Genomic DNA, 57,671 nt, shown 5'->3' with positions numbered 1-57,671 from the left:
ACGGCGTCGGAGACGTCGTCGTAGACGGCCGGCGGGAGGGACTGGGCGAAGGGCCGCAGCGAGAGCACCTCTCCGTCGAGGACCTGCTGGGCGGCGAGGGTGCGGGCGCCGTCCAGGACGGATCCGTCGCGGCGGACCAGGTGGTAGCCGGTCGGGGTGCCGGGCGCCTGGGTCTGGCCGGTGAGGCGCAGGATCTCCGGGTAGACGTCGGCGACGGCGATGTCCTCGGGGAGCGCGACGTCGATGCGGCTGTCCGGCGCCACGACGGTGACGCGGCAGAAGCCGGTCGCTGCGGTCGTACTCACGTGTGTGGACCCCCTGATTCGCGGTTGCGTCCGTCCGGTTCGCGGTCGCGGCCGTTCTGATTCGCGGTTGCGCACGATGCGCGCGCCACCCTACCGGGGACGGCCGGTGGGGGCTGCAAGTAGGATCGCCGTCCCATGGGGGAAGTCCGCGCGCTCGGCTGCCGACAGGGGTGGCGTGCGGATGCTCCCGCCACGAGCCCGCCTCCAACGAGGGATTGATGCGCCGGTGAGCCAGATCGTCGTCAAACGCCCGCCGAGGTCCCTTCCTCCGGAAGTGCCCGGTGAGGAGCTGGTCCTGGAGCCTCCGCCGGAACTTCCGCGGGGACAGCAGGAGTCGGCGTTGATGCAGCTCCTGCCGATGCTCGGCATGGGTTCCTCGGTCGTCTTCTTCTTCATGACGCCGTCGCCGATCATGCGGATCATGGGCTCGCTGATGCTGGCGTCGACGGTCGGAATGGCCATCGCCCAGTTCGTCAGATTCCGTCGCGGTACGCAGGGGCAAATGGCCGATGTCCGCCGTGACTACCTCAAATACCTCGCGCAGACCCGGCGTACGGTCCGGCGCACGGCGCGCAAGCAGCGGGACGCGCAGCTGTATCTGCACCCCGCCCCCGAGCAGTTGTGGTCGGTGGTGGCCGAGGGTTCCCGGGTGTGGGAGCGCCGGGTCGGCGACCACGACTTCGGGCAGGCGCGGATCGGCCTCGGGGCGCAGCAGTTGGCGACTCCCCTGGTGGCGCCGGACACGGCCCCGGTGGACGAGCTGGAGCCGCTGTGCGCGGGTGCGATGCAGCAGTTCCTGGCGGTGCACGGCACGTTGGACGGGCTGCCGATGGCGGTCTCGATGCGGGCGTTCTACCACGTGACGGTGTCGGGCGATCCGGAGTCGGCGCAGGCGGCGGCGCGGGCGCTCGTGGCGCAGCTGGTGACGCTGCACTCCCCCGAGGACCTGATGCTCGCCGTGGTGGCGGCGCGGCCGGCGCAGGAGCGCTGGGACTGGACGAAGTGGCTGCCGCACACGCAGGTGCCGGGGCAGGTCGACGGGGCGGGCACGAAGCGCCTGTTCGGCGACGACCTCGGCGAGCTGGAGCAGCTGGTCCGCTCGAAGCTGGAGGGGCGGACGCGGTTCTCCCGGGAGAGCCAGCCGGTGCTCGACCAGCCGCACGTGGTGGTGGTCCTGGACGGCGGCATGGTCCCGCCGGACTCCCTGCTCGCGGCGCCCGAGGGGCTTCAGGGCGTGACGATCGTGGAGGTCGTCTCCGGTGAGCTCGACGAGCCGCGCGGTGGCCTCTCGGTGGTGGTGCGGCCGGGCCGGCTGCGCCTGGAGTCGGGCGGCGGCTACGCGTACGAGGGGCTGCCGGACGGCATCTCGCTGCCGGCGGCCGAGGCGCTGGCCCGGCAGCTGGCGCCGCTGCGGACGGGCGGCGGGGACGACGACGAGCCGCTGCTCGCCAACCTGGACTTCACGGACCTGCTGAACCTGGGCGACGCGGCCTCGGTGGACGTGTCACGGACCTGGCGGCCCCGGTCGGTGGCCGAACGCCTCCGGGTGCCGATCGGTGTCGGCGAGGACGGCCAGCCGGTCATGCTGGACCTGAAGGAGGCGGCGCAGGAGGGCATGGGCCCGCACGGTCTGTGCGTCGGCGCGACGGGTTCCGGGAAGTCGGAGCTGCTGCGCACGCTGGTGCTCGGCCTGGCGGTGACGCACTCCTCGGAGACGCTGAACTTCGTCCTCGCGGACTTCAAGGGCGGCGCGACCTTCGCGGGCATGTCGCAGATGCCGCACGTGGCGGCGGTCATCACCAACCTCGCGGACGACCTGACGCTGGTCGACCGCATGGGCGACGCGATCCGCGGCGAGCTCCAGCGGCGGCAGGAGCTGCTGCGTTCGGCGGGCAACTATGCGAACATCCACGACTACGAGAAGGCGCGGGCGGCGGGTGCTCCGCTGGAGCCGCTGGCCTCGCTGGTCCTGGTGATCGACGAGTTCTCCGAACTCCTCACCGCCAAGCCCGACTTCATCGACATGTTCATCCAGATCGGCCGCATCGGCCGTTCGCTCGGCGTGCACCTGCTGCTCGCCTCGCAGCGCCTGGAGGAGGGCAAGCTGCGGGGCCTGGACACGTACCTCTCGTACCGGATCGGTCTGCGGACCTTCTCGGCGGCGGAGTCGCGGACGGCGATCGGCGTGCCGGACGCGTACCACCTGCCGTCGGTGCCCGGTTCGGGCTACCTGAAGTTCGGCACGGACGAGATGACCCGCTTCAAGGCGGCGTACGTGTCGGGGACGTACCGGACGGGCGGGCCGCGCCTGGAGGTCGGGCAGCTGCCGGTGGAGCGGCGGCCCGCGCTGTTCACGGCGGCGCCGGTGCCCGTGGTGTACGCGGCGCCCGACCCGGCCTATCTGACGGCGCGGCGCAACGAGGAGGACGACGCCCTCGCGGACACGGTCCTCGACGTGATCGTGCGCCGCCTGGAGGGCCAGGGGGTGCCGGCGCACCAGGTGTGGCTGCCGCCGCTCGATCAGGCGCCCTCGCTGGACCAGCTGCTCCCGGGGCTCGCGCAGACGGCGGACCGGGGGCTCACGGCGACGGAGTACACGCGTCAGGGCGGGCTCACGGTGCCGCTCGGCCTCATCGACAAGCCGTTCGAGCAGCGGCGCGAGGTGCTGTACCGGGACTTCTCGGGCGCGGCCGGTCACATGATGGTGGTCGGCGGTCCGCAGTCCGGCAAGTCGACGATCATGCGGACGCTGATCTCCTCGTTCGCGCTCACCCACACCCCGGCCGAAGTGCAGTTCTACTGCCTGGACTTCGGCGGCGGCGGCATGATCGCGCTGGCCGACCTGCCGCACGTCGGCGGGGTGGCGTCCCGGCTCGATCCGGAGCGGGTGCGCCGGACGGTCGCGGAGGTCATGGGCGTCCTGAACCGGCGGGAGGAGTTCTTCCGCGCGCACTCCATCGACTCGATCGCGACCTACCGGCGCAAGCGGGCCGCGGGCGAGCTCCCGGGCGAGGCCTGGGGCGACGTCTTCCTGATCGTGGACGGCTGGGGAACCTTCCGCAACGACTACGACATGCTGGAGCCGATCGTCTCCGACATCGCGGCGCGCGGTCTGGGCTACGGCATCCACGTGGTGATCACCGCCGCCCGGTACATGGAGGTGCGGGCGGCGCTCAAGGACCAGATGCTGGGCCGGCTCGAACTGCGGCTCGGCGACGTCATGGACTCCGAGTTCGACCGGAAGGTCGCGGCGAACGTGCCGACCGGGGTGCCGGGCCGTGGCCAGGTCCCGGAGAAGCTGCACTTCATGGGGGCGCTGCCGCGGATCGACGGGTCGAGCTCGGCCGCCGACCTGTCGGAGGGCACGTCGGCGTTCGTGCAGGCCGTGAAGGCGAGCTGGACCGGGGCCCCGGCGCCGGCGGTGCGGCTGCTGCCGCGCAAACTGCCGGCGGAGCAGCTGCCGAAGGGCTTCGAGTACCCGCAGCACGGCATCGCGATCGGCATCGACGAGACGAACCTGGAGCCGGTGTTCGTCGACTTCGAGTCGGATCCGTTCTTCCTGGTCTTCGGCGAGAGCGAGTCCGGCAAGACGGCGCTGCTGCGGCTGATCGCCAAGCAGCTGTGCGAGCGGTACTCGCCGGAGCAGGCGCGGATCGTGGTGGGCGACTACCGGCGGACGATGCTGGAGGCCGTGGCGCCCTCGCACCTCCTGGAGTACGCGCCGATGGCCTCGGCCATGCAGATGCACATGGACGCGATCAACACGGTGATGACGAAGCGGGCGCCGAAGCCCGACATCACGCCGCAGCAGCTGCGCGACCGCAGCTGGTGGTCGGGCCCGCAGCTGTTCGTCCTGATCGACGACTTCGAGCTGGTGGCCACCAACTCGGGCAATCCGCTGGCTGTTCTGGTGGAGAACCTGCCGTTCGCGCGGGACGTCGGCATCCGGTTCATCGTGGCGCGCAACCAGGCGGGCGCCTCCCGCGCGATGTACGAGCCGTTCATGCAGCGGATGCGGGAGCTGGGCGCGCAGGGCGTGCTGCTCTCCGGCGATCCGCAGGAGGGCGACATCCTGGGCGGCGTCCGGGCGCGGCCGATGCCTCCGGGCCGGGGCACGTTCGTGTCCCGCAAGCGCGGGACGCCGCTGGTGCAGCTGGGCTGGCTGCCCGAACAGCACTGAGCTCCCGAAACGGCCCTGAGCGGAGCGGTCCCTCCCACTACTGTGGGAGGGACCGTCGTACCACCGCGAAGGGATTGCGCCGATGACCGACGTCCACGAGAACGCCGCCGAGAGCGCGGACGCGGCCCTGGCCGCCGAGAAGCAGCGTCAGAAGGACGAGCTGTACGCGCTCGACATCTCCGGCGTGGAGTGGCAGGGCGCGCCGGGGACGAGCCCGGACGAGGAGCGCGTGGAGATCGCGCGGCTGCCCGAGGGCGCGGTGGCGATGCGCTCGTCGCTCGACAGGGACACGGTGCTGCGGTACACGAAGGCCGAGTGGGACGCGTTCGTCCTGGGCGCCAGGGACGGCGAGTTCGACCTGCGGTGAGGCGCACGCGTGAGGGGGTGGCCCGTCGAACGGGCCACCCCCTCACGCGTGTTCACCGGGTCTCACGGCAAGCGCGGGCTCACATCATGCGGAAGCGGGCCGCGTTGCCCTTGTCGGTGTCCTGGTAGCCCGCGACCGACTCGTCGAGGAGCTGGGCGATGCGCGCCAGGTCCTGGTTCATGCCGGCCATGTCGCGGGTCAGGCGGTCCTGGCTCTCGCGGTAGGCGATCTTCGCCTCGCCTTCCCAGTTGGAGGCGACGCGGTTGACCTCGGCCATGAGGTCGTCGAGCTTCTGGGTGAGCGTGGTGGAGGTCAGCCGGGTGTCGGCCGCCGCCTGCGTCACGGTGTCGTAATTGACCGCAGTGGTCATGGTGATGACTCCTGAAGTGAGAGTGGCGCGGAGGGCTGGTCGGTTCGGACGGCTCAGACGCCGAGGATGGCGCTCTGGCCGCCGGAGGCGCCGCCGCCGGAGCCGCTGTCCATCTGACGGAAGGACCGCATGCGGTCCTCCTCCTCGCGCGAGAAGCCGTCGGCGCTCATCCGCATGATCTCCTCGAGCTTCGAGAGCTCGGCGCGCATGCTGCGCAGACGCTGGTTCAGGTCGTTCTGGACCCGGTCGTACTCCTTGCTCGCAGCACCCTGCCAGCCCGCCTGGACGCGGTCCACCACGCTGTTGAGGGAGGTGATGCGGGACTGGAGCTCGTCGGAGAAGTCCTGGATCCGGCCGGCGAGCTTGATCTGTTCGGCACTGGTTACGTTCAGGTCTTTCGACATCTTGCCCCTTCTTCCTTCGGTGGCTGCGACGGACCGGCCGTCGGGCCATCCGGTCGTGATGCGGACGGGAATCTTCTGATGCCGCCCCCGTGCTGGGTTCGCACTGCCGTGCCCCCAGCGGTCACTGTAGCCATTGACGGCGGCAGTTCCAACTGCAAAGGAAGGACCCGATACTTGACCGATACGCGCGTCACCGGGCCTCCCTCCTGCGGCGGCTGTCGCGGATCACGGTGGCCGTCCCGGCGACCACGGCCACCAGGACACCTCCGATCCCCAACGCGTAGGTGGCGAGCCGTTCGGAGCGCTCCTGGGGCGTCTCCGACAGCGTCAGCCGGGCCGGCTCGGGGGCCGGCGGCTTGGGCGGGCCCGGGTCGGGCACGGGCGAGGAGGCAGGCACCCCGGGGAGGTCGGCGAGCGCTCCGACCGGGTCGACCACGCCCCAACCGACGTGGTCGTCGCGCCCGTTGACCGAGCGGACGGCGGTCTGCTCGATCCGGGCGACGATCTGGGCCGCGCTCCACTTCGGGTACTTGGCGCGGAGCAGGGCGGCGACGCCGGCGACGTACGGGGCGGAGAAGCTGGTGCCGTTGTCGACGCACTGGCCGCCGCCCGGGACGGTGGAGACGATGTCCACGCCGGGCGCGGCGACGCCCACCATGGGGCCGGACTGGGAGAAGGCGGCGCGTTCGTTGTTCCGGTCGGAGGAGGCGACGGCGAGGACGCCGGGGAAGGCGGCGGGGTAGGTCTTCTTCGGCTTTCCGTCCATGCCGTCGTTGCCGGCGGAGGCGACGACGACGACGTTCTTCTCGATCGCGTGGGCCACGGCCTTGGCCATGGGCGAGTCGGGGCCCAACGGCTGGGTGGTGTCCTGCGAGATGTTGATGACGTCGGCGCCGGCCTTGTCGACGGCGTAGGTGATCGCCTGCGCCATGGTGTCGGACTTGCCGCTGTTCTTCTCGTCGTTCTGCCGGATCGGGATGATCGTGGCCTCGGGCGCGAGGCCGACGAAGCCGGTGCCCTTGCGGGAGCGGGCGGCGATGATGCCGGCGACCTTGGTGCCGTGGCCGACCTCGTCGACGGTGCCGTCGGTCTTGCCGCGCTTCTCGTCCCCGACGGAGGGGTTGTCCTTGTCGGGCTTGAGGAAGTCCTTGCCCGACCTGGCGTCGACGGCGGCGCGCAGCTGCGGGTTGACGTCGTCGACCCCGGTGTCGATGACCGCGACCCGGACGCCCTTGCCCCTGGTGTCCTGCCACAGCTCGTCGAGGAGGACCCGCTGGAGCGGCCAGGGGACGCCCTCGATCTGCTTCTTCATCGGGAAGGTGCACTCGCCGCTGCCGTCGAGGCCCGGGCCGTCGTGGGGCAGTGCTCCCTGGCGCGGCGGAGCGGCGGCCGCGGCGGGGGCGGCCAGCAGGGCCGTGAGGGTGCCCGCGGCGAGCAGGGCGGCCGCGCGGTACGTCGTCGTCACCGGTGACACCCCCTAGGAACCCTGCGGCTGACGCGCGCTGTTGGTGTCGAGCCGGGGGCCCTTCGAGAGGAACTCCGACCATTCGATCGGGACGAGGACCGGCGCGACCTTCTCGTAGCCGAGACGCTTCTGGGCGTCGCTGGGTTCCGGCCGTCCGTCGGTCTGCTTCTGTTCGCCGGCGCCGATCTCGGAGCGGGCCGAGTCGCTGTCTCCGTTGGCCTGGACGGCGTACCGCAGGCCGGTGTCGGTGACGAGGAAGAGGGAGCCGTCGGGCGTCTTCTGCCTGCCCTGGACCTGCGTGTAGAGCAGGCCGGTGCCGGGGGTGACGTACGTGCTGGTGCCGCCGGCGGTGATGTCGGCGGGGTAGTCGGTGCCGACCCAGGTGGTGAGCGTGGTGTCGCCCTTCTCGTCGACGTCGGTGAGGACGTTGCAGACGGTGTCGCGGGCGCCTTCGCCGGTGGCGGCGTTGACCGGCGGCTTGGACCTGAGCGTGGGCCAGCGGGCGCCGGCGTGGAAGACGGTGGGGTCCGGGACGAAGGAGGAGGCGTCGACCGCGGTGGCCTCGCCGTCCATGTCGAGGTTCCTCGTCTCCGGGGAGTTGATGATCAGCCAGGCCGTGAAGGGGGTGACGGGCTGGACCTTGCCCGGCAGCACCACGTAGTACTGGGGGCCGGAACCGGTCTGCGCGAGGAGGACCAGGCCGACGCGGTTCTCGGTCCCGTTGAGGTTGCTGTCGGGGATGTCGGTGGCGGCTCCGACGGTCCCGTCGATGTGCGGGAAGTCGATCTCGTCGCCGGTCTTCAGGGTGGCGAGCCAGTCGTCGGTGACGGGCTGCGGCTCCTTGCCGAGGCCGACGAGGGCGGTGAGGAGCCCGGGCCGGTCGGCCTTCACCGGGTACTTGGTGCCGGTGTGGTCGACGAGGAACTGGGCGTTCCCCTTCTGTCCCTTGACGTACAGGACCTCCCCGTTCTCCAGCTTGCCGTCGCCCTCGGTCCGGCCGGCGTCGCGCTTGGCGAAGAGGAAGGTGGCCTTCTGGACGCTGGCGCCCTTGCCGCCGCCGGGCTGCTCGCAGACGGCCCACCGCTTCTCCGTGCCCGCGTCGTCCGGGGCGGGCAGCCGGTCGGGGGCGTACGGGATGCCGAGGATGGGTCCGCGCGGCGGCTTGCCCTCGTCGAGCTTCTTGTCGTCGACCTGGATGACCTGGAACTGGTCGGGGTCGAGCAGCAGTCGGGCGGAGGCGAGGTTGAGGACGGGGTGGAGCAGGGTCTTCTTGTCCTTGCCCTTGCCGGTCTCGAGGACGACGTACCGGGTGGTCGACTGCTTGCCGATGATGACCCGGGTGCCGGGGACGTCCCAGCCCTTGGGGGCGGTGGGACTGAACATGCCCCAGGCGCCGAATCCGGCGACGACGAGCGCGGCGACGATCATGCCGGGGACGATCGCCTTCAGCGGCTTCGGCGCCCCCTCCTCCGTGCCGGAGGGCGAGGGTTGGAGGAATGCCGCCACCGTGCGCTTCTTCGCAAAGGTGTACGCGTTGAGCTCGTCCCGCCGCGATGCCATGAGTCCCCATTCTCGTCAGGCGCGATCTTCGCGCGGGGTCCCCGGGGTGGTGACACCCGGGCCCCGGCCTTCGGACCGGCCCCCTACTATGCCTGCTGTCCCGTGGGGTTCGTGGGGCGGGTAGGGTGATCCGGCCGCCAAAGCCCTGGCGGGCCAGGGTCATCGGGACGAATTGAGGGGGATTCTCCATCATGGCTTCCGCGAGGCGGAGGCGGCCCGTCGCGGCCGCTGCCTCCACACCCCCGTCCGCGGGCCCCGCCCCCGCGGTCTCGCCGCGGCTCCAGGCGCGTCCCGGACACTTCGGTTCGTTCCGATTGCAACAGCTCGTACTGATCGAGGTGGCGGCGGCGCTGCTGCTCCTCGCCTGGGTCGTCGAGCCGATGCTGCTCGTCCCCGCCGGCGTGATCGCCGTCGTGCTCGTCCTGCTCGCCGTGGTGCGCCGGCACCGGCGCTCGCTGCCCGAGTGGCTCGGCACCTTCCTCGCCCTGCGCGCCCGTTCGCGCCGGGCCGCCTCGCTCACGGTGCCGGAGGACACCGAGCCGGGATTCGCACCGCTCGTGGAGTGCGATCCGGCACTGCGGACCTACACGTACAGCGACCGCGACCGGCGCCCCGTCGGGATGGTCGGCGACGGCACCTTTCTGACCGCCGTCCTGCGGGTCGAGTCGGACGGCACGGCGCTGCGCCCGGACCGCGCGGCGAAGCCGCTGCCCGTCGGGCTCGTCCGGGACGTGCTGAGCGTGGACGGCATCCGGCTGGAGTCGGCGCAGATCGTGCAGCACACGCAGCCGGCGCCCGCCCCGCACCTGCCCGCGCAGTCGATGGCCGCCCGCAACTACGGGCCGCTCCAGGCGCAGACGGGTTCGCCCGCGGTGCGCATCACCTGGATCGCGCTCAAGCTCGACCCCGAGCTCTGCCCGGAGGCGGTCGCCGCGCGCGGCGGCGGCATGACCGGCGCCCAGAAGTGCGTGGTGCGCGCGGCGGACCAGCTGGCGAGCCGGCTCGCCGGCGCCGGGTTCCGGGCGGACGTGCTGACGGAGCAGGAGCTGACCTCGGCGCTCGCCACGTCGAGCTGCGCCAGTCCGATGGCGATCGCGCAGGCGGGCCGGGGCCAGGCGCAGGGGCGCCGGACCCAGGAGACCGCGCGGACCTGGCGGGTGGACGACCGGCGGCACACGACGTACTGGGTGGGGCGCTGGCCCCAGTTGGGCGGGCGGAACGGCGGCGCGGGCGCGTCGATGCCGCAGCTGGTGGCCCTGCTGACCTCGCTGCCCGCGCTCGCGACGACGTTCAGCCTGACGCTGAGCGGCGGGGACCGGCAGGAGGTGACGGTGACCGGGCACGTGCGGATCACCGGACGCAGTGACGAGGAACTGGTGGCCGCGCGGCACGAGCTGGAGCGCGCGGCGCGCGGGGTGAAGACGGGACTCGTCCGGCTCGACCGGGAACAGGTGCCCGGCATCCTGGCGACGCTCCCGCTGGGGGGTGCGCGCTGATGTCCACCGCCTCCTTCGGTACGTCACCGTCCCCGGGCGCGTCTGCCGCCCGGCGTACGGGGCGGGTCTCCCGTCCCCGGTTCGGCTTCGGGCTCGTCGGGCCGCGCCGCGACCGGCACTCCGTGCCCCTGGAACAGCTGGAGGCGCTGGCCCTGCCGGTCGGCGACGACGGCATGGTGATCGGCGTGGACGCCGAGGGCCGTCCGGCCGTGCTCGGCATCAACCGGCCCGTCCCGTACGACGTCACCCTCATCGGCGGTCTGTGGACCGCGCAGGTCCTGGCCCTGCGCGCGGCCGCGACCGGTGCCCGGGTGGCGGTCGAGACCGGCCGCGCCCAGGCGTGGACGGCGCTGGCGCAGGCCGCGGGCGGCGGGCAGCCGTGCATCACGCTGCACGACGTGGGCCGGGTGCCGCCGCAGGGCGCGTCGGCGGGCAGTCCGGTGGTCGTGGTGCGCGACTGCGGCATGCGGCCGCCGCGCGGCCGCGTCGTGTCGGCGCCCTGGCAGTCCGTGGTGACGCTGCTGCCCTATCTGAGCCCGGTCGCGCCCCGGCTCCTGGAGAAGTCCTCCCTGGTCGGCGTCCAGCGGGTGTCCCCGGACGAGGCGGCGCAGATCGGCCGCATCATGAACCTGCCCCGGAACGAGTACGAGGCGCTGTCCACGCTCGCCGACGGGGTGACCCTCTGGTGCACGCCGGGCGACCGCCAGTTCGTGATGACCCAGGCGACGGACGCCGAGACCGGATTGTTGGGCGGCGCCCGCCGGATGGACTGAGCGGCGACCTCATGACACGGGCCGTTCAAGTACGTCCGTTTTTGCATCGTTTTGAACGGTGGGGGTTCTCACTCTGCGGCGCGGCCGGGTCACTTGGGGCCCGGACCGGGTCGCGGAGGCGGGCGCGGAGGGGTCGTCGGCCCTGCCCCGGCGCGCCCCGCGACGTTTAGGGTGGAAGGGCCCCGCCCACAACGGCACAAGGGTGCTCGACCACACCAGGAGGCAAAGTGAACGGCGATCGCGACGAGATCCACGGGGGTTGGAATCCACCCGCCGACGATCAGTCCGACGCGGATCCCGCCGAGATGACGGGTGAGTTCACCATCGACTACACCCCGCCCGCCTGGTACACGCAGAACGCGTCGGGCGGTACGGGGGCGGGCGGTGCCACTCCCCCGCCGCCGAGCGGAGCGCCGATCGCCCTGCCGGGCCTCCCGGCGGGCAGCGGCTTCGAACCCAGCTGGAACGTCGCACCGCCGGCGGTTCCCGCTCCCGCACCGGGGGGCGAGCCGGTCGCGCCCGTCGCCCCCGCCCCTGTGCAGCCGGGCGGTGCGATGCCTCCGGCGGGGGTTCCCCCGTACGGCGCGCCGGGTGCGCCCGCGGCCGCCGCGCCGGTTCCCGTCACGCCCGGTCCCGGCACCCCTGCGGCCGGTGTTCCCTCGCCGGCGTTCCCGCCCGGCGCGCCGGTGCCGGGGCAGCCGACGGCGGAGGCGCCCTTCGGCGCGCCGGCACCGGGCGCCGCACCGCAGCCCGACGCCGCGCCGTCGCCCGATGCCGCTCCGTCGCCCGACGCCGCGCCTTCCGTCCCGGCGCCCGCGCCGGTGACGCCCGCGCCCGCGGCCCCGTTCGGGGGCGGGGACGTCGAGAGCGGCTCCACCGTGCGGTTCTCCCCCGCCGCCCTCCAGCGTGAGATCGCGGAGCGGACGGCGGAGGGCGCGGAGAGCCCCGCAGGCTCCGCGGCGCCCGCCACCGGCGAAGCGACGGACGCCGCCGGGTCCGACGGTGCGACGGACGCCGCCCAGGACTCCCCCGTCGCGTCCGGTGCGGTCGCCGCCCCGGACGCGGCGGAGAGCGAGGCCGCCGCCGAGGCCGCGGACGGCCCTTCGAGCACCGACGGCGCCGCTGTGGACGACGCCCCGACGGACGTCTCGGACGCCTCGGACGGCGCGAAGTCGGCCGAGGCCGACGACGACGCGAGCCCGGAGGACGAGCCGGCCGCACCCGTCGCGGAGACGGAGGCGGCCACGGAGACGGCAACGGAGCCGCGCACCGAGTCGGACGCCGAGACAGGTGCCGCCACCGGCGCCGCCCCGGAGACCGGCGCGGCCCTCCCGGCCGACCCGCCCGCTCCCGGCGCCGGTCCCCTCCCGGCCGCGCAGCCGGCCGCCGACGCGCCGCAGGGCTTCGGCCCCGGCACGGCCCCCGGCCCGTACGGCGCCGCCGCGCAGCAGCCCGGCGGCGCTCCGGGGCCCTTCCCCGGCACCCCGTACCCCGCTCCGTACCCCGCCGGGGGCCCGCAGGCCGGGGCCGGGCTGCCGCCGCTGCCCCCGTCCTTCCAGCCGGCCGCCCCCGAGCCCGCGCAGCAGTGGCCCGCGCAGCCCGCCCCCGGCGCCCAGCCGGTGCCGCCGGCCGCGCCGCTGCCGCCCACCGCCGCCTGGCCCGCCCCCGAGGCGGCCGCGTCCGGCCCCGTACCGCCGCAGGCCCAGCCCCAGGCGCCCGGCGCCTACGGCTATCCGCAGGCCCCGCAGCCGCCGCAGGCCCCCCAGCCCCCGGCGCCCCAGGGCGGTTACGGCTTCCCGCAGCCCGGGACGCCTCCCCAGCAGGCCGGTTACGGCTACCCGCAGCAGCCCGGAGCGCCCGGCGGTGTCCCGCCGCAGGCGCAGGCGCCGGGCGGCTACGGCTACCCGCACCCCGGAGCCGTACCCCCGCAGGCGGCGCAGGCCCCGCAGCCGTCGTACGGCGGTCAGCCGCCGGTGGACCCGCGGACCGGCGCCGCCTGGCCCTCGCCGGTGACGCACGACCAGCGGGAGCGGTCCGTGCCGGGCGCCCCGCTCGGCTACAACGCGGCCGTCGAGCTCTCCTCCGACCGGCTGCTCCGCAACAACAAGCAGAAGCCCAAGTCCAGCCGCAACCCGGGCGCCGCCAACCGCTTCAAGATCGGCGGCAAGAAGGAGGAGGCGGAGCGGCAGCGGAAGCTGGACCTGATCCGCACGCCGGTCCTCTCCTGCTACCGGATCGCGGTCATCTCGCTCAAGGGCGGTGTCGGCAAGACCACGACGACCACCGCGCTCGGCGCGACCCTCGCCACCGAGCGGCAGGACAAGATCCTGGCGATCGACGCCAACCCGGACGCCGGCACGCTGGGCCGCCGGGTGCGGCGCGAGACCGGGGCGACCATCCGCGACCTGGTGCAGGCGATCCCGTACCTCAACTCGTACATGGACATCCGCCGGTTCACCTCGCAGGCGCCGTCCGGCCTGGAGATCCTCGCCAACGACGTGGACCCGGCCGTCTCGACGACCTTCAACGACGAGGACTACCGGCGCGCGATCGACGTCCTCGGCAAGCAGTACCCGATCATCCTCACCGACTCGGGCACGGGGCTGCTGTACAGCGCCATGCGCGGGGTCCTGGACCTCGCCGATCAGCTGATCATCATCTCCACGCCGTCCGTGGACGGCGCCTCCAGCGCCTCGACCACGCTGGACTGGCTCTCCGCGCACGGCTACGCGGACCTGGTGCAGCGCTCCATCACGGTCATCTCCGGAGTCCGCGAGACCGGAAAGATGATCAAGGTCGAGGACATCGTGCAGCACTTCCAGACCCGCTGCCGCGGTGTCGTGGTCGTGCCCTTCGACGAGCACCTGGCGGCCGGCGCCGAGGTGGACCTCGACATGATGCGGCCGAAGACCCGGGAGGCGTACTTCCACCTCTCGGCGATGGTGGCCGAGGACTTCGTACGGGCGCAGCAGGCACAGGGACTGTGGACCGGGGACGCCCAGGGCGCCGCGCCCCCGCACATGGCCCCGCCGATGCCGGGCCAGCCGATGCCGGGCCAGCCGATGCCGGAGCAGTACGGCCGGCCGGTGCCGGGTCAGTTCGCACCGGGACAGGCTCCCGGTCAGCCGATGCCGGGGCAGATGCCGGGGCAGGCGCCCGGTCAGCCGGTGCCCGGTCAGTTCGCGCCCGGCCCGCCGGCCCCCGGTCAGCCGTACGCGCCCCAGCCGCCGCAGCCCGGTCAGCCGTACCCGCCGCAGCCCCCGGCCGGTCAGCAGCCCTACCCGCAGCCGGGACAGCCGGTGCCCGGTCAGATGCCCGGCCAGGCGCCCGGCCCGATGCCGGGTCAGTTCGGTCCCGGGCAGCCCGTCCCCGGTCAGCCGTACGGGCCCCAGGCCGGCGCCCCGTACCCGCCGCAGCCCGGTCAGCCGGGGCAGCCGGGGGTCCCGCAGTCCTGGCAGCAGCCGCAGGACGGGAACGAGGGCCGGCCGGGGCAGCCGCTGCCCCCGCAGGCGGACCCGCAGGGCCCTCCGCAGGCGCCGCCAGCCCCTCAGCAGTAGGGCGTCACAGGATTAGACCAATGAGGCTCCGTATCGGCTCACCGATACGGAGCCTCATGGCGTTCCCGCAGTCCACAAGGGGTTTGAGGGATCGTTGACGACGGCAGACCACCGCTGATACACCTTCGCTTCACCCATCGTCAGCCCAAGATCCACGACAGTAACTCCGACGCGAGGTCACGTCCCATGGTCATGGTCACGAAGGTTCCACCCCGCCCCGCCCCCGCCCGCAGAGCCCTCCGACTGCTGCTCGCCACCGGCCTCGCCGCAGGCTCCCTCGTCGTCGCTCCCGGCCCCGCGCAGGCGGAGGACGGGAAGTCCGGCGGCACCACCCTCACGGTCGCCGTCTCGCAGAGCATCGACTCGCTGAGCCCGTTCCTGGCCCAGAAGCTCACCTCGACCAGCATCCACCGGCTGGCGTACGAGTACCTCACGAACTACGACCCGAAGGACGCCCACACCATCCCGGGCCTGGCGACCTCCTGGAAGTCCTCGCCCGACAAGCTGACGTGGACGTACACGATCCGCAAGGACTCGACCTGGTCGGACGGGCAGCGGGCCACCGCCGAGGACGCGGCCTGGACCTTCGACAAGATGATGACCGACCCGGACGCCGCCACCGCCAACGGCAGCTTCACCGCGAACTTCGCACAGGTCACCGCCCCCGACCCGGAGACGCTCGTCATCCGGCTGAAGAAGCCCCAGGCGACGATGACGGCCCTCGACGTGCCGATCGTGCCGAAGCACGTCTGGGAGAAGGTCACCGACTTCTCGAAGTTCAACAACGACAAGGAGTTCCCGATCGTCGGGAACGGCCCCTTCGTCATCACGGACTTCAAGGTCGACCAGTACGTCAAGCTCAAGCCGAACAAGAGGTTCTGGCGGGGCGCCCCCAAGTTCGACGAACTGGTCTTCAAGTACTACAAGGACGGGGACGCCGCCGTCGCCGCCCTGCAGAAGGGCGAGGTGTCCTTCGTGCCGAACCTGACGCCCGCCCAGGCGGCCGCCCTGAAGACCCAGAAGAACATCAAGGTCAACGACGCCCCCGGCCGCCGCTTCTACGCCCTCGCCACCAACCCCGGCGCCAAGGCCCGGGACGGGAAGGCCTTCGGCAACGGGCACAAGGCGCTGCTCGACCCCGAGGTCCGCAAGGCGCTCTTCCTCGCCGTCGACCGCGCCACCCTCGTCGACAAGGTCTTCCAGGGCCACGCCGTCGAGGGCGAGGGGTACATCCCGCCGCGCTTCGGCCCGTACTTCTGGAAGCCGGAGGGCGCGCAGAAGCGGGCGTACGACCCGGCCCGGGCCGCGCAGGTCCTCGACGCCGCCGGATACCGGAAGAACGCCGCCGGCAAGCGGCTCGGCAAGGACGGGAAGCCGCTGGACCTCCGCATCCTGTGTCACGCCACCGACCCGAACGACAAGGCGGTCGGCAAGTACCTCCAGGAGTGGTGGGGCAAGCTCGGCATCGGTTTGAAGGTCGAGTGCCTGGACAGCGTCTCCGACCCCTGGGCCAAGGGCGACTACGACCTCGCCTTCGACGGCTGGTCGGTCAACCCCGACCCGGACTACGTCCTCTCCATCCACACCTGCGGCACGCTCCCGGCCACCCCGAAGGACTCCGGCGCCACCGACAACTTCATCTGCGACAAGGAGTTCGACGGGCTCTACGCGCAGCAGGCGGTGGAGTACGACGCCGCCAAGCGGGCGGATCTGGTGAAGCGGATGCAGTCCCGGCTGTACGACACGGGGTACATGAACGTCATGGCCTACCCGAACGCCCTGGAGGCGTACCGCACGGACCAGATCAGGTCCATCACGACCATGCCCGAGGCCGCCGGGAACCTGTGGGGCCAGGACGGCTACTGGAGCTGGTGGTCGGCCGTGCCCACCGCCCGGGCCGAGGACTCCGGCGGCGGCTCGTCCGCCGGGGTCGTCATCGGCATCGGCGCGGCCGTGGTGGTCGTGCTCGGCCTCGGCGCCTTCCTCGGCCTGCGCCGCCGCTCCACCGCCGACGACCGCGAGTAGGACGTGACGACGGCAAGCACCCCCGCCGACGTGGCGCGGGCCGAGAAGGCCCGCGCCACGGACGGCGCCCCCCGCACCGGTTCCTCCCTCGGCTACCTCCGCCACGCGGCGGGGAAGCTGGGCGGCGCGCTCGTCTCGCTCTTCGCCGTCCTGGTCACCAGCTTCTTCCTCTTCCGGGTCATCCCCGGTGACCCGGTGAAGGCGATGACCCACGGAGTCCCCACCTCGGCCGAACAACTCGCCACGCTGAGACGCCAGTTCGGGCTCGACCTGCCGCTGTGGCAGCAGTTCGCCGACTACTGCGCCAAGGCGCTGAGCGGCGACCTCGGCACCTCGTTCCAGTTCCGCGCCCCCGTCGGGGACCTCATCGCGGAGAAGCTCCCCGCGACCCTGCTGCTCACCGGGGTCGCCGTGGTGATCTACTCGGCGCTCGGCCTGTGGCTGGGCACCCGCTCGGCCTGGCGGCACGGCGGCCTCGGCGACAGGCTGAACACCGGGATCGCGCTGACCCTGTGGTCGGTGCCCTCCTTCTGGCTCGGACTGCTCCTCATCATCGTCTTCTCGGTGGGCATGGGGCCGGTCCCGGGGCTCTTCCCGACCGGCGGCATGGAGTCGGGTACGGGCGAGACCGGTTTCGCGTACGCCCTGGACGTCGCCCACCACCTGGTGCTGCCCGTGGTCACGCTCGTCGCGGTCGGCTACGCGCAGACCCTGCTCGTGATGCGCTCCTCGCTGCTCGACGAGATGGGCGGCGACTACCTGACGACGGCGCGGGCGAAGGGGCTGCGGGACGACGCCGTGCGCCGCCGGCACGCCGTGCCGAACGCGCTCCTGCCGACCGTCACGATGATCTTCATCAACCTGGGCCACGTGGCGGCCGGTTCGATCCTGGTGGAGACGGTGTTCTCCTGGCCGGGGCTCGGCGGCCTCTTCTACCAGGCGCTGAGCGTGCCCGATCTGCCGCTGGTACAGGGCCTGTTCGTGGTCTTCGCCGGAGCGATGATCCTGATGAACCTGATCGCCGACCTGCTCTATCCGCTGCTCGACCCCCGGGTGGGCCGATGACCTCTCCGACGACTTCTCTCGCATGGGAACGCCGACGGCACACGGTGGCCCGCTTCTGGCGCGGCTACCGCACGCACCGGGCCGGTCTTCACGGCCTCGCCGGCCTCGCCCTGATCGCCCTGCTGGCGCTCGCCGCCCCGCTGATCGTCGGCTCCGACGTCCAGTCGGTGACGGAGGCGCCGGGCACGGCCCTGGAGCCGCCGAGCGCCGAGTTCCCGCTCGGCACCGACCAGTTCGGGCGCTCGCTGCTCGGACTGCTGATCTGGGGCGCCCGGATCTCACTGCTCGTCGGCCTGCTCGCGGCGGCCCTCTCGGTCGCCATCGGAACCCTGGTGGGCATCATCGCCGGGCACTACGGCGGCTGGTTCTCGACCGTCGTCATGCGGATCACCGACTGGTTCCTGGTGATGCCGACGCTGGTGCTCGCGATCGTCCTCGCCACCGTCATGTCCCGGTCGATGTGGACGGTGGTCCTGGCGATCGGCGTGACCTCCTGGCCCACCACCGCCCGACTGGTGCGGGCGCAGACCATCGCGGTGGAGTCCCGCCCCTACATCGAGCGGGCGACCGCGCTCGGCGGCGGCCACCGGCACGTCATGACCCGGCACGTGCTGCCGAACGTGATGCCGCTGGTGCTCGCGCAGACCACCCTCGGCATCTCGACGGCCATCCTCACCGAGGCCACCCTCGCCTTCCTCGGCCTCGGCGACCCGACGGTGGTGTCGTGGGGCGGGATGCTCCAGGACGCCCGGGAGGCGGGCGCCGTCTCCTCCGGGCACTGGTGGTACCTGGCCCCGCCCGGGATCGCGATCGCCCTGGTCGCGCTCGCGTTCACGCTGTGCGGCCGGGCCGTGGAATCCGTGCTGAACCCGAAGCTGGGGGTGGGGCGATGAGCCTCCTGGAAGTGCGGGACCTGCGGGTGACGTACGGCTCCGGCGCGACCGCCGTGCCCGCCGTGCGCGGGGTCGACCTGACCCTGGAGCCGGGCACCAAGCTGGGCGTGGCCGGCGAGTCGGGCTGCGGCAAGTCCACACTGGCGCTCGCGCTGCTGCGGCTCCTTCCGGCCTCGGCGCGGATCGAGGGCGAGATCCTGCTCGACGGCGACGACGTCCTCGCCATGTCGTGGGGACGGTTGCGGGCCGTGCGCTGGGCGGGCGCGTCGATCGTCTTCCAGGGCGCGATGCACTCGCTGAACGCGGTGCACCGGATCGGGGACCAGATCGCCGAGCCGCTGCTCGTGCACGGCCGGGCGACCCCGGCGGCGGCCCGCGCACGGGTCGGCGAGCTGCTCGAACACGTCGGGCTCCCTGCGGCCCGGGCCGCCGCCTACCCCCACGAGCTGTCCGGCGGGCAGCGGCAGCGCGTGATGATCGCGATGGCGCTCGCCTGCGACCCCCGGCTGATCGTCGCCGACGAGCCGACGACCGCGCTCGACGTGATGATCCAGGCGCAGATCCTGCGACTGATCGAACGGCTCGTCGCCGAGCAGTCCATCAGCCTCCTGATGATCAGTCACGACCTGGCGGTCCTCGCCGACACCTGCGACCGGCTCGCCGTGATGTACGCGGGCCGGGTCGTCGAGGAAGGGCCCGCGCGGACGGTGTACGAAGCGGCCTCGCACCCGTACGGGCGGGCGCTGTCCTCGGCGTTCCCCCGCATCGGCGACCCCGCGTCCCGGCGGGCGCCGCGCGGCCTGCCCGGCGACCCGCCGGACCCGGCCGACCTGCCCGGCGGCTGCACCTTCCATCCGCGCTGCCCGGTGGCGGTGGACGCCTGCGCGGAGCACGACCAGGAACTGCGGGAGGCCGGCGCGGGGCGCCGGGCCGCCTGCGTACACGTGGGGAGCACGTCATGAGCCTCCTGTCGGCGCGCGGACTGCACGTCACCTTCCCGGGGCGGCGGGGCGCGCCGCCCGCGCGGGCCGTGGACGGCGTGGACCTGGACATCGGCGCCGGGGAGATCGTCGCCCTGGTCGGCGAGTCCGGCTGCGGCAAGACGACGCTCGCCCGCTCCCTGCTCGGCCTGGTCCGGCCCACGTCGGGGGCGGTCGCCTTCGACGGGCAGCCGCTCGCGTACTCCTCCGGGGCGCTCAGGGCCTACCGGAAGCGGGCGCAGCTGGTCCTCCAGGACCCGAGCGGTTCGCTGAACCCCCGGCACACCGTGTACGACGCGGTGGCGGAGGGGCTGCGGATCCACGGGTACGCGGGGGACGAGCGGGCGGCCGTCGCCGGGGCCCTCGCGCGGGCGGGCCTCCGCCCCCCGGAACGGTTCTTCCTCCGGTACCCCCACGAGCTGTCCGGCGGCCAGCGGCAGCGCGTGGTCATCGCGGGCGCGCTCGTCCTGGAACCCGAACTCATCGTCGCCGACGAGCCGGTGGCGTCCCTGGACGCGTCCGTACGGGGCGAGATCCTGGCACTGCTGCTGCGGCTCCGCGACGAACTGGGCCTGTCCGCGCTCGTGGTGACGCACGATCTGGGCCTCGCGTGGAACATCGCGGACCGGGTCGCGGTGATGTACCTGGGCCGGGTGGTGGAGACGGGACCGGTGGAGTCGGTCCTGACGAACCCCCGACACCCCTACACGCGGGCCCTGCTGTCGGTCCTGCCGGAGTCGGAGGGCGCGCCCGTGATCCTCACCGGCGAGCCGCCGGACCCCTCCCGCATCCCGTCGGGCTGCCGCTTCCACGCCCGCTGCCAGCTCCTCGCCTCCGGCGAGGCGACGGCGGTGGCGGACCGCTGCCGGGGGGAGGAGCTGCCGGTCCTGGGGGGCGGTGGGGGGCGGGCGGTGGCCTGCCACTGGGCGACGACGTCCTGAACGCCCCGGCGCCGGCCACGGCACCCCGCCTCGCCGCGGGCGCACCCACCGGGGCGGCGCCCCGCGCCCACCGGGCCGACGCCCTCACGCCCCCGTTGCGGGCGTCAGCCGGGGCGGCGCCCGCCCCGTTGTGGGCAGTCGTTCCGCTGGGGCGGAACGGGTGGGCACAACGGAACGGCGCCCTTGCCGGCGCCCGAGGCTCCCGTGCCTGAACCCGCACCGGCAGGTACAGCGCACGCGTGGTGCGGGTCGGGGCGCGGAACGCGGAGGCGCCGCTGGAGGGCGCCGTCCCGTGTGCCCACCCGTCCCGCCCTGCGGGACGATTGCCCACACGGCGGGTGGGCCGGGGCATCGCCCAGCCGGGCGCGGGCCCCACACGGAGGTGGGCCGGGGCATCGCCCATCAGGGCGCGGGCTCCACACGGAGGTGGGCCGGGGCATCGCCCATCAGGGCGCGGGCTCCACACAGGGGGTGGGCGGGGCATCGCCCAGCCGGGCGTGGGTCCCACACGGAGGTGCGGGAGGGGCGCCGTCCCGCCGGGCGCGGCCCGTACGAGGGGGCGCCGCCCCGCCGGGCGCGGGGCCGTACGAGCGGGGGCACCGCCCCACACGGGCGTGGGCCCGCGGGGGGGCGGGGGTCAGCCCCGGTCGTACTCCTCCGTCAGCTCGCGGCAGCGCTTCACGTCCCCCGCCATCGCCTGCAGCAGATCGTCCAGCGTGTCGAACTTGAGCATGCCCCGCACGTACGCCAGGAAGTCCACGGCCACGTGCAGCCCGTACAGGTCGAGCCCCTCGCGGTCGATCGCGTACGCCTCGACCGTCCGCTCCGTCCCGTCGAACTGCGGGTTCGTACCGACCGAGATCGCCGCCGGCATCCGCTCCCCCGCCGCCGTCAGCCAGCCCGCGTAGACGCCGTCCGCCGGGATCGCCGTGTGCGGCAGGGTCTCGACGTTGGCCGTCGGGAAGCCGAGCTCGCGGCCGCGCTGCGCGCCGCGGACGACGACGCCCTCGACCCGGTGCGGGCGCCCGAGGATCTCGGCGGCCCCCACCATGTCGCCCTCGGCGACGAGGCGGCGGGTGAGGGTGGAGGAGAAGGGCTGGCCGCCGCCGGCGGCCCCGCTGACGTACAGGTCGATGACCTCGACCTCGTAGTCGTAGGTGGCGCCGAGCTCGGTCAGGAACTCGACGTTGCCGGCGGCCCGGTGTCCGAAGCGGAAGTTGGGGCCCTCGATGACGGCCTTCGCGTGCAGCTTGTCGACGAGCACCTTGACGATGAAGTCGGCCGGGGACAGCTGGGAGAACTCGGCGGTGAACGGCAGCACCAGCACGGCGTCGACGCCGAGTTCCTCGATCAGCTCCGCGCGCCGGTGGTGCGGGGCGAGCAGCGGCGGGTGGCTGCCGGGGCGCACGACCTCCGAGGGGTGCGGGTCGAAGGTGACGACGACGGAGGGGACGCCCAGCTCCCGGGCGCGCTCGACGGCACGCCCGATGATCAGCTGGTGTCCGCGGTGCACCCCGTCGTAGGAGCCGATGGTGACGACGCTGCGTCCCCAGTCCTGGGGAATGTCCTCCAAGCCACGCCAGCGCTGCACTGTGACCGCTCCTCGTCCGCCTGTTCGCCCTGTTCGCCTTACGCAGGTCTAAGACTGCCATGTCCACGGCCGTCGGTACGCATCGGCATGGCGGTGCCGGGGCTCCGCAGTGCCCGGACGCTCTCCGGTCCGAGCAGCGGCGCCCAGTCGGTGGGGGCCTCGACCGTCCAGGCGGCGAGGAGCGCGGCGAAGACGGGCAGGTCGCGGACGGCTCCGGCCAGGGCCCGGTCGAGCCGCCGGGCGCCTTCGGGGGTACGGACGCACAGCGCGCCGACCCGGTGGGCGAGTTCCCGGGTGCGCGGGACGGCGCGCAGCCCGGCGCCTTCCGCGGCGGCCCTCAGGAGCGCCTCCAGGACGCCGAACTCCCCGATCTCGGCCTCGTACCGCTCGTGTTCCAGGAGTACGTCGAGCAGTTCGGCCCGCAGGTGGCGGGAGGCCCCGGTGCCGGGGGCGGCGAGGACGGGGGCGAGGGCGCGCCTGAGGGGCGCGGGGCGGCCCCGGATGAGGCCGGTGACCAGGGGGAAGAGGACCGCCCTGGCCACCGGCCCGTCTTCGAGGCGGCGGTCGACGAAGGCGGCGACGAGGGGGGCGCCGTCGGGGCGGTGGGCGGCGTGGTCGCGGACGAGGGCGGCGATCCGGCGGGCGAGGGCGGGCGTGTCGATCTCCGCGAGGGCCCGCAGCGCGGCGGCCTGTTCCTCACCGGTGCCCCGCAGTCGGGTCCGGAAGGCGGCGAGGACCTCCTCGGGGTGGGTCGCGAGGGCTTCGGCGAGGGCGGCGGCGGGCACCCGGGGTTCGGCGAGGGCGCGGGGCAGGTGGCGGGAGCGGCTGTGCGGGTCGCGGACGAGGAGGCCGAGGGCGGCGCCGTGCAGGGCCTGGTCGCCGGGGCGGGCGAGCAGGGCGAGGGCGGCGTAGCGGAGGAGCTCGCGGGCGGCGGAGGTGGTGGCGTGCCCGGCGGCCAGGTGTCCGTACGCGGCGGCCGCGGCGCGCCGCTCCGGGCGTCCGTCGTCGTGCGCCCAGCGGTCGACGGCCCGGCAGAGGGCGGAGGGTTCGTCCTCGGCGAGCACGGCGAGGAGGCCGTCGGCGAGGGGGTGGGCGGTGGCGACGAGCGCCTCGCAGAGGTCGTCGACGGCGAGTCCGCGGTGGGCGTGCAGGAGGGCCTGGGCGGAGGCGGCGACGGTGGGGCGTTCGTCGCCGAACCAGCGGCACAGGAGGGGCTGGACGCCCCGGGGGTCGGCGGTCAGCAGCGCGGCGACGGCGTCGAGGCTCCGGTCCCCGTCGGGCGGGTCGGAGGGGACGAGCCGGCGCAGCAGGTCGATCCGCTCGTCCTCGCCGAGCGGGAGGTCCAGCCAGAAGGAGGTCCCGAAGGGGGCGAAGACCGGGTGCCGGTCCGGGCGGGCGCCGATCAGGTCGGCGAGCAGCCGCAGGGCGGGCAGGTACGGTCGCGGGTCCGGCAGGCGTCGCACGGTCTCCCCGAGGAGCCGCGCGGCCCACCAGGCCCCGTCCCCGTCCCCGGCCCGCCCGTTCCGGGCGAACCGCCCGAGCGCTTCGGCGAGCGCGGCCAGCCGCGGCCCGAGGCCGGCGGGGCCCCGCTCCCGGTGCAGCAGCGACAGCGCCTGCAGCACGGGCCCGATCCGATGCCGGGGAACGGGCAGGGCCTCCCCCGCGGTCTCCCGCCGCGGCGGAACCCCGGCGAGGGGGACGCCCCCGGAGCCCCCGGCCGGACCGCCCCCGCCGGTCGCCCCGGGCGGGTGGCCGGGCTCCCCGGCCGGGTCCTCGTGGTGCCGGTGGACCAGGGTGTGCAGGGCCGTGTCCAGGTCCAGGTGGGCCGCCTGGACCCAGTCGGCGAGTTCTTCGTGGGCGAAGCGGTAGCCGGAGCCCGCGGGGACGAGCAGGCCCTCGGTGAGGACGGCCGGGGCCCAGCCCTCCCTCCAGGGGAACAGTTCCTCGAAGGAGGCCCGGTCCAGGAGGCCGTGTCCGGGCCCGAGGCACCGGCGGGCCGCTTCGTGCACCCGGCCGGTCACGCGCGCGGCGAGCCTGCGGACGGCCGTCCCGCGGAGGAGCGGCCGGGAGCCCGCGGCGATCCGGACGGCGGCCCGCAGGCACATCAGGTCGAGGTGGGCGGTGAAGATCTCCTCGCGTCCGGGCCGTCCCGGCACCTCTCCCGGCAGCGCCGCCCGCACCTCGGCGAGCAGCCGCAGGGCGAGCGGGTGCCGGGCGTCCGCCGCCGCGAGGTTCGTCTCCCCGATCCCGTACCCCTCGCGTACGGCGCGGGCCTCCGCCTCGGAGTACGGCCCGAGGAGCACGGCCGGGGGCGTCCCGCCACCGGCCGTGGCGGCCGTGGCCGGGCCCGGGCCGGTCGGCCGTCCGGCCGGTTCCGCCGCGAGCCGGTACGGGGCGTCCGGCTCCGCCCCCGGCCGGTGGTACGGAGCTCCCGCGTCCGCCACCGGCCCGGGCGGGCGGCCGGGAGCCGCCGGCGGCCCGGCCGGACCGCCGGGTGCCGCCACCGGCCGGTGCAGCGCGCCCGGGGTGTACAGCGCGCCCGCCCGTTCCCAGTGTTCCGGGCGGCAGGCCGTGATCAGGTGGGCCCCGTGGGTGCGGAGCCAGCGTTCCGTGGCCGCCGTCCAGTCGGCGAGCCGGTGGGCGAGGAGCGGGGGCATCTCCTCGGGGCCGTCGAGGAGGACGAGGAGCGGGCGGCCCGCGTCCCGGGCGAGGGCGGCGGCCCGCTCCGGGGTGGCGGTCGTGGTGTCGCCGAGCGCCCCGGACGCGGCGACGATCCGGCCGGCCCGGTGGAGGGCGCGGCCGACGGCGTCGGCGAGCGAGCGGTCCTCGGCGCGCAGGTCGGCTCCGCGCAGCCGGACGGTGGGGGCGGGCGCGACGCCCCGGGCGCGCCGGGCGCAGAGCGCGGCGAGGGCGGTGGTGCGGCCGGTGCCGGGGGCGCCGACGAGGGCGAGGACGGGGGCGTCGCCGGCCGTGAAGCGGGCGAACTCGCGGACGCAGTCGGGCCGTTCGACGGGTTCGGGCCAGGGGTCGGGGTCCCGTGCGGGTCCGGCGGAGGTGGCGGTGAGTTCCAGGATCGCGGCGAGGTTGAGGTCGGGTCCGTAGGCGGGGACGGTGGCCGCGTTGCGCCGGAGCAGGGCGGTGAGGGGGCCTGCGGGCCGGAGCGGCACCGCGTATCCGGCGGCCCGGCGGTCGCCGTGCAGGGCGGTGCCGAGGACGGCGAGGACGGTGCCGGTGGCGGTGTCGAGGACGGGTCCGCCGGCGGCCTGTCCGCCACGGCGGAGCGCCTCGGCGCCTTCGGTGCCGATGGCGAGTTCGAGGGCGTCGGTGAGGGCGTGGAAGCGGTCGACGGCGGTGTACGTGACGGCGGCGGGGCCGAGGACGCGGGCCTCGCGCCAGCCCTGGGCGGCGATCCGCACGTAGGTGCCGGGCTCGATCTCGGGCCGGGTCGCGAGGGGCAGCGGGCGGCCGCCGAGCCCTTCGGTCCGTACGAGCGCGAGGCCGCTCTCGGGCAGGGGGGTGACGGCCTCGGCCTCGGCGAGGCAGGTCCGGTCGTCGGGGGCGTGCAGGACGACACGGCTGAGTCCGTCGACGGCTTCGTGGCTGGTGACGACCGTCCCGTGGTGGTCGGCGAGGAAACCGGTGCCGCGCGGTCGGCCCGCCGGATCGCAGATCCGTACCAGCGTCGCCAGGTCCCCGCGTCCCATGGTGTCGACGGTAGGCGGCTGGTGATCACCGGCGGGCGTCCATCGGGGAACGCGCCCCCTGACACTCCCCCGTTCGCATCGAGCGCCTCCCCGATGGGGTGAATTTCGGCGGCTCCGCGGGACAGACACTCCCCGGGGGAAACCGAGGGGGGAAAGGCGTGGGGCGGGCACGCGCGCGTGCCCGCCCCACGACGGAACCCCGCAGGAGCCTCACAGGGCCCCGACGGCGTCGTCGGTTCAGCCGAAGACGGCGAGGCTCTTGGCCTTGCCCCGCTGCTCCTCGACGAGCGCGAGCAGCCTCCCCTCGGGCCCGAAGACCGCGACGGGCCCCTTCGGGTACTCCGGCATCTCCAGGCGGACGCCGTTGAGCAGCAGCCCGGCCCGCTTCGCGTCGACCTCCCAGCGCGGGAACGCCGCCGCGGCCGCGTCGGCGACCGGCATGACCGTCAGCTCCTCCTGGAGCTGCTCCAGGGTCCGGGCCGAGTCCAGCTTGTACGGGCCGACCCGGGTGCGCCGCAGCGCGGTCAGGTGGCCGCCGACGCCGAGTCCGGCGCCGAGGTCCCGGGCGAGCGCCCGGATGTACGTACCGGAGGAGCAGACCACCGAGACGACCAGGTCGATGACGGGCGTGCCGTCCTCGGCGGTGTCGTCGCGGACGTCGTACACCCGGAAGGAGGAGACGGTGACCGGGCGGGCCGGGATCTCGAACTCCTCGCCGCCGCGCACGCGCGCGTACGACCGCTTGCCGTCGATCTTGATCGCGGAGACCTTCGACGGCACCTGCATGATGGCGCCGGTCAGCTCGGCGACGCCGGCGTCGATCTGCTCGCGGGTGACCTTCGAAGCGTCGACCGACGCCGTGATCTCGCCCTCGGCGTCGTCGGTGATCGTCGTCTGGCCCAGGCGGATGGTGCCCAGGTACTCCTTCTCGGTCAGCGCGAGGTGACCGAGGAGCTTGGTCGCCCGCTCCACGCCGAGGACGAGGACGCCCGTGGCCATGGGGTCGAGCGTGCCGGCGTGGCCGACGCGGCGGGTCTTGGCGATCCCGCGCATCTTGGCCACGACGTCGTGCGAAGTGAAGCCCGACGGCTTGTCGACGATGACAAGCCCGTCGGGCGTCTTTCCCGAGGTGCTCATTCGGCGGCTTCGTCCTCGCCCGGCTTCTTGTAGGGGTCGGCGTCGCCCGCGAAGTCCGCGCCCGAGGAGGCCTGGCGCACCTGGGCGTCCGAGGCCCGCGCCTTGTCGAGGAGGTCCTCGATCGTCCGCGCGTTCTCCGGGAGGGCGTCGGCCACGAAGGTCAGGGTCGGGGTGAACTTGGTCCCCGCCGCCCGGCCGACGGCCGAACGGAGGATGCCCTTGGCGCTCTCCAGGCCGGCCGCGGCGCTCGCACGGTCCTCGTCGTCGCCGTAGACCGTGTAGAAGACCGTGGCCTCCCGCAGGTCACCGGTGACGCGGGTGTCCGTGATGGTCACGTGCGTGCCCAGGCGGGGGTCCTTGATGCCGCGCTGCAGCTTCTCGGCGACCACCTCCCGGATGAGGTCCGCCAGCTTCTTCGCCCGCGCGTTGTCGGCCACTGGTCCTTCTCCTTCTTTGCCTTGCTCAGATCAGTCTTCATCAGTGTGGAGCCTTCGGCGCACCGAAAGGAGTTCCACCTCCGGGCGTGCGGCGACGAGCCGCTCACAGCGGTCGAGCACGTCCGATACGAACCCCGGGTCCCCGGACACCAGCGCGACGCCCAGTCGGGCCCTGCGATGGAGGTCCTGGTCGCCCACCTCGGCCGCGCTCACGGAGAACTTGCGCTGGAGCTCGGCGACGATGGGCCGGACGACGGAGCGTTTCTCCTTCAACGAATGAACGTCGCCGAGGAGCAGGTCGAAGGACAGGGTCCCCACGTACATGTGGTGCCGGATGTCCCGCCGGTTCGGGTTCGGTGGCCTGCCGGGCCGTCGCTCGGCAGGGACACCAGAACGGTACACGCAACGGCCGGGGCCGATCGACGGAAATATCTTCCGCCGACCGGCCCCGGACGCAGCCCTACGCGTTACGCGCGCGGCTTCTCGCGCATCTCGTACGTCGCGATGACGTCGTCGATCTTGATGTCGTTGAAGTTTCCGAGGTTGATACCACCCTCGAAGCCCTCGCGGATCTCGGTGACGTCGTCCTTGAAGCGGCGCAGGCCCTCGATGTTGAGGTTCTCCGCGATGACCTTGCCGTCGCGGATGAGGCGCGCCTTGGTGTTGCGCTTGACCTCGCCCGAGCGGATGAGGACACCGGCGATGTTGCCCAGCTTGGACGAGCGGAAGACCTCGCGGATCTCCGCCGTGCCGAGCTCGACCTCTTCGTACTCCGGCTTGAGGAGGCCCTTGAGCGCCGCCTCGATCTCCTCGATCGCCTGGTAGATGACCGAGTAGTACCGGACGTCGACGCCCTCGCGCTCCGCCATCTGCGCGGCACGGCCGGCCGCACGGACGTTGTAGCCGATGACGATGGCGTCGGAGCCCATGGCCAGGTCGATGTCCGACTCGGTGACCGCACCCACACCGCGGTGCAGGACGCGGATGTCGACCTCTTCGCCGACGTCGAGCTGGAGCAGCGAGGACTCGAGGGCCTCGACCGCACCGGACGCGTCGCCCTTGATGATGAGGTTGAGTTCCTGGACGAGACCGGCCTTGAGCACCTTGTCGAGGTCCTCGAGGGACACCCGGCGGACGCGCTTGGCGAAGGCGGCGTTGCGCTCACGCGCGGCGCGCTTCTCGGCGATCTGACGGGCCGTACGGTCCTCGTCGACGACCAGGAAGTTGTCGCCGGCACCCGGGACGTTGGTGAGACCCAGGACGAGGACGGGAGTCGACGGGGTCGCCTCCTCGACGTTGTTGCCCTTGTCGTCGAGCATCGCCCGGACGCGGCCGTACGCGTCGCCGACGACCATCGTGTCGCCGATGCGCAGCGTTCCGCGCTGGACGAGGACGGTCGAGACGGCACCACGACCACGGTCGAGGTGGGACTCGATCGCGATGCCCTGCGCGTCCTGGTTCGGGTTGGCCCGCAGGTCGAGCGAGGCGTCGGCGGTGAGGACGACGGCCTCCAGCAGGGAGTCGATGTGCAGACCCTGCTTGGCGGAGATGTCGACGAACATCGTGTCGCCGCCGTACTCCTCGGCCACCAGACCGAACTCGGTCAGCTGACCGCGGACCTTGGTCGGGTCGGCACCCTCGACGTCGATCTTGTTGACCGCGACGACGATCGGGACGCCGGCGGCCTTGGCGTGGTTGAGCGCCTCGATCGTCTGCGGCATGACGCCGTCGTTGGCCGCGACCACGAGGATCGCGATGTCGGTCGACTTCGCACCACGGGCACGCATGGCGGTGAACGCCTCGTGACCCGGGGTGTCGATGAAGGTGATGCGACGCTCTTCGCCGTTGACCTCGGTGCCGACCTGGTAGGCACCGATGTGCTGGGTGATGCCACCGGCCTCGCCCGCGACCACGTTGGTCTTGCGGATCGCGTCGAGGAGTCGGGTCTTTCCGTGGTCGACGTGACCCATGACGGTCACGACCGGCGGACGGGAGACCAGGGCCTCTTCGCCGCCCTCGTCCTCGCCGAACTCGATGTCGAAGGACTCGAGCAGCTCGCGGTCCTCCTCCTCGGGGCTGACGATCTGAACGACGTAGTTCATCTCTTCGGCCAGCATGACGAGCGTGTCGTCGGAGACGGACTGCGTCGCCGTGACCATCTCGCCGAGGTTCATCATGACCGCGACGAGCGACGCCGGGTTGGCGCCGATCTTCTCGGCGAAGTCGGTGAGGGACGCACCGCGCGACAGGCGGATGGTGTCGCCGTTGCCGCGGGGCAGCATCACGCCGCCCACGGACGGGGCCTGCATGGCCTCGTACTCCTGGCGCCTCTGACGCTTCGACTTGCGACCACGACGCGCGGGACCGCCGGGACGACCGAAGGCGCCCTGCGTGCCACCACGGCCACCCGGGCCGCCGGGACGGCCGCCGAAGCCGCCGGGACGACCGCCGAAGCCGCCGCCACCGCCGCCGGGACCACCCGGACGACCGCCGCCGCCACCGGGACCGCCGGGACGACCGGCGAAGCCGCCGCCGCCACCGCCGGGACCGGCCGGACGACCGGCGAAGCCGGGACGACCGCCGCCGCCACCGCCGGGACCGCCCGGACGACCGCCGGGGCCACCGGGGCCACGACCGCCGGGGCCGGGACGCGGGCCGGCAGCGGGACGCTGCGGCATCATGCCCGGGTTCGGACGGTTGCCGCCGGGCGCGCCGCCCGGACGGGGAGCCTGCGGACGGGGCATGCCACCGGGGGTGGGACGGGCGCCGCCCTGACCCTGCGGACGCGGGGCGCCGCCGGGGCCACCCTGCGGACGCGGGGCGCCCGGAGCGGCACCGGGGCCGCCGGGACGGGGAGCGCCGCCACCCGGACGAGGCGCCTGCGGGCGCGCCATTCCGGTGGAGCCGCCCGAGGTGAAGGGGTTGTTGCCCGGACGGGGACCGGCCGGACGGGAACCGCCCGGACGGGGGGCCTGCTGGCCGCCGGGGCGCGGAGCGCCCTGGCCCTGCGGGCGGGACGCCTGCTGGCCCGGACGGGCGGCCGGGCGGGGGCCCGGGGTCGCGCCGGCGGGACGCTGCTGACCGGCGGCGGGAGCCGACGGGGGCGCGGTGAACTCCGGGGTCGTCGGAGCCGGGGAGGCCGGCGCCGGCTTCGGCGCGGCCGCGGGCTTCGGACCCGGGGTGGGACGCGGGCCGGCGGGGGCCGGCGTCGCGGGCTTCTCGGCCGCCGCGGGCTTGGGCGCCGGGGTGGGCGCGCCAGGCTTCGGGGCGGCGGGACGTGCCGCCTGCGCCGGGGACGGCGCGGCAGCGGCCGACGCCGGCTTCGGCGCGGCGGGGGAGGGCGCCGCCTTGCGGGGCGCACCGGGCTTGGCAGCGGTCTTGCCGGCGTTGCCGCCGGGACCCTGCAAAGCGTCAGTCAACTTGCGCACGACCGGCGCCTCGATCGTCGAGGACGCCGAACGGACGAATTCACCGAGTTCTTGGAGCTTGGCCATGACGACCTTGCTCTCCACACCGAACTCCTTGGCGAGTTCGTATACCCGGACCTTAGCCACTTTGCTCCTTTGTGAGGTCCGGTTACCGCCGGACCGTCGCTACTTCATGGGCGTACTCATCGCGTACTCATCGAGTGCTCATCGCAATCTCGACCTACTTCCAACTCGCGAGGTACCTGACCGCACGGTTCTCCGTGCCGTACTTCTTGTTCATTGTGGTGCCGCCTGCTCGACGTGACGACGGAGCGCCGCGGTGTCGAGCGGTCCCTGGGCCTTGAGGGCCCTCGGGAAAGCTCGGCGGCGGACCGCCAGGTCGAGACAGACCACGGCGGGGTGCAGGTACGCACCCCGGCCGGGCAGCGTACCGCGATGATCAGGAACGCACTCGTCCTTGTTCATCACGATCCGCAGCAGATCGCTCTTGGCCGCTCGCTCCCGGCATCCCACACAGGTTCGCTCAGGGCACGCGCGGGCATGCGTCCGGCCAGACACTACTAAGTCTACCTCCCCGCGCCGACCCCACCCGTTCGGGGCAAGAATCGAACACTCGTTGTCCAAAAACGGTCTCAGCCCTGCGGCTCGGCCGGCTCCGTGTCCGGACGGATGTCGATCCGCCAGCCGGTGAGGCGCGCGGCGAGGCGGGCGTTCTGGCCCTCCTTGCCGATGGCCAGCGACAGCTGGTAGTCCGGCACCGTCACCCGGGCGGAGCGGGCGGCGAGGTCGACGACCTCGACCTTGGAGACCCGCGCCGGGGAGAGCGCGTTCGCCACCATCTCGGCCGGGTCGTCCGACCAGTCGACGATGTCGATCTTCTCGCCGAGCAGCTCCGCCATCACGTTGCGGACGCGGCTGCCCATCGGGCCGATGCAGGCGCCCTTGGGGTTCAGGCCCGAACGGGTGGAACGGACGGCGATCTTGGTGCGGTGGCCGGCCTCGCGGGCGATGGCCGCGATCTCGACCGAGCCGTCGGCGATCTCCGGCACCTCCAGGGCGAAGAGCTTCTTCACCAGGTTGGGGTGCGTGCGCGAGAGGGTGACGGACGGACCGCGGACGCCCTTCGCCACCCGGACGACGTACGTGCGCAGCCGCAGACCGTGCGTGTACTCCTCGCCCGGCACCTGCTCCTGCACCGGCAGGATGGCCTCCAGCTTGTCGTCCAGCTTGACGAGGACGTTCTTCGGGTCCTTGCCCTGCTGCACCACACCGGCGACGACATCGCCCTCGCGACGGGCGTACTCGCCGAAGGTCACGTCGTTCTCGGCGTCCCGCAGCCGCTGCTGGATGACCTGGCGGGCGGTGCTCGCCGCGATCCGGCCGAAGTCCGACGGGGTGTCGTCGAAGTCCTTGGGCTCCTGGCCCTCCTCCAGGTCGGAGGGGTCCTCCTTCGCCCACACCGTCACGTGACCGGTGGCCCGGTTCAGCTCCACGCGCGCGTGGCGGCGGGCGTCGGGGGTGCGGTGGTACGCGATGAGGAGGGCCGACTCGATCGCCTCGACCAGCATCTCGAAGGAGATCTCCTTCTCCTGCGCCAAGCCCTTCAGAAGCTTCACGTCGATGTCCACGGCTACGCCTCCTCTTCCTTCTTGTCCTTGCGGTTGAACTCGATCTCGACACGCGCCTTGGCGATGTCGGCGAAAGCGATCCGGCGGGCGGTGGGCTTGCGCCCCTTCACGCCCGGCACCTCCGTGTCGAGGCCGTCCTCGTCCACGGCCAGGATGCGCGCGACCAGGTCCCCGCCCTCCGCGAGCTGCAGCTTCACCAGGCGGCCGGTGGCGCGCACGTAGTGGCGGTGCTCGGTGAGGGGGCGCTCGGCACCGGGGGAGCTGACCTCGAGGACGTACTCGCCGTCGCCCATCGCGTCGGTCTCGTCGAGCTTCTCGGAGATCTCGCGGCTCAGCTCGGCGCAGACGTCCAGCTCCACGCCCTCGTCCGAGTCGACGACGACCCGCAGCAGCCCGCGGCGGCCGGCCCGGGACACCTCGATCTCTTCCAGATCCAGGTCCTTCGCGGCGACGAGCGGCTCCACGAGTCCGCGCAGCCTGTCGCTCTGGGTGGTGCTCATCCGGGTGACTCCTCGGCCGCGTGTGCTGTTGTGGGTTCGTCGCGTGTCAGACCAAAGGGTATCCGGTCCCGGAGGGTGTTGCCGTCCATCACCCCGGGGCCCGCGGGTACGCTCGCCTGCGGTGATCTCGACGATCTTCGACGACGGACGGCAGCCGAGGGAGAAGGCGTGACGACGACGGGCAGACGCGCGCTCCTCGCGGCGGGCGCGGCGGCGGGCGTGACCGCCCTCGCGGGCTGCACCTCCTCCCCCGGCGGACAGGCCCGGCGGCCGAACGCCGCCGAACGGGAGGCCGAACGGGTGGCGCGCGCCGAGGCGGCCCTGCGGCTGCGGTCGGTGACCGCCGCGCGCGGCCTGCTGGGACGTTACGACGCGACGCTCGCCGCCCACCCCGCCCTGGCCCCCCGGCTGACCCCGCTGCGGCGCGCGGTGGCGGCCCACGCGAAGGCCCTCGGCGAGGGCGGCACGACGGTGGAACCCGCCACGGCGACGACCTCGGCGGGCACCGCCCCGTCGACCTCCCCCGCCCCGCCGCCCGCCCCGTCCGTCCACCCCTCCGCCTCCGCCTCGGCCTCCGGGAGGCCCGCGGCCCCCGCCGCACCCGTTCGGGTGGCGGCCGACCCCCGGGCCGCCCTCCGGGAACTCGCCGCCGCCGAGCGCGGCGCCTCCGACGCCCACACGGCCGCCCTGCTCGCCGCACCGCCCGAGTACGCCCGGCTGCTCGCCTCCGTCGCGGCGGCCTGCGCCGCCCACGCCTACCTGCTGACCGAAGGAGCACGGGCATGAGCGCCCTCGACGCGACCCAGGCCGCGCTGGCCGCCGAACACGCCGCGGTGTACGGGTACGGGGTCGTCGGTGGCCGGATCGGCACCGAGCGGCGGGCCGAGGCCTCCGCCGCGTACGAGGCGCACCGGGCACGGCGGGACGCGCTGCGCCGGACCGTGCGGGACCTCGGCGGGACGCCGGTGGCGGCGGAGGCCGCGTACGAACTGCCGTTCCGGGTCGAGGACCCGGCCGGCGCGGTGCGGCTCGCGGCGGTCCTGGAGGACCGGGTGGCCGGCGTGTACTCCGATCTCGTCCGGGCCACCGGGGGCCACGCGCGCGCGGAGGCGGCCGCCGCGCTCCGGGAGGCCGCGGTGCGCGCCGTCCGCTGGCGCGGCAGCGACGTAACCTTTCCTGGGCTCGCCGAGCGGGTGTAGGCCCGCCCCGACCGAAGGAACAACGTACGCATGGGTTTCGAACCGCCGCAGCGACTGGTCAGGACGCTCGGCGAGACGTACGGGGACGCCGCGGCGGCCGAGTGGCTCGGAGAGCTGCCGGAGCTCGCCGGGCGGGCGCTCGACCGGGCTTCCCTGGACACCGAGCGGGTGATGGCCCCCGGCGGACGGAGCAGCCTGGTCGTGCTCGTCCGGCGCTCCGACGGCTCCCCCGCCGCTCTCAAGATCGCACCGCCGTTCACCCGCCCGGACCTGGAGCGGGACGCCCTGGCGCACTGGAACGGCTGGGGCGCGGCCCAGCTCCTCGACGAGGCCGGGGAGGGCGCGCTCGTCCTCGAACGGCTCCACCCCGAGGTCTCGCTGCGCTCCCTGCCGGAGGCCAAGGCGCTCCTGGAGGCGGCGGGCACCGTGCGCAGGCTCTGGGTCGAGCCGCCGACGGGACACGGCTTCGGAACGGTGACGGAGCGGACGGCGGCACAGGCCTCCGCCATGGAGCCGTACCGCGCGGACCCGGCGACCGCGGAACTGACCGCGGCGGCGCTCACGGCCCGCGAGGAACTGGTCGCGGGCGACACGGAGACGGTGCTGCTGCACGGGAACTTCCGGCAGGGCAAGGTCCTCGCCGGGGACCGGGCGCCCTGGCTGGCCGTCGGCCCCGAGCCGCTGGTGGGCGAGCGGGCCTACGACCTCGCCCGGCTCGTACGGGACCGGGTCGAGGACCTGGTGGCCGCCTCCTCGGGGGCCTCCGCGGCCCGGAGGCGGGTCAACAAACTGGCGGACTCCCTGGACCTGGACCGGGAGCGGCTGCGCGGCTGGAGCCTGTTCCGGGCGGTCGAATCGGGGACACGGGCGCTGACGGCGGGACGCCGGCAGGACGCCGAGCTGCTCCTCGAGTTCGCGAGCTGGCTGTAGGGGAATACCCTTTTTGTACTGTTCGGCTCGATCCAGGGGGCCGTGATGATCCAAGAACTGCTGACGGCGGCGGCCGGCGCGGCAGCGGCGGTCGCGGTGTACGCGGCCGCCGCGGCGCGCGTGGTCAAGCAGTACGAGCGCGGCGTCGTCTTCCGCTTCGGCCGGCTGCGCGACGACGTCCGCTCCCCCGGCTTCACGATGATCGTTCCGTTCGTCGACCGCCTGCACAAGGTGAACATGCAGATCGTCACGATGCCCGTGCCCGCACAGGAGGGCATCACCCGCGACAACGTGACGGTACGGGTCGACGCGGTCGTCTACTTCAAGGTCGTCGACGCGGCCGACGCGCTGGTCCGCGTCGAGGACTACAAGTTCGCGGTCTCCCAGATGGCGCAGACCTCGCTCCGGTCCATCATCGGCAAGAGCGACCTCGACGACCTGCTGTCCAACCGGGAGAAGCTCAACCAGGGCCTCGAACTGATGCTCGACAGCCCGGCGATGGGCTGGGGCGTCGCCATCGACCGCGTCGAGATCAAGGACGTCTCCCTGCCCGAGACGATGAAGCGCTCCATGGCCCGGCAGGCGGAGGCGGACCGGGAACGACGGGCACGCCTGATCAACGCGGACGCGGAACTCCAGGCCTCGAAGAAGCTGGCCGAGGCGGCGGGCGTGATGTCCGACCAGCCGGCGGCGCTGCAGCTGCGGCTCCTGCAGACGGTGATGGCGGTGTCCGCGGAGAAGAACTCGACGCTGGTCCTGCCGATTCCGGTGGAACTGCTGCGGTTCCTGGAGCGGGCGACGCCGGGGGCGGAGCAGGTGCCGTCGCCGGTGGCGGCGCCACCGCCACCGCCTCTGAGCGAGGCGTACTTGAAGGGGCGGGCGGCGGCGGAGGAGGCGATCGAGGACCTGACGGGCTCGTCGGTGGAACCCACCCACGGAGAACCCGACCCCTGACGCCCCCGGCGTGACCGGCCACCCCACCGGGGCGTCGCCCCGCCCCCGTCGGCCGTCCCGCCGGGGCGTCGCCCACCCCGCTCCCGCACCGTCCGAGCGCCCGCCGGGACGGCGCCCCCGTAGCGGGCCGCGCCCGGGGCGGTGACCACCGCGTTGTGGGCAGTCGTTCCGCTGGGGCGAAGGGGGTCCCCCCTGCTCGAGCGGAGCCGAGAGCTCGGGGGAGGGTGGGCACAACGGAACGGCGCCCCTGCCGGCGCCCGAGGCTCCCGCGCCTGAACCCGCACCCCGTGCACGGCGCACACGTGGTGCGGGTTCAGGCGCGGAACGCGGAGGCGCCGCTGAGGGGCACCGTCCCGTGTGCCCACCCGTCCCGCCCAGCGGGACGATTGCCCACACGGGCGGGGTGCGGGGAAGGGCGCCGCCCAGCAGGGCGCGGGCCCCACACGGGGGGTGCAAGAGGGCACCGCCCTGCCGGGCGGTGGACGCGGCCGGGTGCCGGTCCGCGGGTGTGCCGGTCACGCGGGCGGGTGGCCCGGGCCGGGTGCCGGCCCGCGGGGCGCCGGTCCGGGAGGCCGGGGCCCCGCGGGAGGGTGGGGTCAGGAGGTGAGGCGGGTGAGGGCCTCGGCGACCGTCAGTTCCTCGCGCTCCCCCGTGCGGCGGTCCTTGAGCTCCACGACGCCCTCGCCCGAGCGGCGGCCGGCCACCAGGATCTTCGGGACGCCCATGAGCTCCGCGTCGGTGAACTTGACGCCCGGGGAGACGCCCGCGCGGTCGTCGACCAGGACGCGGAGGCCGGCCGCGGAGAGCTTCTCCGAGACCTCCAGGGCCAGCTCGGTCTGGAGCGCCTTGCCGGCGGCGACGACGTGGACGTCGGCGGGGGCGACCTCGGAGGGCCAGCACAGCCCCTTCTCGTCGGCGGTCTGCTCGGCGAGGGCCGCGACCGCGCGGGAGACGCCGATGCCGTACGAGCCCATGGTCACGCGGACCGGCTTGCCGTTCTGGCCGAGGACGTCGAGCTTGAGGGCGTCGGCGTACTTGCGGCCCAGCTGGAAGATGTGGCCGATCTCGATGGCGCGGTCCAGCCTGAGGCCGGTGCCGCACACGGGGCAGGGGTCGCCCTCCTGGACGACGACGACGTCGACGTACTCGGAGACCTCGAAGTCACGGCCCGCGACGACGTTCTTCGCGTGCATGCCCTCCTTGTTGGCACCCGTGATCCACGCGGTGCCGGGCGCCACGCGCGGGTCGGCGATGTAGGTGACCTTCTCCAGGCCCTGGGGGCCGACGTAGCCGCGGACGAGGTCGGCGCGCTGCGCGAAGTCCTCCTCGGTCACCAGCTCGACCGTGGCCGTCGGGCCGAAGTGCTCCTCGACCTTGTCCATGTCGACCTCGCGGTCGCCGGGGACGCCGACCGCGACGATCTCGCCGTCGACCTTCACGAGGAGGTTCTTCAGGGTGGCGGAGGCCGGCACGCCGAGGGAGGCCGCGAGGGTCTCGATCGTCGGGGTGTCGGGGGTGGGGATCTCCTCGGCGGCCGGGACGGCCGAGCCGTCGACCGGCTTCACCGTCTGGTACACCGCTTCGGTGTTGGCGGCGAAGTCGCAGTTCGGGCAGTCGGCGAAGGTGTCCTCGCCGGCCTCGGCGGGGGCGAGGAACTCCTCGGACTTCGAGCCGCCCATGGCGCCGGCGGTGGCGGCGACGATGCGGTAGTCGAGGCCGAGGCGCTCGAAGACGCGCCGGTAGGCCTGGCGGTGCAGGGCGTAGGACTGCGCGAGGCCCTCGTCCTCGGTGTCGAAGGAGTAGGAGTCCTTCATGAGGAACTCGCGGCCGCGCAGGATGCCGGCGCGGGGACGGGCCTCGTCGCGGAACTTGGACTGGATCTGGTACAGGATGACCGGCAGGTCCTTGTAGGACGAGCACTGGTCCTTGACCAGGAGGGTGAAGATCTCCTCGTGGGTGGGGCCGAGGAGGTAGTCGCCGCCCTTGCGGTCCTGGAGGCGGAAGAGCTCGGCGCCGTACTCGTCCCAGCGGCCGGTGGCCTCGTAGGGCTCGCGGGGCAGCAGCGCGGGCAGGGAGACCTCCTGGGCGCCGATGGCGTCCATCTCCTCGCGGACGATGCGCTCGACGTTGGAGAGGACCTTCTTGCCCAGGGGGAGCCAGCTCCAGATGCCGGCGGCGGTGCGGCGGACGTAGCCGGCGCGGACGAGGAGCTTGTGGCTGAGGACCTCGGCGTCCGCCGGGTCGTCGCGCAGCGTCTTCGCCATCAACTGGGACATGCGCTGGACCGGTGCGTTGGCCATGGTTCTCGTACTCCTGCCGGGACTGACGGTGATGGCCCCGAGGTTAGCCGGGCGGCCCCTGGCAGGTGAAATCAGTTCCGGCGCCTGAGCGGCAGGGGGGCGCCCATGACGGCGTACGGGCGGGGGGCGCTCGGGAAGTGGACCTGGCGGGCGAGGTCGACGTAGCCGAGGGACCGGTAGAGACCGCGGGCGGGGCTCTCGGTGTCGATCGCGGAGAGGATGGAGCGCGGTTCGGCGGCGCCGTCGGTGATGGTGGTGATCAGCTCGCGGCCGACGCCCCGGCCCTGGAAGTCGGGGTGGACGTGGAGTTCGGTGATGACGAAGGAGTCGTCGAGCCAGTCGGCGGTGCCGGTGGCCCGCAGGTACGTCTCGACGACGGTGGACCACCAGTGGGTGCGGTCGTTGGGCATCCCGTACACGAAGCCGACGAGCCGCCCGTCGGGGGTGGTGGCCCCGTGGGCGCGGGCGCCGGGGCTGAGGAGGTGGCGCAGCACGATGTGGCGGCGTACGGCGACCTCGCCCGCGTCCAGGCCGAAGGCGACGGCCTGTACGGCGAGGGCCTCGTCCACCCGGGCGGCGAGATTGAGCGGACCGATCTCGATCTCTGCGTCATCCATGCGGCGCACCCTACAAGTGCCCGCCCGTCCCGGGACAGCGCGTCAGAACAGGACGCTCATGAAGGCGCCGGTCTCGCGGAAGCCGACGCGGCGGTACGCGGCCCTCGCCGGGGCGTTGTAGTCGTTGACGTACAGGCTGACGACGGGGGCGACGTCGGCGAGGGCGTACTGGAGGACGGCGGCCATGCCCGTCTCGGAGAGTCCCTTGCCGCGGTGTTCGGGGGCGACCCAGACGCCCTGGATCTGGCAGGCCTGGCGGGTGGCGGCGCCGATCTCGGCCTTGAAGACGACCTTGCCGTCCTGGATGCGGGCGAAGGAGCGGCCGGAGCCGACGAGTTCGGCGACGCGGGCCTGGTAGAGCAGCCCGCCGTCGTTGGCGAGGGGGGAGACGCCGACCTCCTCGGTGAACATGGCCACGCAGGCGGGCATGATCGCCTCCATCTCGTCCTTGCGGACGCGGCGGACCAGCGGATCGGGCGCGACCGTGGTGGAGGGTTCCTCGGCGACCATCAGCGGCTGGTGGGCCCTGACGTCCCTGGCGGGGCCCCAGCCGGGCTCCAGGAGCCGCCACAGTTCGCGGGTGGCCTCGGCGGGGCCGACGATCGAGGAGCAGCGGCGGCCGATCCTGCGGGCCCGGTCGGCGAAGGCGCGGACGGCCTGGGGGGTGGCGCAGATGGGGACCAGGTTGGCGCCGGAGTAGCAGAGCGAGCGCAGTCTGCCCTCGGTGTACCAGCCCCACATCTCGCCGCCGAGGCGCCAGGGGTCGAGCCCGGCGGCCTGGACGCGGGCGGCCACGAAGGCGTTCTCGACGGGGGCGCTCTCCAGGACGGCGAGGGCGGCGCCGAGGTCGGCGGGTTCGAGGACCCGAGTGGTGGTCTCTGTCAGCACGAGGGGGCCTCACGGGACGGGTCTGCTGGTCTCCGCACTGTACCCCCGTGCCCCGGGGCGGGGCCCGTCGTGCTCGTGAAGCCCCTCCGCCGGGCGGGGCGGAGGGGCTTCACGGGGGTTCCGGCGAGGGCGCCGGAACGGGAGCCGGGAGGGTCAGCCGGCGATGGCGACCGACGGTTCGCCGCTGGCGACGCCGTCCTTCTCCATCTGCTCGGCGATCTTGAGGGCCTCTTCGATGAGGGTCTCGACGATCTTCGACTCGGGGACGGTCTTGATGACCTCGCCCTTGACGAAGATCTGGCCCTTGCCGTTGCCGGAGGCGACGCCGAGGTCGGCCTCGCGGGCCTCGCCGGGGCCGTTGACGACGCAGCCCATGACGGCGACGCGCAGCGGGACGGTCATGCCGTCGAGGCCGGCGGTGACCTCCTCGGCGAGCTTGTAGACGTCGACCTGGGCGCGGCCGCAGGACGGGCAGGAGACGATCTCCAGGCGGCGCTGGCGCAGGTTGAGCGACTCCAGGATCTGGATGCCGACCTTGATCTCCTCGGCCGGCGGCGCGGAGAGCGAGACGCGGATGGTGTCGCCGATGCCCTGGGAGAGCAGGGCGCCGAAGGCGACGGCCGACTTGATGGTGCCCTGGAAGGCCGGGCCCGCCTCGGTGACGCCGAGGTGCAGCGGGTAGTCGCACTGGGCGGCGAGCTGGCGGTAGGCCTCGACCATGACGACCGGGTCGTTGTGCTTGACCGAGATCTTGATGTCGCGGAAGTCGTGCTCCTCGAAGAGGGAGGCCTCCCAGAGGGCGGACTCGACGAGCGCCTCGGGGGTGGCCTTGCCGTACTTCTTCAGGAGGCGGGCGTCGAGCGAACCGGCGTTGACGCCGATGCGGATCGGGGTGCCCGCGTCCTTCGCGGCCTTGGCGATCTCCTTGACCTTGTCGTCGAACTGCTTGATGTTGCCCGGGTTGACGCGGACGGCGGCGCAGCCCGCGTCGATCGCGGCGAAGACGTACTTCGGCTGGAAGTGGATGTCGGCGATGACCGGGATGGAGGACTTCCGGGCGATCGTGGCGAGCGCGTCGGCGTCGTCCTGGGTGGGGCAGGCCACGCGGACGATCTGGCAGCCGGAGGCGGTCAGCTCGGCGATCTGCTGGAGCGTGGCGCCGATGTCGGAGGTGCGGGTCGTCGTCATGGACTGGACGGAGACGGGGGCGTCACCGCCGACGGCCACGCTGCCGACCTGGATCTGGCGGCTCTTGCGCCGCTCGGCGAGCCGGGTCGGAACGGTCGGGATACCGAGAGAAATCGCGGTCATCTGAAGTGCAACCTCAAGGTTGTGCGTCGGCGGGCTCAGGGTTCCGAGGTTACCGCCCCGGGGGCGGGGGGCCGGACACACCGGGTGCGGCCCCCCTGGGTGCTACGTCAGTTTCACCGGATTGACGATGTCGGCGGCGAGGACGAGCAGCGTGAAGCAGACGAAGACGCCGGCCACCACGTAGGCGGCGGGCATCAGCTTGGCCACGTCGAACGGGCCGGGGTCGGGGCGCTTGAAGATCCGGGCCGCGTGGCGGCGGACGGCCTCCCACAGGGCGCCCGCGATGTGACCGCCGTCGAGCGGCAGCAGCGGGAGCATGTTGAACAGGAACAGCGAGACGTTGAAGTACACGAGCAGGCTCATGAAGTTGACGAGGATCGTCGTCTTCGGGGCCTCGACGGTCATCAGTTCGCCGGTGATGCGGGCGGCGCCGAGGACGCCGACGGGCGAGTCCTCGGCGCGCTTGCCGTCCCCGAAGGTGGCGTCCCAGAGGCCGGGGATCTTGCCGGGCAGGGCGATGACCGAGTGGACGCCGTTCTCGACGAGGTCGGTCATGCGCTCGGTGGTCTCGCCGAAGCTGAGCGGGGCGACCTCGGACTTCGGCTGGAAGCCGAGGTAGCCGGCGCTGACGTACTGGACCGGCCGGACGACGTTGCCGTGGGAGTCCTTCTTCTCGACCTTGTTGGTGACCAGGGTCGGGTGGAGGTCGACGCGCTGACCGTCCCGCTCGACGGTGAGGGTGGCCGGGCCGATGGTGGCGGAGCGGATGCCGTCGGAGAGGGCGTCCCAGTCGTCCACCGCCTCGCCGTTCAGGGCGAGGATCTTGTCCCCGTTCCTGAGACCGGCCGCGAACGCCGGGGAGACGGGGTCCCCCGGCGCGCACTTCTGGCGCTTCTCGCTGAGCTTGATGACGCACTTCTGGACGCCCGCGACCTCGGTCGTCGGGCCCTGGACGCCCAGCGTCATCATCGAGCCGAAGAACAGCACCGCCGCCAGGACCAGGTTCATGAACGGTCCGGCGAACATCACGATCACGCGCTTCCACGGCTTGCGCGTGTAGAACAGCCGCGTCTCGTCGCCCGGCTGGATCTCCTCGTACGAGGCCTCGCGGGCGTCCTCGATCATCGAGCGCCAGGGCGAGGTGGAGCGGGCCTCGATCCTGCCGTCCTTGCCCGGCGGGAACATGCCGATCATGCGGATGTAGCCGCCGGCCGGGATGGCCTTGATGCCGTACTCGGTCTCGCCGCGCTTCCGCGACCAGATGGTGGGGCCGAAGCCGACCATGTACTGCGGCACGCGGATGCCGAAGAGCTTGGCCGTGGAGAGGTGGCCGAGCTCGTGCCACGCGATGGAGACGAGGAGGCCGAGGGCGAACAGCACGATACCCAGGGCGTACAGGAGCATTTCGGTCATGCGCGGGCCTCCGCTGTTGCCTTCGCTGCGAGCTCTCGGGCCCGGGCCCGTGCCCAGGTCTCCGCTTCGAGGACGTCCGACACCGTGAGCGGGGTTCCCCTGGAGGGCTGCCCGTGTTCGGTGACGACCGCAGTGACCGTATCCGTGATCCCGTTGAACGGCAGCCGTCCGGCGAGGAACGCCTCGACACACTCCTCGTTCGCGGCGTTGAAGACGGCGGGGGCGGTGCCGCCCAGCTCGCCCACGTACCGGGCCAGGCCGACGGACGGGAAGGCCTCGGTGTCGAGCGGGAAGAACTCCCAGGTGGAGGCCTTGCTCCAGTCGAAGGCGGGGGCCGCGTCCGGGACCCGCTCGGGCCAGCCGAGGCCGATGGCGATCGGGCCGCGCATGTCCGGCGGGGTGGCCTGGGCGAGCGTGGAGCCGTCCGTGAACTCGACCATCGAGTGGACGTACGACTGCGGGTGGACGACGACCTCGATGCGGTCGAAGGGGATGTCGTAGAGCAGGTGGGCCTCGATGACCTCCAGGCCCTTGTTCACCAGGGTCGCGCTGTTGACCGTGATCACCGGGCCCATGGCCCAGGTGGGATGGGCGAGCGCGTCCTCGCGGGTGACGTCGGCCAGCTGTTCCCTGGTCCGGCCGCGGAAGGGGCCGCCGGAGGCCGTGACGACCAGCTTGCGGACGTCGGCGCGGGTGCCGGCGGCGAGGGCCTGGAAGAGGGCCGCGTGCTCGGAGTCGACCGGGATGATCTGCCCGGGCTCGGCGAGCGCCTTCACCAGGGGGCCGCCGACGATCAGCGACTCCTTGTTGGCGAGGGCGAGGGTGCGGCCCGCTTCGAGGGCGGCGAGGGTCGGCGCGAGGCCGATGGAGCCGGTGATGCCGTTGAGGACGGTGTGGCACGGCGACGCGGCCAGCTGCGTGGCGGCGTCCGGCCCCGCGAGGAGCTCGGGCAGGGGCTCGGAGCCGTACAGCGCCTTCAGCGCCTCCCGCAGCTCGGGCAGCGCCTCCTCGCGGGCCACGGCGACCGCGGCGACCCGGAGCCGGTGCGCCTGCTCGGCGAGCAGCCCGATCCGGCCGCCGGAGGCGGCCAGGGCGGTGACCCGGAAACGGTCGGGGTTGCGCAGCACCAGGTCGATGGCCTGCGTGCCGATGGACCCGGTCGAGCCGAGGACGACGATGTCCCGGCGTCCTGCGTCCGCATCCACGGGGGAGAAGACACTGCGCGGGTCGGCGAGAGGAGAGGGGCGGTCGCTCATGCCCCCCATTCTTGCCGCAAAGACCGCGCGGCCTTCACGGGGTACGGACGAACGCGTCGAAGACGCGGTGGAAGTCGGGGAAGGTCTTCTTCACGCAGCCGGGGTCGTCGAAGGTGATTCCGGGGGTGCGCAGCGCGGTGACCGCGAAGGACATGACGATCCGGTGGTCGCCGTGGGTGGCGATCTCCACGGGCCCGGCGGGGGTTCCCGGCCGGATCTCGATCCAGTCGGGGCCGGTGGCGACGGTGACGCCGAGGCGGCGGAGGTTCTCGGCGCAGGCGTCGAGCCGGTCGCACTCCTTGACCCGGGTGTTGGCGACGTCCTCGATGCGGACGGGTCCGTCGGCGAACGGCGCGATCGCGGCGAGGGTCGGCATCGTGTCCGAGATGTCCCGCATGTTGACGGTGAGGCCGCGCAGGGTGCCGGTGGAACGGACGGTGGTGGCGGAGTCGGTGACCTCGACGTCGGCGCCCATGCGGCGCAGCACGTCGACGAAGGCCAGATCGCCCTGGAGGGCGCCGGTCCCGAGACCGGGGACGGTGACCGAACGGCCCGGCCGGAGGGCGGCGGCGGCGAAGAAATAGCTGGCCGTGGAGGCGTCGGGCTCGATGTCGTACGTCCGCGCGCGGTAACCGGTGGGGGCGACCCGGTACGTCCGCCCCTCCCGGCGGACCTCCGCGCCGAAGGCCCGCATCATCGCCAGGGTGATCTCGACGTACGGCTCCGAGACCAGGTCCGTGACGGTGATGTCGAGGCCCTCGGCCGTGAGCGGACCCAGCATGAGCAGGGCGGTCAGGTACTGGGAGGACTGCCCGGCGTCCAGGGTGAGCGCGCCGCCCTTCACGCCGGCCGCGTGGACGGCGAGCGGATGGTGGCCCTCCCTCTCGCCGTGCCGCAGATCGACGCCCAGGGTGCGCAACGCGGTCGTCAGGGGGGCGAGGGGCCGTCGCCGCATCTGTGCGGAGGCGTCGAAGCGGTACGTGCCGTGGCCCGCGGCCGCGAGGGTCGGGAGGAAGCGGGCGGTCGTGGCGCCGTCCCGGCAGTACACGTCGGCCTCTTCCGCGCCCGGCCCGGCGGGACGGCCCTCGATGTGCCAGGCGCCGGGCTCGCGGCGGACGCCGTAGCCGAGGGCGGCGAGGCCCTCGGCGAAACCCTCGGTGTCGTCGGAGACGAGCGGGCGCAGGAGGGTGGTGGTGCCCTCCGCGGCGGCGGCGAGGAAGAGCGCGCGGGCGGTGACGGACTTGGAGCCGGGGATGTCGATGACGGTCACGGGGCCATCCTGCCGTGGCCTGCGGCGCGGGGGCGGGACGGTCCGCCACGTGGACCCCCATGGGCCCGCGCCCGGCGGGCGGTCGCCCCGCCGCGCGGGGCTCGCGCCCTGCGGGGCGGGGCGACCGCCCGCCCGTGTGGGCAATCGTCCCGCTGGGCGAGGGGGTCCCCCCTGCTCGAGCGAAGCCGAGAGCTTGGGGGAGGGTGGGCACACGGGACGGCGCCCTTCAGCGGCGCCTCCGCGTTCCGCGCCTGAACCCGCACCACGGGTGCGCCGTACCTGCCGGTGCGGGTCAAGGCGCAGCAGCCTCGGGCGCCGGCAAGGGGCGCCGTTCCGTTGTGCCCACCCGTTCCGCCCCAGCAGAACGACTGCCCACAACGGCGGGGCGCCGCCCACAACGGCGGGGACGCCGCCCGCAGCGGCGGGGCGCGGGGCGGGCATCGTCCCCGTGTCGTCGATCCGGGGTCACAGCAGCCGGGTGACCAGTCCGTCGGTGTAGTCCCGGGTGAGCGGGCCCATGCCGAACAGGACGCGGATGTACATCGGGGCCAGGACGTGGTCCAGCACCTCCAGCGCGTCGGGTGCGGGCTCGCCGCGCTCGCGGGCGCGATCGAGCACGGACTGCAGTTGCCGGGTGCGTTCGGCGCGCAGGTCGGCACCGGCCCGCAGGCCCTGCTGACCGCTGTTCGACAGGGCGACGGCGAGGTGCAGCACCGCCGGACCGTCGGGTCCGGTGATCTCGCGGGCCACTTGGGCCGCGTAGGCGCGCAGGTCGCCGGCGAGGCTTCCGGTGTCGGGCATCGGGGACCGCGTGTTGAGGCGGGTGAGCGCCACGTCGGTGAGGAGGGTCTCCAGGTTGCCCCACCGGCGGTAGATGCTGCTGTCGGCCACGCCCGCGCGGGCCGCGACCTCCCGGACGGTGAAGTTGCCGTAGCCGCGCTCGCCGATCAGGTCGGTGACGGCCTGGTGCACCTCCGCGCCGACGCGGGCGCTGCGCCCGCCGGGCCGCCGGGTTCGCTCTCGCTCGTTCATGCGCCCCACCTTAACGCAGTCAACACTTGCGTTTACGGGGCGACCCTCCTTACAGTCACCTAACGCAGCAATCAGCTGCGTTAGGGCGCCCGGGCGTGTCGCCGTCCACGGGGACCGCGTCCGGGCGCGTCCGACGAACGGGAGGAACCTCCATGGCTGCATCGCCCGCCGCCCCAGGCGGTCGATCGAACCGGGCCGTGCTGCTCGCGGTGACCTGCCTGGGCCAGTTCATGGTCCTGCTCGACAACACGATCGTCGGAGCGGCACTGCCCGACATGCAGCACCGGCTGCACACCCGGTTGACCGGTCTGCAATGGATCGTCGACGCGTACGTCCTGCTGGTCGCCATGCTGCTGCTGGCCGGCGGTGTCCTCGCCGACCGGTTCGGCCGCAAGCGGGTGTACCTGACCGGTGTGGCGGTGTTCACCGCCGCGTCGCTGGTGTGCAGCCTCGCGCCCTCGCTCGGCTGGCTGCTCGTCGGCCGGGTGCTGCAGGGCATCGGGGCCGCGGCGCTGAGCCCCGCCTCGCTCGCCCTGCTCACCGCCGCCCATCCCGTGCCGCAGGAACGGATCAAGGCGATCGGGCTGTGGGCCGGGTTCAGCGGGATCGGTCTGGCCGCGGGCCCCGTGGCCGGCGGCGTGCTGACGGACGCCTTCGGCTGGCCCGCCGTCTTCCTGGTGAACCTGCCCATCGGCGTGGTCCTGCTGGTCGGCCTGCGCCGCCTCGACGAGTCCCGCAACCCGAGCGCCCCCGCGATCGACGTCCCGGGCACGGTGCTGTCCGCCCTGGGGGTGGGGGCGCTGACCTACGGGCTGATCGAGGGTGGGGCCCGCGGCTGGACGTCGCCGGTGGTCCTGGGCGGCTTCGCCGCCGCGGTGGTCCTCCTCGCCGCCTTCGTCGCCGTCGAAGCGCGCCGTTCCGCTCCGATGCTGCCGCCGGGGCTGTTCCGGCAGCGGCTGTTCACCGTGTCCACCACCGCCATGGCCGTGGTGGGGTTCGCGCTCATGGGTTCGTCGTTCTTCTTCTCCCAGTTCTTCGTGTACGTCCAGGGCAGCTCGATCCTGCGCGCCGGCCTGCAGACCCTGCCGATGTCCCTCGCCATGGTGATCGTCAGCCCGTACGCGGGCCGGCTCGCCGCCCGGTACGGCTTCCGCGTCGTGGTCACCGCCGGTCTGGCCCTGGCCGGCCCGGGCCTCCTCGCGCTGGGCACGGTGCACGCCGACACCGGATACGGGAACGTGTGGTGGCGGCTGGCGGTCGTCGGCACCGGCTTCGCCCTGACCCTGTCCCCCCTGACCGGAGCCGCCGTCCAGGCGGTCGGCCCGCAGGAAGGCGGCCTCGCCTCCGGCCTCAGCAGCACCGCCCGGCAGATCGGCGCGGTGCTGGGCGTGGCGGTGCTCGGAGCCGTCGTCCGCACCCGGCAGTCCGGCGGCGCCTCGTTCGAGGCCGGCCTCGACGGCGCCTTCCTCGCGGCCGGCGCGCTCACCTCGGCCACCGCCGTGTTCACCGGCCTGTGGCTGACGAGGTCCAGGTCCGCGGAGGGCCCCGCGGCGCCGCGCCGTTCCACCGGCCCGGGTGCGCTCACCGCCTCGGACGGGGAAGCCGTCGGACCGGCCCGGAGCCTCCCCGCCCCGGAGACCGTCGAGGTCCGCCCGGTCCTCGAATCCACCTGAACCGGGCCGGGGTCGCGACCCGCCCCGCCCCGGTGGAGGGGGGTCACGACGGACCGGTCAGGGAAGGCGGCGGTGGACGTCCTCCTTCCGGGACGGGCCCGGGGACGTGTCCGCGATCCAGGGGCCCGAGCCGCTCGGGTCGATGACGCCCTCCTCCAGCCAGGTGTACGCCCCGCCGAGGACCGCGTCGACGATCCGCCGGTCGAGGTCGTCCGTGTTGGACCAGAGGCGGGTGAAGAGTTCCTCGGTGCGGAGGCGGGCCTGCCGGCAGAAGGCGTCGGCGAGTTGGTGCGCCTCACGGCCGTGGTCGGTCGTGGTGCGGAGGAGCTCCGCACGGACGCACGCCGCGCTCATCGCGAAGAGTTCCGCACCGATGTCGACGATCCGCCCGAGGAAGGCCTGCTTGAGTTCCATGCGGCCCTGCCAGCGGGACATCGCGTAGAAGGTGGAGCGGGCGAGCTTGCGGGAGGTCCGCTCGACGTACCGGAGGTGGCCCGCGAGGGCGCCGAACTCTCCGTACGAACCGGGGAGCTGTCCGGCGCCGGCGACCAGTCCCGGGAGCCAGCGGGCGTAGAACCCTCCGGCCCTGGCGCCGGCCCTCGCCTTGTCGGCGAGGGACTTGTCGGGGTCGATGAGGTCACCGGCGACGGACAGGTGCGCGTCGACGGCCTCGCGGGCGATCAGCAGGTGCATGATCTCCGTCGAGCCCTCGAAGATGCGGTTGATGCGGAGGTCGCGGAGCAACTGCTCGGCGGGGACGGCCCGTTCGCCGCGGGCCGCGAGGGAGTCGGCGGTCTCGTAGCCGCGGCCGCCCCGGATCTGGACGAGTTCGTCGGCGATGAGCCAGGCCTTCTCGGAGCCGTACAGCTTGGCGAGGGCGGCCTCGATGCGGATGTCGTTGCGGTCCTCGTCGGCCATCTGGGAGGCGAGGTCGACGACGGCCTCCAGGGCGAAGGCGGTGGCCGCGATGAAGGAGATCTTGGTCGAGACGGCTTCGTGGCGGCCGATCGGCCTGCCCCACTGCTCGCGCTCCCCCGACCATTCGCGGGCGATCTTCAGACACCATTTGGCGGCGCCCGCGCAGGCCGCGGGGAGGGAGAGCCGGCCGGTGTTGAGGGTGGTGAGGGCGATCTTGAGGCCGGCGCCCTCGGGGCCGATCCGGTTTCCGGCGGGGACGCGGACGCGGTGGAAGCGGGTGACGCCGTTCTCCAGGCCGCGCAGGCCCATGAAGGCGTTGCGGTGCTCGACGGTGATGCCGGGCGCGTCGGCCTCGACGACGAAGGCGGTGATGCCGCCGGGGTGTCCTTCGGAGGCGGGGACGCGGGCCATGACGACGAGGAGGTCGGCGACGACGCCGTTGGTGGTCCAGAGCTTCACGCCGTCGAGGACGTACTCGTCGCCGTCGGGCACGGCGGTGGTGGCGAGGCGGGCCGGGTCGGAACCGACGTCGGGCTCGGTGAGCAGGAAGGCCGAGAGGTCGGTGCGGGCGAGCCGGGGCAGGAAGGCGTCCTTCTGTTCCCGGGTGCCGAAGAGTTTCAGCGGCTGCGGTACTCCGATCGACTGATGCGCGGAGAGCAGGGCGCCGACGGCGGGGCTGGCGGAGCCGACGAGGGCGAGGGCGCGGTTGTAGTACAGCTGGGTGAGGCCGAGCCCCCCGTACTTCGGGTCGATCTTCATCCCGAGGGCGCCGATCTCCTTGAGTCCGGTGATCGTCTCGTCGGGGATGCGGGCCTCGCGTTCGATGCGGGCGCCGTCGATCCGGGTCTCGCAGAAGTCGCGGAGGACGGCGAGGAAGGCCTCGCCGCGCCGGACGTCCTCGGCGGCGGGGAGCGGGTGCGGGTGGACGAGGTCGAGGCGGAACCGGCCGAGGAACAGTTCCTTGGCGAAGCTCGGTCTGTGCCAGTCCCGCTCGCGCGCGGCCTCGGCGACCTGCCTGGCCTCGCGCTCCGTGACCTTGGGCTGCCGTACGGGTGCGGACATGGACACCTCCTTGGGCTCCTGTCCGTCGTACCCGATACCGGCGGGTCCGGAAAGGGGAGCAGGGGCCTCCGGGTACGTCCTTCCGGTGAGACGCCGGCGCCGTCCCGGCCGGCCGCGCGTAGGGTCCGCGGCATGTCTCAGTCGATCAAGCTCATCGTCCTCGTCACCACGCTGCCCGGCCGGGGCGCGGAACAGGTCGCCGCCTTCGATGCGCTCGCGCCCCTGGTGCGGGCGGAGGACGGCTGTCTGCAGTACGACCTCCACCGGGTGGCCGACGACCCCGACCGCTTCGCCCTGATCGAGCGCTGGGCCTCGGCCGGGGCCCTCGCGGCGCACGACGCCGCCCCGCACGTGGTCGCGGCCGACGCCGCGAACAAGGCGTTCCGCGCGGGGCCCGCCGAGGTGATCCGTCTCGTGGACGCCCCCGTCGCATGAGGAAAGGCGGTCCGAGCCCCCGCACAGTGGGCTCGGACCGCCTGATCAGGGTGGGGCGTCCCCCTCAGAGGGCGAGGCCCGTCAGGACGAGCACGCGCTCGTAGGTGTAGTCGTCCATCGCGTACTTGACGCCCTCGCGGCCGACGCCGGAGCGCTTGGCGCCGCCGTACGGCATCTGGTCGGCGCGGTACGAGGGGACGTCGCCGACGATCACGCCGCCGACCTCCAGGGCGCGGTGGGCGCGGAAGGCGGTCTGCAGGTCGTGGGTGAAGACACCGGCCTGGAGGCCGAAGTCCGAGTCGTTGACCGCGGCGAAGGCCTCGGCCTCGCCGTCGACCTTGGCGATGGTCAGGACCGGGCCGAAGACCTCGGCGCGGGCCAGGGTGACGTCGGCCGGGAGGTCGGTGAGGACGGTCGGGGCGTAGGTCGCGCCCTCGCGCTTGCCACCGGCGAGGAGCTTGGCGCCGGCCGCGACGGCCTCGTCGACCCAGGACTCGACGCGCTGGGCGGCGGCCTCGTCGACGAGCGGGCCGACGTCGGTGGCGTCGTCCGCCGGGTCGCCGGTGACCTGCGCCTCGACGGCGGCGACGATCTTCGGCACCAGGCGGTCGTGGACCGAGGCGTCGACGATCACGCGCTGCACGGAGATGCAGGACTGGCCGCCCTGGTAGTTGGAGAAGGTCGCGATGCGGCTCGCGGCCCAGTCCAGGTCGGCCTCGGAGGACCAGTCGGGCAGGACGACGGCCGCGGCGTTGCCGCCGAGCTCCAGGGTGCAGTGCTTGTGCGGCACCGACTGCTGGATGGCGTAGCCGACCTTGTCGGAGCCGGTGAAGGAGATGACCGGGAGGCGCTCGTCCTGGACGAGGGCGGGCATGCGGTCGTTCGGCACGGTCAGGATCGACCAGGAGCCGGCCGGCAGGTCGGTCTCGGCCAGGATCTCGCCCAGGATCAGGGAGGAGATCGGGGTCGACGGGGCCGGCTTGAGGATGATGGGGGCGCCGACGGCGATGGCCGGGGCGACCTTGTGGGCGCTGAGGTTCAGCGGGAAGTTGAACGGCGCGATGCCGAGGACGACGCCCTTGGGGATGCGACGGGTGAGGGCGAGGCGGCCCGCGCCGCCGGCCTCGGTGTCCAGGCGCTGGGCCTCGCCGGCGTTCCAGCGGCGGGCCTCCTCGGCGGCGAAACGGAAGACGGAGACGGCGCGACCGACCTCGCCGCGGGCCCACTTGATGGGCTTGCCGTTCTCGGCGGAGATCAGCTGGGCGATCTCCTCGGTGCGCTCGGCGAGCCGCTTCGACACGTGGTCGAGGGCGGCGGCGCGGACGTGCGCCGGGGTCGCGGCGAACTCGTCGACGACGGCGTGCGCGGCGGCGACGGCCTCCTCGACCTGGGCCTCGGTGGGCACGCTGACCTTGCCGACCAGACGTCCGTCGTACGAGTTCGTGACGTCGAAGGTGGCGTCGCCGGTGGCCTCGCGGCCGGCGAGCCAGAAGGCGTGGGTGGTCGTCATTGCGTCCCGGCCCTTTCCGTTTCGGGGTGCGAGCGGTTGCTCTGGTGACACCGTAGGGCCGGGACGGCGGGCACGGGCTTGTCCGGTATGGAGTAGTGGGGGTGGCGACTCTGTCCGCTTCGGCCGAAGCGGCCGGGGCCGGGGCGCGGTCACCGGCCCGGCACGCCGAGGAGGGCTGCCGCGTTCCGGTGTCCCGGCGGGCGGTGACGACCGGGCCTCGTAACGGAACAAGCCCGTGGGTCCGCCGTCGCCGCCGTCCTCGCCTTCGCCCTCACCCCCGCCCCTGCCCCTGCCCCGGGAGAAGGTGCGCTCGTCCCCCGAGCCACCGGTGACGGAGCAGAAGACGCACGGCTCGTCGCGGTCCCGCCCGTGCCGGGTAGGAGGGTCGCGCGACCGCCTCCCGCGCGCATCGCCGTGGCGCTCCGCTCGAAGTCGCCCGGCAGGTGGCCCGGTTCGGGGGCGGCGCAAGGAGGCGAGACCTCCGGCGAGGGCGAGCGGCACGCCGCTCGCCGCCGGCGGGGCGGGCAGGCGGGCCCGCCCTCTCCGTGCCGTGCCGTGCCGTCGGTGGTGTGCGCGGCCGTGCGGGTCCCCGCCCCCCGGCTCGAAACGGCCGAGGCTCCGTCAGGGCAGGGGACGGATGGTCATCCGCGCCGCTCGGTCGAGACGATGAGGCAGACCCCTCCGACGACGATCGCGCCGCCGAGGAGGATCGGCCAGGTCAGGGCCTCGTCGAGGACGAGGGCGCCGAGCAGGACGGCGACGACCGGGTTCACGTAGGCGTAGGTGGCGGCGAGGGAGACGGGCGCGGTCTGGAGGAGCCAGGCGTACGCGGTGAAGGCGACGAGCGAGCCGAAGACGACCAGGTAGGCGAGGGCGGCCCAGGAGTGGCCGGAGACGGCGCCCAGGTCGAGGCCGTGGTGCTCGCCGCGCAGGAGACCGAGGGCGAGCGCGGCGAGGCCGCCGGCCAGCATCTCGTACGCGCTCGCCGTGAAGGGGTTGGCGGGCATGGTCAGCCGGGCGGAGGAGACGGAGCCGGTGGCCCACAGCAGGGCCGCGACGAGGACGAGCAGGACGCCGCCGATCTTCACCTCGCCGCTGAGGCCGGGGACGGTGAGGACGCCGAGGCCGGCGAAGCCGAGCAGGACGCCGCCGTACGCGCCGGGGCCGGGGCGGTCGCCGAAGACCGTGCGGAGCAGGACGACCCAGACGGGGACGGCGGCGACGAGGAGGGCGGCGAGGCCGGAGGGGATGGAGGTCTCGGCGAGGACGACGAGGCCGTTGCCGCCGAGGATCAGGAGCAGGCCGACGAGGGCGGCGGAGCCGAGTTCCCGGCGGGTGACCCTCAGGGCGGCGGGGCCCTGGCGCCAGGCGACGATCGCGGCGAGGAGGAGGCCCGCGGTGAGGAAGCGGGCGCCGCCGGAGAGGAACGGCGGGAGGGTCTCGACGACGATCCGGATCCCGAGGTACGTGGACCCCCAGACGACGTACACGATGCCGAGCGCGGCCCAGACGGCGCCGGTGATCCGGTGGCCGGGGGCGGGAGCGGGGACGCCGGGGGCGGGGGTACGGGGTCCGGGGGCGGCCGGGCGGGTCTCGGGGGCCGGATCGACGGCGGGGCTTGTCATGAGCAGGAGAGTAGGGAGCGGGCACCCCGGGAGCCAAGAATCCTGCCCGCATCCGGGCAGGAAGAGCGGAATTCGGACGGAGGAGAGCCTCGTGGGACGCCCTGGGGGAGGATGGGAGGATGTCCGGGACCGCACGATCCCAGGGGGTAAGCATGATCCTTTACGTACTGATCGGCGTCCTGGTCCTCGCCGTCGCGGGCTGCGCCTCCGTGGTCTGGGCGGCCCGCGGCGGCCCCCGCTGGGTCCGCGCGGTGGCCACCGCGACCCTGCTGGGCGGCGAGGTCGTCCGCGCGGGACGGCGCCGGAGCGTGAACCGCGGCGGCGGGGGCGACGACGGCTCGGACTAGGAGGCGATCCGGAGGACGGGCCCCGGGAACCCTCCGCTACCCCTCGCCCTCGCCCGTCGCCTTCAGGGCCAGCCACAGCTCCATCCGGACGTCCGGATCGTCCAGCGAGCGGCCGAGGATCTCCTCCACCCGGCGCATCCGGTAGCGCAGCGTGTGCCGGTGGACCCCCAGGTCCGCCGCCGCCGCGTCCCACTGGCCGTGCCGGGAGAGCCAGGCGCGCAGCGAGGCCACCAGGTCGCCGCGGCCGGTCGCGTCGTGCTCCCGCAGCGCGCGCAGCATCCCGTCGGCGAAGGCGCGGACCGCGTCGTCGGCGAGGAGCGGGAGCACCGAGCCCGCCGCCAGGTCCTCGTGCTCGACGAGCGCCTTCCCCCGCCGCCGGGCGACCGAGAGGGCCTGCTCGGCCTGCCGGTACGCGGCCGCCGCGGCGCTCGGGCCCGCCGGGGCCGACAGGCCGACGACGACGCCCGCGTCCTCCGCCTCCCGCTCCGCGTACCCCTCGCAGGCGGCGACGACCGCGCCGCCGTCCCCGGCGAGGACGACGAGCCGCTGCTCGCTCTCGGCGACGGTGAGCACCGCCTCGCCCGCGCGGGCGGCGGCGGCCTCCAGGGCCTCGGCGAGCACCGGCAGCGGCGGCTCCCCGGCCGGCTCTCCCCCGGCGGGCTCGGCGACGAGCAGCCGGTAGGGGGCGTCGAGCAGCCCTCCGTACAGGTCCCCGGCCACCGCGCGGGCGGGCTCCGGCTGGCCCGCCAGCATCAGGCGCAGCACCGCCGCGCCGAGCCGCTGCTCCGCCGCCTGGAGCGAGCGGGAACGTTCCGTCGTGAGGGTGAGCAGGGCGATCGCCGAGTGCACCGCGTACCGCTCGGCCGTGCCGAGGGGCGCGCCCGTGCCGACGGCGAGGGCGCCGCGCACCCGGCGCCCGGTGCCGAGCGACTGGAGCTCGACGCGGTCGTCCGTACCGCCGACGACCGCGCTGGCCGGCGCGGGCCGCTCGCGCAGCCGCTCCACGTCCGAGGTGAGCCGGGCGGCCCGGCGCGCCGCCCACTCGGGCGAGACGGCGACGACGGTGCCGGAGGCGTCGTACAGCGCGGCCCAGCCGTCGACGTGGGCGGCGAGCCGGGCGACGACGGCTTCCGGGCCCTCGGCGAGCGCGGCGCGGGTCAGCTCGCGCTGGGCCTCGAAACCGGCCGTGACCGCCCGGTACTGGTCGGCGGAGATGGCCGCGGACACGGCCTTGCTGATGGCGAGGAAAGGCGTCCGGCGCGGCACTTCGAGCAGCGGCAGGTGCTCCTCGCGCGCCGCGTCGAGCAGGGCCGGCGGGATCTCTTCGTAGTTGACGCCCACCGCGAAGCCGAGCCCGACCACGCCCGCTCCGAGCAGCCGCCGCACGTAGCGGCGCATCGCCGGCAGGTCCTCCGCGTCGAGCGTGAGCGCGGTCGTGAGGAGGAGCTCACCGCCCTCCATGTACGGGACGGGGTCGGCGAGCTCACTCACGTGGGCCCAGCGGACGGGGGTGTCGAGGCGGTCCTCACCCGCGCGGACGATGAGCTTGAGGGCGGAGTGCTGCACGAGCGAGGCGAGGGTGGGCGGCATGGGGAGACCGTCGGACCTTTGAGCGAGGACCGCGCGCGGGGGGAGCCGTGCACGGAAGCGGGGAGGCGCCGCCCAGCCGAGCGGCGCCCCCGATTGTGCCAGGGCCGCCGGTGGCCCGCTCGGACGCGCGAGGGGTGAGACGGACCGGGCGCGCGGGGCCGGCCGCGCCGGGCCCGCGAAGGACGGGACGGGACCGCCGCGCGAGGCGGACCGCGCCGGACCCGCGAGGGCGCGACGGGCCCACCGTGCGGAGCCGGCCGCGCCGGGGGCTCAGCCGCGCAGGTCCACCAGGACCGGCGGGGTGTGCGCGCCCTGGACCGTGGTCAGGGACACCACGGCGTGACCGGGCGGCACGGAGTGGGCGAGCTCGGAGGCGGACCACCGCTCGCGCTCGACCTTCCGGGTCGTGACCGCGTCGGTGGTGACGGCCTTGCCGGTGATCTTCTTGCGCAGGGCGTGGAGGAAGCGGGTCATCGGCTGGTCGGCGAAGACCGTGTGGTGCGCCACCTCCGTGGTCTCCACCCACTCCTTGCCCCAGGTCTCGGCGAAGCCCCGGCCGTCCCAGGTGGTGATGCCGGAGAGCGCCACCCGGCAGCCGACGGCGCCGAGCAGCGGGCCGTGCAGCGCCTCGGGCACCTCGCCGAGGGTACGGAGCCCGAGGACGACGCCCGCGTTGTGCGGGCGCAGCCGCTGGAGGGAGCGGACGGTGCCCGTGGTGAGCGCGCCGGTGGCGTCGTCGAGGACGAGGGCGGCGAAGTGCGGGCGCTTGGTGCCGGTCCGGGCCGCCGCCAGGAACTGGGCGAGGACCAGGCGGGCGAGGAGCCGCGAGGCCTCCTCGTGGCCGCGCTCCGGCAGCTTGATCCGGACCCGCAGCGGGTGGTGGACGACGGACTTCAGCGAGAAGGGCCGTACGTCGCTCCCGTCGGCCCCGAAGAACTCGGCGAAGGCCGGCCGGTCGAGCAGCGACAGGCGGTCCGCGAGGAGCGGCCCGGCGTCGGCGGCGGTGCCGGCCTGCCGGATGCGGGCCTCCAGCTCGCGGCGCATGGCCGCCGCGTCGGCGGGGAGCCGGTCGAGGAGCGCCGTCAGCGTCTCCGGGCCGGCTTCGAGGAGTTCGCGCAGCACCGGTACGGACGGGAAGCGGGCGTGCGCCGCCCGGTAGGGACCGATGAGCTGGGCGAGGACGGTGGCGGCCCGCCGCGCGTCGAGGTTCTCGACGTCGCCCACCAGGCCCTCCGCGAGCAGCGCCGCCGCCTCGTCGGGGTCGGTGAGGCCGGCGTAGAGGTCGAGGTCGTACGGCGAGGCCGGATCGCCCGGGCGGACCACGACGTCGTACGCGGCGTCAGGGCCGAGCGGCGCGTCCGCCGTGCCCACGGCGACGACCGCGCAGGTGCCGGTGAGGGCCTGCAGGGTGAGGGATTCGACGACCGGGCCGGTCAGGCGGGCGGTCTTTCCGGCGCCGGACGGGCCCACGACCAGCAGGGAGGTGGCGAGCGCGGCCGGTTCGAGGGCGAGGCCCGCGCCCCGGTAGGCGGCCGGGTTCCGCTCCTCGGCCGTGCAGCGGCCGAGGCGGACCTGCCCGAGGAGGAGGTCGTGGACGGCGGTCCGGCCCGGCAGGTCGCGGGCGCCCGAGGGGTGCGCCCCGGCCGCGGCGCCCTGCCGGAGCACGGTGTCGACGAAGGGGGCGAGGCCGCCCGCGTGCGTCCGCTCCCGCTCCAGGTTCCGGCGGATCCGGGCGCAGTCCACGTCGTTCATGCGCCCGGCGAACAGCTCGGCGGCGAGCAGGTCCGCCGCCTGCCGCTCCCCGGCGGCCCGCAGTTCGGGCCACTGCGAGAGGGGGGCGGGCGCCGCCGGGTCGAGGGGCGTCGGGGCGCCTCCCGTGGTGGCGGCGCGGGCCCCGAGCCGGGCGCGGACCAGACCGGGCCAGTCGCCGAGGCGCGCGAAGGGCCAGAGGACGGCGGCCGTGATCAGGGCGTACAGGGGGTAGACGAGGACGGGCGAGGCGAGGACGTCGTATCCGCCGCCGACGAGCACGACGAGGGAGAGCAGGGGTGCGACGACCGGCAGCGGCTCCCAGCCGACGCCGGGGAAGGCCTCCGGCCAGACGAACGCCAGGGCGATCAGCGCGGCGCCGGCGGTGAGCGCGGCGCGGGCGGGCGGGCGGCGGTCGGCGAGGAGGTGACGGGCGAGCTCGGACCAGGCTCCGAGGCGGGCCATCGTGTAGAGCAGGACGGCGAAGAAGACGCCGTCGTAGACGACGTGGGCCTCGGCGCCGTGCCAGTCACGCGGGGAGGTGCCTCCGGCGTACCACCAGTCGGCGGGGGTGAAGGTGGCGAGCGGGATCCACTCGTAGGGGACGACGCCGCGCCGCCAGGCCGACCAGAGCAGCAGCCCCACGACGAGGGGGATCAGCAGCCCGGCCACCGTGACGGGCGCGAGCTTGCGCGCCTCCCGGGGCGGCGGCGGTGGCACGTGCCGGAACCGCCAGATCCCGGGCGCGGCCTCGGGCCGCGGGGCGTCCAGCCAGGCGACGGCGGG

Annotated in this window: 44 protein-coding genes (2 of these 44 only partly in view); 17 read left to right on the top strand and 27 right to left on the bottom strand. The window is 73.9% G+C overall.

The window, feature by feature from the left end:
- Window positions 1–305: the 5' portion of a type VII secretion integral membrane protein EccD gene (gene eccD, locus IE180_RS28825; protein ID WP_190159887.1), read on the bottom strand. It extends 1,168 nt beyond the left edge of the window; only the first 305 of its 1,473 coding nucleotides appear in the window; its start codon is at window positions 303–305; its stop codon lies off the left edge, out of view.
- Window positions 306–531: 226 nt separating this feature from the next.
- Between eccD and eccCa the strand changes: the two genes are divergently transcribed.
- Together eccCa and IE180_RS28815 are read left to right on the top strand one after the other, a co-directional pair.
- Window positions 532–4,485 (top strand): type VII secretion protein EccCa, encoded by a 3,954-nt coding sequence (eccCa, locus tag IE180_RS28820; RefSeq protein ID WP_190159886.1) that lies wholly within the window; start codon window positions 532–534, stop codon window positions 4,483–4,485.
- 82 nt (window positions 4,486–4,567) lie between these two features.
- A complete protein-coding gene (locus IE180_RS28815) occupies window positions 4,568–4,852 on the top strand; it encodes a DUF397 domain-containing protein (protein ID WP_190159885.1) in 285 nt (94 codons plus the stop codon).
- A 79-nt stretch (window positions 4,853–4,931) separates the two neighbouring features.
- Here the strand turns inward: IE180_RS28815 and IE180_RS28810 are convergent, their stop codons facing one another.
- The 4 genes from IE180_RS28810 to eccB form a co-directional block, all read right to left on the bottom strand.
- Window positions 4,932–5,222 (bottom strand): WXG100 family type VII secretion target, encoded by a 291-nt coding sequence (locus IE180_RS28810; protein WP_123455690.1) that lies wholly within the window; start codon window positions 5,220–5,222, stop codon window positions 4,932–4,934.
- 53 nt (window positions 5,223–5,275) lie between these two features.
- On the bottom strand, window positions 5,276–5,626 hold the full coding sequence (locus IE180_RS28805) for a WXG100 family type VII secretion target (protein ID WP_190159884.1): 351 nt from the start codon (window positions 5,624–5,626) through the stop codon (window positions 5,276–5,278).
- A gap of 190 nt (window positions 5,627–5,816) precedes the next feature.
- A complete protein-coding gene (mycP, locus tag IE180_RS28800) occupies window positions 5,817–7,091 on the bottom strand; it encodes a type VII secretion-associated serine protease mycosin (protein ID WP_190159883.1) in 1,275 nt (424 codons plus the stop codon).
- 12 nt (window positions 7,092–7,103) lie between these two features.
- On the bottom strand, window positions 7,104–8,651 hold the full coding sequence (eccB, locus tag IE180_RS28795; RefSeq protein WP_190159882.1) for a type VII secretion protein EccB: 1,548 nt from the start codon (window positions 8,649–8,651) through the stop codon (window positions 7,104–7,106).
- Window positions 8,652–8,842: 191 nt separating this feature from the next.
- On the opposite strand from eccB, the gene eccE reads away from it, so the two are divergent.
- The 8 genes from eccE to IE180_RS28755 all read left to right on the top strand — a co-directional run bounded on the left by eccE (window position 8,843) and on the right by IE180_RS28755 (window position 20,381).
- On the top strand, window positions 8,843–10,147 hold the full coding sequence (gene eccE / locus IE180_RS28790) for a type VII secretion protein EccE (RefSeq protein WP_190159881.1): 1,305 nt from the start codon (window positions 8,843–8,845) through the stop codon (window positions 10,145–10,147).
- The gene (locus IE180_RS28785) at window positions 10,147–10,920 is read left to right on the top strand and encodes a hypothetical protein (RefSeq protein WP_190159880.1); all 774 of its coding nucleotides are present in this window, start codon (window positions 10,147–10,149) and stop codon (window positions 10,918–10,920) included. The genes eccE and IE180_RS28785 overlap by 1 nt, the downstream gene beginning before the upstream one ends.
- Before the next feature lie 227 nt (window positions 10,921–11,147).
- On the top strand, window positions 11,148–14,477 hold the full coding sequence (locus tag IE180_RS28780; RefSeq protein ID WP_229860994.1) for an SCO5717 family growth-regulating ATPase: 3,330 nt from the start codon (window positions 11,148–11,150) through the stop codon (window positions 14,475–14,477).
- Window positions 14,478–14,669: 192 nt separating this feature from the next.
- Entirely contained in the window at window positions 14,670–16,502 is a 1,833-nt protein-coding gene (locus IE180_RS28775) for an ABC transporter substrate-binding protein (RefSeq protein WP_190159902.1), read from the top strand.
- 3 nt (window positions 16,503–16,505) lie between these two features.
- A complete protein-coding gene (locus IE180_RS28770) occupies window positions 16,506–17,567 on the top strand; it encodes an ABC transporter permease (RefSeq protein WP_190159879.1) in 1,062 nt (353 codons plus the stop codon).
- The gene (locus tag IE180_RS28765) at window positions 17,564–18,460 is read left to right on the top strand and encodes an ABC transporter permease (protein ID WP_190159878.1); all 897 of its coding nucleotides are present in this window, start codon (window positions 17,564–17,566) and stop codon (window positions 18,458–18,460) included. The genes IE180_RS28770 and IE180_RS28765 overlap by 4 nt, the downstream gene beginning before the upstream one ends.
- Window positions 18,457–19,422, top strand: coding sequence for an ABC transporter ATP-binding protein (locus tag IE180_RS28760; RefSeq protein ID WP_190159877.1), 966 nt, complete (start codon window positions 18,457–18,459; stop codon window positions 19,420–19,422). Before IE180_RS28765 ends, IE180_RS28760 begins: the two co-directional genes overlap by 4 nt.
- Window positions 19,419–20,381: an ABC transporter ATP-binding protein gene (locus tag IE180_RS28755; RefSeq protein ID WP_190159876.1), complete on the top strand. Its 963-nt coding sequence runs from the start codon at window positions 19,419–19,421 to the stop codon at window positions 20,379–20,381. The genes IE180_RS28760 and IE180_RS28755 overlap by 4 nt, the downstream gene beginning before the upstream one ends.
- Window positions 20,382–21,018: 637 nt before the next feature.
- Here the strand turns inward: IE180_RS28755 and IE180_RS28750 are convergent.
- The 9 genes from IE180_RS28750 to rimP all read right to left on the bottom strand — a co-directional run bounded on the left by IE180_RS28750 (window position 21,019) and on the right by rimP (window position 32,806).
- A complete protein-coding gene (locus tag IE180_RS28750) occupies window positions 21,019–21,972 on the bottom strand; it encodes a bifunctional riboflavin kinase/FAD synthetase (protein ID WP_190159875.1) in 954 nt (317 codons plus the stop codon).
- 38 nt (window positions 21,973–22,010) lie between these two features.
- Window positions 22,011–25,676 (bottom strand): trypsin-like peptidase domain-containing protein, encoded by a 3,666-nt coding sequence (locus tag IE180_RS28745; protein ID WP_190159874.1) that lies wholly within the window; start codon window positions 25,674–25,676, stop codon window positions 22,011–22,013.
- Window positions 25,677–25,913: 237 nt separating this feature from the next.
- Window positions 25,914–26,813, bottom strand: coding sequence for a tRNA pseudouridine(55) synthase TruB (truB, locus tag IE180_RS28740; protein ID WP_190159873.1), 900 nt, complete (start codon window positions 26,811–26,813; stop codon window positions 25,914–25,916).
- Window positions 26,810–27,250 (bottom strand): 30S ribosome-binding factor RbfA, encoded by a 441-nt coding sequence (rbfA, locus tag IE180_RS28735; protein ID WP_190159872.1) that lies wholly within the window; start codon window positions 27,248–27,250, stop codon window positions 26,810–26,812. The genes truB and rbfA overlap by 4 nt, the downstream gene beginning before the upstream one ends.
- Before the next feature lie 30 nt (window positions 27,251–27,280).
- On the bottom strand, window positions 27,281–27,574 hold the full coding sequence (locus IE180_RS28730; protein WP_019889861.1) for a DUF503 domain-containing protein: 294 nt from the start codon (window positions 27,572–27,574) through the stop codon (window positions 27,281–27,283).
- A 143-nt stretch (window positions 27,575–27,717) separates the two neighbouring features.
- Complete coding sequence (gene infB / locus IE180_RS28725; RefSeq protein ID WP_190159871.1) at window positions 27,718–30,804, bottom strand: translation initiation factor IF-2; 3,087 nt, start codon at window positions 30,802–30,804, stop codon at window positions 27,718–27,720.
- Between the two features lie 150 nt (window positions 30,805–30,954).
- Window positions 30,955–31,236 carry a YlxR family protein gene (locus tag IE180_RS28720; protein WP_190159870.1) on the bottom strand — a complete coding sequence of 94 codons (282 nt, stop codon included), beginning with the start codon at window positions 31,234–31,236 and terminating at the stop codon, window positions 30,955–30,957.
- 74 nt (window positions 31,237–31,310) lie between these two features.
- On the bottom strand, window positions 31,311–32,306 hold the full coding sequence (gene nusA, locus IE180_RS28715) for a transcription termination factor NusA (RefSeq protein ID WP_123455674.1): 996 nt from the start codon (window positions 32,304–32,306) through the stop codon (window positions 31,311–31,313).
- A 2-nt stretch (window positions 32,307–32,308) separates the two neighbouring features.
- Window positions 32,309–32,806 (bottom strand): ribosome maturation factor RimP, encoded by a 498-nt coding sequence (gene rimP, locus IE180_RS28710; protein WP_190159869.1) that lies wholly within the window; start codon window positions 32,804–32,806, stop codon window positions 32,309–32,311.
- A gap of 168 nt (window positions 32,807–32,974) precedes the next feature.
- Here rimP and IE180_RS28705 point away from each other — a divergent pair, with 168 nt between their 5' ends.
- Genes IE180_RS28705 through IE180_RS28690 form a run of 4 tightly spaced genes read left to right on the top strand, consistent with a single transcriptional unit; the run spans window position 32,975 to window position 35,889 of the window.
- Window positions 32,975–33,592 carry a hypothetical protein gene (locus tag IE180_RS28705; RefSeq protein ID WP_190159868.1) on the top strand — a complete coding sequence of 206 codons (618 nt, stop codon included), beginning with the start codon at window positions 32,975–32,977 and terminating at the stop codon, window positions 33,590–33,592.
- Window positions 33,589–34,005: a ferritin-like domain-containing protein gene (locus IE180_RS28700; RefSeq protein ID WP_190159867.1), complete on the top strand. Its 417-nt coding sequence runs from the start codon at window positions 33,589–33,591 to the stop codon at window positions 34,003–34,005. Before IE180_RS28705 ends, IE180_RS28700 begins: the two co-directional genes overlap by 4 nt.
- Window positions 34,006–34,035: 30 nt before the next feature.
- Window positions 34,036–34,935, top strand: coding sequence for an aminoglycoside phosphotransferase family protein (locus IE180_RS28695; RefSeq protein WP_190159866.1), 900 nt, complete (start codon window positions 34,036–34,038; stop codon window positions 34,933–34,935).
- A gap of 45 nt (window positions 34,936–34,980) precedes the next feature.
- A complete protein-coding gene (locus IE180_RS28690; RefSeq protein ID WP_190159865.1) occupies window positions 34,981–35,889 on the top strand; it encodes a slipin family protein in 909 nt (302 codons plus the stop codon).
- Window positions 35,890–36,485: 596 nt separating this feature from the next.
- On the opposite strand, the gene IE180_RS28685 is transcribed toward IE180_RS28690, so the two are convergent.
- The 8 genes from IE180_RS28685 to IE180_RS28650 form a co-directional block, all read right to left on the bottom strand.
- Window positions 36,486–38,189 carry a proline--tRNA ligase gene (locus IE180_RS28685; protein WP_190159864.1) on the bottom strand — a complete coding sequence of 568 codons (1,704 nt, stop codon included), beginning with the start codon at window positions 38,187–38,189 and terminating at the stop codon, window positions 36,486–36,488.
- A gap of 71 nt (window positions 38,190–38,260) precedes the next feature.
- Window positions 38,261–38,806: a GNAT family N-acetyltransferase gene (locus IE180_RS28680; protein ID WP_190159863.1), complete on the bottom strand. Its 546-nt coding sequence runs from the start codon at window positions 38,804–38,806 to the stop codon at window positions 38,261–38,263.
- Between the two features lie 42 nt (window positions 38,807–38,848).
- On the bottom strand, window positions 38,849–39,694 hold the full coding sequence (locus IE180_RS28675; RefSeq protein WP_190159862.1) for a GNAT family N-acetyltransferase: 846 nt from the start codon (window positions 39,692–39,694) through the stop codon (window positions 38,849–38,851).
- Window positions 39,695–39,847: 153 nt separating this feature from the next.
- Window positions 39,848–41,005 carry a flavodoxin-dependent (E)-4-hydroxy-3-methylbut-2-enyl-diphosphate synthase gene (ispG, locus tag IE180_RS28670; protein ID WP_190159861.1) on the bottom strand — a complete coding sequence of 386 codons (1,158 nt, stop codon included), beginning with the start codon at window positions 41,003–41,005 and terminating at the stop codon, window positions 39,848–39,850.
- Window positions 41,006–41,107: 102 nt separating this feature from the next.
- Entirely contained in the window at window positions 41,108–42,418 is a 1,311-nt protein-coding gene (locus IE180_RS28665) for a M50 family metallopeptidase (protein WP_190159860.1), read from the bottom strand.
- Entirely contained in the window at window positions 42,415–43,674 is a 1,260-nt protein-coding gene (dxr, locus tag IE180_RS28660) for a 1-deoxy-D-xylulose-5-phosphate reductoisomerase (RefSeq protein ID WP_190159859.1), read from the bottom strand. The genes IE180_RS28665 and dxr overlap by 4 nt, the downstream gene beginning before the upstream one ends.
- 34 nt (window positions 43,675–43,708) lie before the next feature.
- Window positions 43,709–44,944: a 3-phosphoshikimate 1-carboxyvinyltransferase gene (gene aroA / locus IE180_RS28655; RefSeq protein ID WP_190159858.1), complete on the bottom strand. Its 1,236-nt coding sequence runs from the start codon at window positions 44,942–44,944 to the stop codon at window positions 43,709–43,711.
- A 465-nt stretch (window positions 44,945–45,409) separates the two neighbouring features.
- Entirely contained in the window at window positions 45,410–45,976 is a 567-nt protein-coding gene (locus tag IE180_RS28650) for a TetR/AcrR family transcriptional regulator (protein WP_190159857.1), read from the bottom strand.
- A 152-nt stretch (window positions 45,977–46,128) separates the two neighbouring features.
- Here IE180_RS28650 and IE180_RS28645 point away from each other — a divergent pair, with 152 nt between their 5' ends.
- A complete protein-coding gene (locus IE180_RS28645) occupies window positions 46,129–47,649 on the top strand; it encodes an MFS transporter (protein ID WP_190159856.1) in 1,521 nt (506 codons plus the stop codon).
- Window positions 47,650–47,706: 57 nt separating this feature from the next.
- On the opposite strand, the gene IE180_RS28640 is transcribed toward IE180_RS28645, so the two are convergent.
- Window positions 47,707–49,629 carry an acyl-CoA dehydrogenase family protein gene (locus IE180_RS28640; RefSeq protein ID WP_190159855.1) on the bottom strand — a complete coding sequence of 641 codons (1,923 nt, stop codon included), beginning with the start codon at window positions 49,627–49,629 and terminating at the stop codon, window positions 47,707–47,709.
- A gap of 132 nt (window positions 49,630–49,761) precedes the next feature.
- Between IE180_RS28640 and IE180_RS28635 the strand changes: the two genes are divergently transcribed.
- On the top strand, window positions 49,762–50,064 hold the full coding sequence (locus IE180_RS28635) for a putative quinol monooxygenase (protein WP_190159854.1): 303 nt from the start codon (window positions 49,762–49,764) through the stop codon (window positions 50,062–50,064).
- A gap of 64 nt (window positions 50,065–50,128) precedes the next feature.
- Here the strand turns inward: IE180_RS28635 and IE180_RS28630 are convergent, their stop codons facing one another.
- On the bottom strand, window positions 50,129–51,574 hold the full coding sequence (locus tag IE180_RS28630) for an aldehyde dehydrogenase family protein (RefSeq protein ID WP_190159853.1): 1,446 nt from the start codon (window positions 51,572–51,574) through the stop codon (window positions 50,129–50,131).
- Between the two features lie 641 nt (window positions 51,575–52,215).
- Window positions 52,216–53,199: an EamA family transporter gene (locus IE180_RS28625; protein ID WP_190159852.1), complete on the bottom strand. Its 984-nt coding sequence runs from the start codon at window positions 53,197–53,199 to the stop codon at window positions 52,216–52,218.
- A gap of 152 nt (window positions 53,200–53,351) precedes the next feature.
- Between IE180_RS28625 and IE180_RS28620 the strand changes: the two genes are divergently transcribed.
- A complete protein-coding gene (locus IE180_RS28620; protein WP_190159851.1) occupies window positions 53,352–53,546 on the top strand; it encodes a hypothetical protein in 195 nt (64 codons plus the stop codon).
- A 36-nt stretch (window positions 53,547–53,582) separates the two neighbouring features.
- On the opposite strand, the gene IE180_RS28615 is transcribed toward IE180_RS28620, so the two are convergent.
- The gene (locus IE180_RS28615) at window positions 53,583–55,136 is read right to left on the bottom strand and encodes a PucR family transcriptional regulator (RefSeq protein WP_190159850.1); all 1,554 of its coding nucleotides are present in this window, start codon (window positions 55,134–55,136) and stop codon (window positions 53,583–53,585) included.
- Window positions 55,137–55,406: 270 nt separating this feature from the next.
- Window positions 55,407–57,671, bottom strand: the 3' portion of a protein-coding gene (locus IE180_RS28610; protein WP_229860992.1) for an ATP/GTP-binding protein. The gene runs 348 nt beyond the window's last position; the window shows 2,265 of its 2,613 coding nt (coding positions 349–2,613); its start codon lies off the right edge, out of view — the gene reads right to left on this strand; it ends in the stop codon at window positions 55,407–55,409.

This window comes from Streptomyces litmocidini, assembly GCF_014649755.1.
Classification (GTDB): domain Bacteria; phylum Actinomycetota; class Actinomycetes; order Streptomycetales; family Streptomycetaceae; genus Streptomyces; species Streptomyces litmocidini.
Note: the sequence above shows the minus strand (reverse complement) of the source record. Positions and strands in the feature narration are given on the sequence as shown.

What these genes read in the sequence shown, in the direction of transcription:
- IE180_RS28745 (WP_190159874.1), bottom strand. Translation starts at nt 25,676, where the DNA reads ATGGGACGCGGGGACCTGGCGACGCTGGTACGGATCTGCGATCCGGCG.
- IE180_RS28630 (WP_190159853.1), bottom strand. Translation starts at nt 51,574, where the DNA reads ATGACGACCACCCACGCCTTCTGGCTCGCCGGCCGCGAGGCCACCGGC.
- IE180_RS28615 (WP_190159850.1), bottom strand. Translation starts at nt 55,136, where the DNA reads ATGCCGCCCACCCTCGCCTCGCTCGTGCAGCACTCCGCCCTCAAGCTC.
- IE180_RS28700 (WP_190159867.1), top strand. Translation starts at nt 33,589, where the DNA reads ATGAGCGCCCTCGACGCGACCCAGGCCGCGCTGGCCGCCGAACACGCC.
- truB (WP_190159873.1), bottom strand. Translation starts at nt 26,813, where the DNA reads ATGAGCACCTCGGGAAAGACGCCCGACGGGCTTGTCATCGTCGACAAG.
- IE180_RS28760 (WP_190159877.1), top strand. Translation starts at nt 18,457, where the DNA reads ATGAGCCTCCTGGAAGTGCGGGACCTGCGGGTGACGTACGGCTCCGGC.
- IE180_RS28640 (WP_190159855.1), bottom strand. Translation starts at nt 49,629, where the DNA reads ATGTCCGCACCCGTACGGCAGCCCAAGGTCACGGAGCGCGAGGCCAGG.
- IE180_RS28625 (WP_190159852.1), bottom strand. Translation starts at nt 53,199, where the DNA reads ATGACAAGCCCCGCCGTCGATCCGGCCCCCGAGACCCGCCCGGCCGCC.
- IE180_RS28690 (WP_190159865.1), top strand. Translation starts at nt 34,981, where the DNA reads ATGATCCAAGAACTGCTGACGGCGGCGGCCGGCGCGGCAGCGGCGGTC.
- IE180_RS28695 (WP_190159866.1), top strand. Translation starts at nt 34,036, where the DNA reads ATGGGTTTCGAACCGCCGCAGCGACTGGTCAGGACGCTCGGCGAGACG.
- IE180_RS28815 (WP_190159885.1), top strand. Translation starts at nt 4,568, where the DNA reads ATGACCGACGTCCACGAGAACGCCGCCGAGAGCGCGGACGCGGCCCTG.
- IE180_RS28620 (WP_190159851.1), top strand. Translation starts at nt 53,352, where the DNA reads ATGATCCTTTACGTACTGATCGGCGTCCTGGTCCTCGCCGTCGCGGGC.
- IE180_RS28755 (WP_190159876.1), top strand. Translation starts at nt 19,419, where the DNA reads ATGAGCCTCCTGTCGGCGCGCGGACTGCACGTCACCTTCCCGGGGCGG.
- rimP (WP_190159869.1), bottom strand. Translation starts at nt 32,806, where the DNA reads ATGAGCACCACCCAGAGCGACAGGCTGCGCGGACTCGTGGAGCCGCTC.
- IE180_RS28650 (WP_190159857.1), bottom strand. Translation starts at nt 45,976, where the DNA reads ATGAACGAGCGAGAGCGAACCCGGCGGCCCGGCGGGCGCAGCGCCCGC.
- eccB (WP_190159882.1), bottom strand. Translation starts at nt 8,651, where the DNA reads ATGGCATCGCGGCGGGACGAGCTCAACGCGTACACCTTTGCGAAGAAG.
- dxr (WP_190159859.1), bottom strand. Translation starts at nt 43,674, where the DNA reads ATGAGCGACCGCCCCTCTCCTCTCGCCGACCCGCGCAGTGTCTTCTCC.
- ispG (WP_190159861.1), bottom strand. Translation starts at nt 41,005, where the DNA reads ATGACCGCGATTTCTCTCGGTATCCCGACCGTTCCGACCCGGCTCGCC.
- IE180_RS28765 (WP_190159878.1), top strand. Translation starts at nt 17,564, where the DNA reads ATGACCTCTCCGACGACTTCTCTCGCATGGGAACGCCGACGGCACACG.
- IE180_RS28730 (WP_019889861.1), bottom strand. Translation starts at nt 27,574, where the DNA reads ATGTACGTGGGGACCCTGTCCTTCGACCTGCTCCTCGGCGACGTTCAT.
- IE180_RS28680 (WP_190159863.1), bottom strand. Translation starts at nt 38,806, where the DNA reads ATGGATGACGCAGAGATCGAGATCGGTCCGCTCAATCTCGCCGCCCGG.
- IE180_RS28810 (WP_123455690.1), bottom strand. Translation starts at nt 5,222, where the DNA reads ATGACCACTGCGGTCAATTACGACACCGTGACGCAGGCGGCGGCCGAC.
- IE180_RS28785 (WP_190159880.1), top strand. Translation starts at nt 10,147, where the DNA reads ATGTCCACCGCCTCCTTCGGTACGTCACCGTCCCCGGGCGCGTCTGCC.
- IE180_RS28805 (WP_190159884.1), bottom strand. Translation starts at nt 5,626, where the DNA reads ATGTCGAAAGACCTGAACGTAACCAGTGCCGAACAGATCAAGCTCGCC.
- IE180_RS28635 (WP_190159854.1), top strand. Translation starts at nt 49,762, where the DNA reads ATGTCTCAGTCGATCAAGCTCATCGTCCTCGTCACCACGCTGCCCGGC.
- IE180_RS28775 (WP_190159902.1), top strand. Translation starts at nt 14,670, where the DNA reads ATGGTCACGAAGGTTCCACCCCGCCCCGCCCCCGCCCGCAGAGCCCTC.
- IE180_RS28685 (WP_190159864.1), bottom strand. Translation starts at nt 38,189, where the DNA reads ATGGCCAACGCACCGGTCCAGCGCATGTCCCAGTTGATGGCGAAGACG.
- IE180_RS28645 (WP_190159856.1), top strand. Translation starts at nt 46,129, where the DNA reads ATGGCTGCATCGCCCGCCGCCCCAGGCGGTCGATCGAACCGGGCCGTG.
- IE180_RS28665 (WP_190159860.1), bottom strand. Translation starts at nt 42,418, where the DNA reads ATGACCGAAATGCTCCTGTACGCCCTGGGTATCGTGCTGTTCGCCCTC.
- eccE (WP_190159881.1), top strand. Translation starts at nt 8,843, where the DNA reads ATGGCTTCCGCGAGGCGGAGGCGGCCCGTCGCGGCCGCTGCCTCCACA.